Source organism: Edaphovirga cremea (genome assembly GCF_003332275.1).
GTDB lineage: Bacteria > Pseudomonadota > Gammaproteobacteria > Enterobacterales > Enterobacteriaceae > Edaphovirga > Edaphovirga cremea.
Genome location: NZ_QOVA01000006.1, coordinates 180,019 through 237,689, shown reverse-complemented (window position 1 = coordinate 237,689; position 57,671 = coordinate 180,019). Strand labels below are relative to the sequence as shown.

Here is a 57,671-nt window from a genome sequence, read left to right as displayed (position 1 = left end):
GACAATAACAATCGGATGGCCCTGGTGCTTCATGCCTCTTCTTCCACCCTCTGCTGGGCTGGCGCTTTCGCCTGACGTACGTGCTCTTCCAGTTCAATAAAGGAGGGTCGCTCACTGGTGTAAAGCGTCTTACGGCCAAACTCGACGGCGATTTGCGGCGCATAGCCATTCAGGCTTGAGAGCAGCGTGACTTTGATACACTGCATCATCTTGATGTTCTCGGCGCTTTTCTGCCGCAGCAACGTTGCCAACGGTGAGATGAAACCATATGCCAACAGAATGCCAAGGAAGGTGCCGACCATGGCATGGGCGATTAACGCGCCCAGTTCGGCAGCGGGACGATCGGCAGAAGCCAGCGCATGCACCACGCCCATCACCGCCGCAACAATACCGAATGCTGGCAGAGAGTCACCCACCATGGCCAGACTGCCCGCAGGCACTTCATTCTCCTGCTCGCAGGTCTCGATTTCTTCATCCATCAGGGCTTCGATCTCGAAAGCATTCATATTCCCGCTCACCATCAGTCGCAAATAATCCGTAATAAACTCAACAAGATCGTTATCGGCAAGAATGCGGGGATAGTTAGAGAAAATTTCACTTTCTTTGGGATTATCAATGTCACGCTCCAACGACAGCATGCCCTGCTGACGGGATTTTGCCAGCAAGCGGAAAAGCAGGGCCATCAGATCCATGTACAGGGATTTGTTGTATTTGGAGCGGCGCATCATTTTTGGCAGCGCGCGCATAGTGGCTTTGATGGATTTACCGTTGTTGCCGACGATAAATGCCCCAATGCCCGCGCCCGCGATGATCAGGAATTCCGCAGGTTGATAAAGCGCACCAAGATGACCGCCGACCATCATGTAACCACCCAATACCGCGCCCAAGACCACGATGTAACCAATAATAACTAGCACAATAATTCCCTTATAGAATGTGGTTGTGAGGCGGGGTGTAGTCCAGACTGCGTGCTCACACTGCGTGCTTGACCTTTTCGTCCAGCCGTTGAGGAATAATATCGGCCAGTTGCGGGGAAAGTTTACGTTTTTTTACTGCGCGTGAAGGCGGCTGGCATAGGCTGCAAACAAAGCCGTTGACTGGATGATGCGCGTGCGTGACGAATGAGCCACCGCAGCAGTTGCATGGGGAGAGTTGCAACATCCCACTGTCGACAAAACGAACCAGCGTCCATGCGCGGGTCAGAGCCAGTACCGGGGGTTCGCCGGGCTGTTGTGGACATTGCTCCAGGCAGAGCCTGTAAGCCTTGATAACTGCCTCAACCCCGTTGCATCCGCCATTTTTCATCAGGAACCGATAGGCGTTGTAAAACATTGACGAGTGAATGTTCTGTTCCCACGTCATAAACCAGTCAGTCGAGAAAGGTAGCATTCCTTTTGGGGGCGGGCTGCCGCGCAGCTCTTTATAGAGTTTGATCAACCGCCCACGGCTAAGCTGCGTTTCACTTTCCAACATCTGCAAGCGTGCGCCCAGGGTAATAAGTTCCATGGCGAGCTGAATATCCCTGGCTTCCTGAACAATACTTTTCTCGACCATGGTTATGCCCTTTTCTTTGGCGCATTGCTGTCGGATTTTGATAATCCCTTGAGCAACTGGCTGGATAAAAGGATACCCGCATGAATTTGCTGTAAATCATCCACCCTTGAGTCTTGGGTCAATCGCGTTATGGTTTCGTGATCGTCAAAGCGAAACTGGCAAAGCAATTGATTTGTCTCAGCTAATTTAACCATTTGAGGTAGCGTCAACTGGGAAAGTGCATCTGCCATCGCGTTGTCGATACCCAGGCGGAACATAGCGGAAGCTTTATCATCATTAATTAAACGCTGTGCCAAAAGCAAATACGACAAGTTGATGTCATAAATATGTTTGAGTAATTCGGACATACCCATTTACCCCGTCCCGACAGATTATGTTTTTAACATAGGCTGGGTGATAGAAATATCCCATGACCAGGAGTCTTCCCGGAGATGGATCGAAGAGTGTTTCTTAGGTCAATACAGAATCTTATTCCTGGTATTACCAAAAATGCTCAATTTCAAGGTGCGAAGCGACTGAGTAAAGTCACGGGAATACATATTATGAGGAGGCCTTTCCAGATTTTTAGCGATTCATCAGTGAAACGCTTTCATACATTTTATTAGGATTAATCTTAATCGACGCAACTCTACTCTTGAACCCTTAGCCCACACAACGGACTCCGCCCCTTATTTTCAACACAATGTGATAATCATCACAAAAACAAAATAATCTTTCGCCTTAAATGCGTAAAAAAACCGTTTCGATAGTGAAATTACCGCTTAAAAAACAGACAAATGTAAAAAGGCGTCTCAAAACCAGTGCTTAAAGGCAAATATTTGGTCTTTTTCAGATCATTTCGAACAAAACCTCCGCCAAACACAAATTGCAGTACGAAGATCTAAAACGCTCGGTAAATGACAGGGTAATATCCTGTTTATAGCAATAAAACGTCATGACTTCACATCAATCTGAGCGAGAACAGCTAGATTTTACGCGTCGAAAATTAAGCATAATGCAGGATAAATTGCCGCTGATTTTTTGTGCGAAAAAAATAATGGTGTGAAGTTTGCAGGAGGAAAGAAGGGAGCAAGCCAGTAGCAGTAACTATTTGTGTCATTACGCCAGCAATTCTCCCTGCGTCAGAGCTTGATGACGAATTTTTGTCCATCTGAAAATAATAACGGCGGTAAATTTCTTCTTATCGGCAAAATATAAAAAATCTTTAGATTTAATTTCACCAATATCAAAATAAAAAGTGTTCTTTATTTTATTTATCCCCGCACTCTCTCTCCTAAATAATTCGAGTTGCGTGACGGAGGCAATAGAAGGTATTGCCCCCATTGATTATCAACTCACTGGCATGCGCAACGGATCGGGATACTCATACTCGAATCCCAACTCTTTGCAGATACGGCTGCCATCAACAATTTTACCCTGCCCCTCGTCCCCTCTTTGCATATCAAAAGTAGGACGCGGCAGATTCAACCAATCTGACACCATCGGGTAAAACACATTTTTTGCTGGATGCCCCGGCGCGCACAAATTATAAATATGCCCACCTTTCGGCAGTCTTAACAACAATTGAATCGCCGCCACCACATCATCCTGATGAACCAGATTTACGCCGTGGCTGCCGCCCCTGACGCCCGTCTTCCCGGCCAGAAATCGCCCCGGATGGCGCTCTGCCCCCACCAGCCCCGCGAGACGCAAAATATCCACGGAGGTATTGGGCAGTTTATGCAACCAACGCTCCAACTCAACCAACGCTTCACCGCTGGCGGTTTCGGGCTTGAGGGGGGAGTCTTCTTTCACCGTGCCCTCAGCAGTACCGTAAACTGAGGTGGAACTGGTAAACACAATACGTTTCACCGCATGCGCCAACGCGCTGTCCACCAGCATCTGTACCGCCCTGCAATAGTTTTCATTGCCCTCCACCGTTCGACGGGCGGGCAACGTGATAACCAGGGCATCCGTGTCCAGCAATTGGTCGAGATCATCAGCCTCGCAAATCAGATCTGGGGTCAACTCTAGCTGATAGCATTCAATCCCCGTCATACGTGCAGCATCGACGCCGTCCGGCGTGGTTTTGCTGCCGACCACATGAATTCCCCGCGCAGCCAGTGAGACGGCAAGCGGCATGCCTAACCAACCCAAACCCACTATCGTCACCTTTTTCATAGACCCTCTTTTTACCCGTATCAGCTTAGAACCGGACCCTTCAGGTTCTTAATCTTTTCTGAGATTACCCCTGTCATGTGCCCGATACAATTATCCGCTCAATACCTTTAACAACAAATACCCTTCCTGACATAATGGCTCAGAAATCAGGCAAAAATGGCGCTTTGGGCAGGTTTTATACCCAAAGTACCTGGAGTTGCAGGAGGACACCGTCGACACGTCGGCAGATGAAAATACATCATCCGAAGAAAAAAAGGTTGCGTGAATGAGTGCCTATGGTTTAGCTTAATCCCCAGTAGTTTTGAGCATATAGCCAAAAGAGAAAATTAACATGAATTGCGTTCAATTTAGCCATCATCATCACCATCATCCTGACTAGTCTTTCAGGCGATGAGTGCTGGAAGACGTCTGACGAATCTTCCAGTGGCGCGTAGAATGCAATGAGAGAGCCCTCGGAAGATATCTTCCGAGGGCTTTTTTGTTTCTTCCGCTTAACGATTTTTTATTAAATTAATGACGATAGGATTATGACATGCTGGACAAAACACGTTTACGGATAGCAATGCAGAAGTCAGGCCGCCTGAGCGATGAGTCTCAGGAATTGCTGGCACGCTGCGGTATTAAAATCAATTTACAGGAACAGCGCCTGATCGCTTTCGCAGAAAATATGCCTATCGATATTCTGCGCGTGCGTGACGACGATATCCCTGGATTGGTCATGGATGGCGTAGTCGATCTCGGTATCATCGGCGAAAACGTGTTGGAGGAAGAGCTGTTGAGCCGCCGCGCGCAGGGTGAAGACCCGCGTTATTTCACCTTGCGCCGTCTGGACTTTGGCGGTTGTCGTTTGTCACTGGCCGTCGCGCTGGATTGTGAATACAGTACACCGCAAAGCCTGCAAAATGCCCGTATCGCCACGTCTTATCCGCACATCCTCAAGCAATACCTCGATAAGCAAAAAGTTGATTTCAAATCCTGCCTGCTGAATGGTTCCGTCGAAGTGGCGCCGCGTGCGGGTCTGGCCGATGCGATTTGTGACCTGGTGTCTACCGGTGCGACGCTGGAAGCAAACGGTCTGCGTGAAGTTGAAGTGATCTACCGCTCCAAAGCCTGCCTGATTCAACGCGACGGCGAGATGCCGGAAGAAAAACAGCAGTTGATCGACAGACTGCTCACCCGTATTCAGGGCGTTATTCAGGCGCGTGAATCCAAATACATCATGATGCACGCGCCAAGCGATCGTCTGGATGAAATCATTACCCTGCTGCCGGGCGCTGAACGTCCAACCATCCTGCCGTTGGCCGGTGACAAGAACCGCGTGGCGATGCACATGGTCAGCAGCGAAACCCTGTTCTGGGAAACCATGGAAAAACTGAAAGCGCTGGGTGCCAGTTCCATTCTGGTCCTGCCGATTGAGAAGATGATGGAGTAACGCAATGCAGCCGACCAATTTCAATACGGTGATCGATTGGCAACAGTGTTCCGCAGAGCAGCAACGGGCGTTGCTGACGCGTCCGGCGATTTCAGCGTCTGACCGCATTACGCTGGCCGTCAATGAGATCCTCGACCGCGTTAAAGCCGACGGCGACAGCGCATTGCGTGAGTTCTGCGCCCGCTTTGACAAAGTAGAAGTAGAAGCCATTCGCGTTACGCAAGCCGAGATTGTTGCCGCTTCTGCACGGCTGAATGAGGATGTGAAACAGGCAATGGCCGTTGCAGTGCGCAACATCGAAACCTTTCACAATGCACAAAAATTGCCGCCCGTGGATGTCGAAACCCAGCCCGGCGTGCGCTGCCAGCAGATCACCCGGCCGATTGCCTCAGTCGGCCTGTATATACCCGGTGGCTCCGCGCCACTGCCGTCCACTGTGCTGATGCTCGGTACGCCATCGCGTATCGCCGGGTGCAAACGCGTGGTGCTGTGCTCGCCGCCGCCGATTGCCGATGAGATCCTCTACGCTGCGCAACTGTGCGGTATTACTGAGGTCTTCCAACTGGGCGGTGCACAGGCCATTGCCGCTATGGCATTCGGAACGGAGAGCGTGCCGAAAGTTGACAAGATTTTTGGTCCGGGCAACGCCTATGTCACCGAAGCCAAACGTCAGGTCAGCCAGCGTTTTGACGGTGCCGCCATTGATATGCCAGCAGGCCCATCAGAAGTGCTGGTGATCGCCGACAGCGGTGCCACTCCGGCATTTATTGCCTCTGATCTGCTCTCACAGGCGGAACACGGCCCGGATTCGCAGGTGATTTTACTGACGCCGGATGCCGCGATCGCTCGTGAGGTCGCGGTCGAGGTCGATAAGCAACTCGCCCTGCTTTCGCGCAGCGAAATCGCCCGTCAGGCGCTGGAAAGCAGCCGCCTGATTGTGGCTCGCGATCTGGAACAGTGCATCGAAATCAGTAATCTCTATGGCCCTGAACACCTGATTCTGCAAACCCGTGAACCAGAGAAAATGGTGGATGCCATCACCAGCGCCGGTTCGGTTTTCCTGGGTGACTGGTCGCCGGAATCTGCCGGTGATTACGCCTCAGGAACCAACCACGTTCTGCCGACCTACGGTTACACATCGACCTGTTCAAGTCTCGGGCTGGCCGATTTCCAGAAAAGAATGACCGTACAGCAACTGACGCCACAGGGTCTGCTGCAATTGGCTCCGACGATTGAAATACTGGCGCAGGCCGAACAACTCACCGCCCACAAGAACGCTGTCAGTCTGCGCGTTGCCGCGCTGAAGGAGAAGAATTCATGAGCAACTCACCCTCTGCCAGCGTCATTGAGCTGGCCCGCAGCAACGTGCGTGAATTGACACCGTATCAGTCAGCCCGGCGTCTGGGTGGCAATGGCGACGTCTGGCTCAATGCCAACGAATATCCGCTGGCACCGGAGTTCCAACTGACTGCACAGACATTCAACCGTTATCCTGAGTGCCAGCCCAAAGCCGTGATCGAACGCTATGCTGCCTATGCGGGCGTTGCAACCGATCAGGTTCTGGTAAGCCGTGGCGCAGATGAAAGCATTGAACTGTTGATCCGTGCCTTCTGTGAGCCGGGTAAAGATGCGGTGCTGTACTGCCCGCCAACCTACGGCATGTACGGGGTCAGCGCTGAAACCTTTGGCATCGAACGTCGCACCGTGGGCACCAAAGAGAACTGGCAGTTGGATCTGCAGGCCATCGCCGACAATCTTGCCAATGTGAAACTGGTCTACGTGTGCAGTCCCAACAACCCGACCGGTAATCTGATTGACGCCGCCGATCTGCGCGCGTTACTGGAAATGACCCAGGGCAAAGCGATTGTGGCGATTGACGAGGCTTACATCGACTTTTGCCCACAGGCGAGCGTCGTTGCCTGGTTGCAGGATTTCCCGCACCTCGCCATTTTGCGCACCCTCTCCAAAGCCTTTGCACTGGCGGGTCTGCGTTGTGGTTTCACGTTGGCCAATCCACCGTTGATCGAGCTGCTGCTTAAAGTGATTGCGCCCTATCCGCTCTCCACGCCGGTAGCGGATATTGCCGCGCAGGCACTGAGCGACGAAGGTATCACCGTTATGCGCACACGCGTCAAGGAAATTGCCGAAACGCGAGCCTGGCTGCAAGAAGCTCTGCAACAGTGTCCGTGCGTCGAACAGGTTTTCGGCAGCGACAGCAACTATTTAATGGCTCGCTTTACTGCTTCCAGCATTGTGTTTAAAACCTTGTGGGATCAGGGCATTATTCTACGCGACCAAAACAAACAGTCCGGTCTTGCCGGATGTTTACGTATAACGATCGGCACCCGTCAGGAGTGCCAGCGGGTGATCGACGTATTGCAGGTGCTACCGGGAGCCGGTGAAAGCAGCAGTGCAGACGATGCCAATCCAACCCGCGTTAAACTCAGCCCCAGCAAGGAGCCTATGTGAGCCAGAAGTTTCTGTTTATTGACCGTGACGGTACGTTGATCTCTGAACCCCCTGAGGATTTTCAGGTGGACCGTCTGGATAAACTGGCGCTGGAGCCAGATGTTATTCCCGCACTGCTGGCCTTACAGACTGCCGGTTACCAGTTGGTGATGATCACTAATCAGGACGGTCTGGGGACTGCCAGTTTTCCGCAGGAAACCTTCGATCCACCGCATAACCTGATGATGCAGATTCTGACGTCGCAAGGCATTCAGTTCGCTGACATCCTGATTTGCCCACATTTGCCTGCCGACAACTGCGATTGCCGCAAGCCAAAAACCGAGCTGGTGAAAAGTTATCTCGACAGTGGTCTGATGGACATAGAGAACAGCTATGTGATCGGCGATCGCGAAACAGATATCCAGTTGGCGCAGAACATGGGTATTGCCGGATTGCGCTATCAGCGCGATACGCTGAACTGGAAAGCCATTGAGAAGCAACTGACCCAGCGCGATCGTCACGCACAGGTAAGCCGCGTGACCCGTGAAACGGCCATTGATGTTGACGTTTGGCTCGATCGCGAAGGCGGCAGCAAGATTAAAACCGGCGTGGGCTTCTTTGACCACATGCTGGATCAGATCGCCACCCACGGCGGTTTCCGCATGAATATTGAAGTCAATGGCGATCTCTATATCGACGATCACCACACGGTTGAAGATACCGCACTGGCGTTGGGTGAAGCCCTGAATAAAGCACTCGGTGACAAACGGGGCATTGGCCGTTTCGGTTTCGTTCTGCCGATGGACGAATGTCTGGCGCGCTGTGCACTGGATATTTCTGGCCGACCGCACCTTGAATATAAAGCCGAGTTCAATTATCAGCGCGTCGGCGATCTGAGCACCGAAATGGTTGAGCATTTCTTCCGCTCCCTCTCCTACGCCATGGCCTGTACGCTGCATCTGCGCACCAAAGGCAAGAACGACCATCACCGTGTGGAGAGCCTGTTCAAAGTCTTTGGCCGTACCCTGCGTCAGGCGATTCGCGTTGAGGGCGACACCCTGCCGAGCTCGAAAGGAGTGCTGTAATGAACGTGGTGATTCTGGATACTGGCTGTGCCAATCTCTCCTCTGTCGCCTACGCGGTGCAGCGGCTGGGATACCAGCCGCAAATCAGCCGTGATCCCGAGATCGTATTGCGTGCTGACAAACTGTTTTTACCTGGCGTAGGAACGGCGCAGGCGGCAATGGATCAATTGGTTGAGCGCGAGCTTATAGATCTGATCAAAACCTGTACCCAGCCCGTGCTGGGTATCTGCCTTGGTATGCAACTGCTGGCCTCATCGAGCGAGGAGAATGGCGGCATTGCCACGCTGGGGATTATAGATACACCGGTCACCAAAATGACTGATTTTGGTTTACCGCTGCCGCATATGGGTTGGAACCAGGTATCCGCACAAGCGGGGAATCATCTGTTCCGTGGTATCGAAGACGGTGCCTATTTTTACTTCGTGCACGGATACGCAATGCCAATATGCCCAGATACCATCGCACAGGCCAATTACGGCGAACCCTTCACCGCCGCAGTCGAAAAAGACAACTTCTTCGGCGTACAGTTTCATCCGGAACGCTCCGGGGCAGCTGGCGCGAAACTGCTGAAAAACTTTCTGGAGATGTAACAACCATGATTATTCCCGCGTTGGATTTGATTGAAGGCAGCGTGGTGCGTTTGCATCAGGGCGATTATGGCCAGAAACGTGACTACGGCAATAAGCCGCTACCGCGGCTGCAAGATTATCAACAGCAAGGTGCACAGGTTTTGCATCTGGTCGATCTGACCGGTGCCAAGAACCCTGCAGCACGGCAGATCCCTCTGCTGCGCACCCTGCTGGCAGGCGTCAGCGTACCCGTACAGGTTGGGGGTGGGATCCGCACAGAACAGGATGTTGAGGCGCTGCTTGAGGCGGGTGCCGCGCGGGTGGTGATTGGGTCAACGGCAGTGAAACAGATCGGCATGGTACAAGGCTGGTTTCGTCGTTTTGGCGCAGATGCCCTGGTGCTGGCACTGGATGTACGAATTGACGAGACGGGTACCAAGTGCGTGGCAATCAGTGGCTGGCAAGAAAACTCCAACACCACGCTGGAACAACTGGTGGAAGAGTATCTGCCGTTTGGGCTGAAACACGTGCTATGTACCGATATTTCGCGTGATGGCACGCTGGCCGGATCGAATGTGGCACTGTATCGCGAAATCAGCGAGCGCTATCCGCAAGTGGCTTTCCAGGCTTCTGGCGGGATCGGCAATTTGGATGATATTGCCGCACTGCGCGGCAGTGGCGTGCAGGGCGTCATTGTCGGGCGGGCATTGTTGGACGGTAAGTTTAACGTAACGGAGGCGATCTCATGCTGGCAAAACGGATAATCCCCTGTCTGGATGTCAAAGATGGGCAGGTAGTCAAAGGCGTACAGTTCCGCAATCATGAGATCATTGGTGATATTGTCCCTCTGGCTCAACGCTATGCGCAAGAAGGTGCTGACGAACTGGTGTTTTATGACATTACCGCCTCGTCTGATAACCGCGTAGTCGATAAGAGTTGGGTTGCCCGGGTTGCCGAAGTGATCGACATTCCGTTCTGTGTGGCGGGTGGTATCAAGACCGTAGAAGACGCTGGGCGCATTCTGACTTTTGGCGCTGATAAAATCTCGATCAACTCACCGGCACTGGCTGACCCTACGCTCATTACCCGCCTGGCAGATCGTTATGGCGTGCAGTGCATCGTGGTAGGAATTGATACCTGGTTCGACTCGGCAACCGGTTTGTACCACGTGAACCAATATACCGGCGATGAGACCCGCACCAAAGTCACCACCTGGCAAACGCTGGATTGGGTAAAAGAGGTGCAGGAACGCGGCGCGGGTGAAATCGTTCTGAACATGATGAATCAGGACGGTGTGCGCAATGGTTACGATCTGGTGCAACTGCAACAGGTGCGTGCGGCCTGTCACGTTCCACTGATCGCCTCTGGCGGTGCCGGAACCATGGAGCATTTCCTGGAAGCCTTCCGCGATGCCGATGTAGACGGGGCGCTGGCGGCCTCGGTATTCCATAAACAGATTATCAATATCGGCGAACTGAAAAAGTATTTGGCTGAACAAGGTGTGGAGATCCGAGTGTGTTAACCGAAGAACAGAAGAACCAGCTCGACTGGGAAAAAACCAACCATCTGCTGCCAGCGATCGTACAGCATGCTATTTCTGGTGAAGTATTGATGATGGGTTACATGGATCAGGAAGCCCTGGCGGTCACTGAAGAGAGCGGAAAAGTGACGTTTTTTTCGCGCACCAAACAGCGCCTGTGGACGAAGGGCGAAAGCTCCGGCAATTTCCTTAACGTCGTCAGCATCACCCCGGATTGTGACAACGACACGCTGTTGATTCTGGTCAATCCCATTGGCCCAACCTGCCATCTGGGCAACAGCAGTTGCTTCCATCCGGCAGCCTCTGACTGGGGTTTTCTCTATCAGTTGGAACAACTGCTGGCCGAGCGTAAACATGCCGATCCGGCCAGTTCTTACACCGCCCGACTGTATGCCAGCGGTACCAAGCGTATCGCGCAGAAAGTGGGTGAAGAAGGCGTAGAAACCGCACTGGCTGCGACGGTACATGATCGTGAAGAACTGACCAATGAAGCCTCGGATTTGGTTTATCACCTGATGGTGCTGTTGCAGGATCAAAATCTGGATATGAGCGCCGTGATTAATAATCTGCGTCAACGGCATAAGTAAGCTATCGACGTAAAGAGGCGGGTGACACAAAAAGTCGTCGCCCTCCGCCAAATCGCAGGCAAAAAAAAGCCGCTGGGTCCGTTCACATCGTGAATTGAACCCAGCGGCTTTCTAGTCAGACGGGATTAATCCAACCATTCGGTATGGAAAACACCTTCTTTGTCAGTGCGCTTGTAGGTATGCGCACCAAAGTAGTCACGCTGTGCCTGAATCAGGTTAGCGGGCAGAACCGCTGAACGGTAGCTGTCGTAGTAATTGATTGCGGCAGAGAATGTTGGGGTCGGGATGCCGTTCTGAACGGCATAGGAGACCACGTCACGCAAAGCCTGCTGGTATTTATCAGCGATATCTTTGAAATACGGTGCCAGCAGCAGGTTGGCAATTTTTGCATCGTCTGCGTAAGCATCAGTGATTTTCTGTAGGAACTGGGCACGGATGATACAACCCGCGCGGAAAATCTTGGCGATTTCGCCGTAATTCAGATCCCAGTTATTCTCGTCAGATGCCGCTTTGAGCTGAGAGAAGCCCTGCGCATAAGAGACAAGTTTACCCAGATACAGCGCACGGCGAACTTTCTCAACGAATTCAGCCTTGTCACCGTCAAACGCTTTCACCGCGGGTCCGCTCAGGACTTTCGACGCGGCAACGCGTTGATCTTTCAGCGAAGAGAGATAACGGGCAAAAACAGACTCGGTGATCAGCGTCAGGGGTTCACCGAGATCCAGTGAGCTTTGGCTGGTCCACTTACCAGTGCCTTTGTTGGCCGCTTCATCCAGAATCACATCAACCAGGTATTTACCTTCTTCATCTTTCTTGGTGAAGATATCTTTGGTGATGTCGATCAAGTAGCTGCTCAGTTCACCTTCATTCCACTCATTGAAGGTTTTAGCCAGGTCGTCGTTACTCAGATTCAGGGCATTTTTCAGCAGGGAATAGGCTTCAGCGATTAACTGCATGTCGCCATACTCAATACCGTTGTGAACCATTTTAACGTAATGGCCTGCACCATCTGCCCCGATATAAGCCACACAGGCGTCGCCATCTTCTGCACGGGCTGCGATTTTCTCAAGGATAGGTGCAACCAATTCGTACGCTTCTTTCTGACCGCCAGGCATGATGGATGGGCCTTTCAATGCACCCTCTTCGCCGCCGGAGACGCCGGTACCGATAAAGTTAAAACCCTGGGCAGACAGTTCGCGGTTACGACGGATGGTGTCTTTGTAATAGGTGTTACCGCCATCGATCAGGATGTCGCCTTTTTCCAGATGCGGGGTCAGGGACGCAATGGTCTTATCCGTTGCTTCACCGGCTTTCACCATCAGCAGGATACGGCGCGGTTTTTCCAGTGATTCAACAAACTCTTCGATGGTGTAGTGAGGTACCAGCTTTTTGCCCGGATTCTCGGCAACGACTTCATCGGTCTTTTCACCCGAACGGTTAAAGATGGAAACGGAATAGCCGCGGCTCTCAATATTAAGCGCCAGATTACGGCCCATTACCGCCATACCGACAACGCCGATCTGTTGTTTGGACATTAGTAACTCCTGTCTGAGTGATTACTCCCGCCACCATACCACCGGGCAGCAGGCTTTCTTGATGTGGCAAACATGTTAACTCAGGAACACCTCAGGCGTGAAGTGATTGGTGCGATAGCTCACATAACTACATGAAAGTAACTGCGAGTGCGAGGTGGTCATTATTCAATCTGAGTCATCTACTTTCAGGTAACAAGATGTGTATGCCTTTCAGAACAAAGCAAGCATCAACTTTGAGCATCGCTAAGTATGACTCATGATTTTATGCCCATTTCAGAATCGGCTGATTTTGAATGAAAATCAGCCGATTATTATAATCCAATAAACGAAGAATGTCTTATTTGGAATGATGCAGTTATCGGAGTAGTATAACCGGTCGAAAATCATGTGATCTCGGCTAAGGATCAACTCAGTAAAGGTTTTGAGAACTTTCTTGAGCGGGGGGACTCTGTTTTAGGCCTTGGGAGGAAGTCTGAGGTTTTTTGGCATTAAAATGCGTGGATGCATGATATTTCATCGGATATAGGCATTTGGTCATATTATGAAAGTAATGATTGTGGGTTGCACAGGGCCGATTGGGCAAGAGTTAGTGAAAGGGGCTCCTTCCCAATGGGAAGTTTTGGCTGTAGACCGTCCACAACTCGACATCACTGACTACCCGCAAGTGAGCCATAGGAACACCTCATTTTGTTTCAATGCCATCATCAATGCTGCTTATACGGCTGTTGATAAAGTAGAATGCGAGCCTGCGCTGGCGTTTGCTATCAATCGCGGTGGCCCGCAATATCTGGTGTATACGGCCATAATTTGCGGCGTAAAATTGCTGCATATTGATTCAGAATATATTTTATCTGGCGACCGGTTCAGCAACTCAATTTACGCACAAGACATTACGGATACTGTGTGGCACATTGCCGCATATGGCATTGAGGACACGGATGCTGAGCCTAGAGGGCATTATCACTTTATCTGCGCACCTTATATCACCTTGGCTGATTTTTTCTCGGTGGTCTACCATAAAGGGTTTATTGCTAATCAGGCTGCCATCAATACCCGATACCTGCTAAATGTCTTTCAAACTCAAAGCTTGGCAGCCAGAATCTCCAAGACATTTTTGTCATTCAACCCAGCAATTGGCAATCCGCACTCAAAAGAATCTCAACTTATGTATGAATGATGCAAAGTATCTAGTGAACATGCATCCGCATAGTGCAATGCATAACTCATTGCGATATAATTATTTTCTTTTTTTATCATAACCTTATATGGTTTTTGATCTTGGATACGAACCATTATTTAGCAACAACTAAAGAGATTTGTAATGAATCCACATACTGGTAAACCTTACTCATTAGTTTCTCTATTTGGATCATCATGGTCTAACCGACACCTGATCTATCAGATGATAAAGCGTGAAGTGATTGGCCGTTATCGCGGTTCTTTTATGGGCATCCTATGGTCTTTTATTAACCCAATTTTCATGCTAGCCGTTTATACTCTTGTTTTTTCAGTTGTTTTTAAAGCAAGGTGGGCAGGTGCTGCGGAAAATGAGTCTAAAACGCAGTTTGCGGTCATCTTGTTCGTCGGGTTGATTGTCCACGGGCTGTTTGCAGAAGTACTCAATCGGTCGCCAAGCCTGATTATTAGCAATGTAAACTATGTGAAAAAGGTCATTTTCCCCCTTGAAACACTGCCACTGGTTGCCATGGGCGGGGTATTGTTCCATAGCTTTATCAGTCTTGTGGTCTTGATCAGCGCATTCTTTATCTTCAATGGCTATGTGCATTGGACCTTGCTTTTCTTGCCGCTGGTGATAACCCCATTGATTTTTTTGACGTTAGGTTTGAGTTGGTTCCTGGCATCCTTGGGGGTTTATGTTCGGGATGTCGGCCAGACAATCACCATTTTGATGACGGTAATGATGTTCCTGTCGCCGGTTTTTTATCCGATAACCTCACTGCCTGAAGCGCTTAGACCCGTGATTATGATGAATCCGCTTACCTTTATCATTGAACAGGCGCGGGCCGTGCTAATCTGGGGAAAACTGCCAGATTTCATGGGTCTGGGCGTCTATGCGGTCATTTCATTGCTGGTGATGTGGCTGGGGTATGCCTGGTTCCAAAAGACAAGAAGAGGTTTCGCCGATGTCCTCTAATGAATATGCGATCCAAATAAAGAATGTTGATAAGTGTTACCAAGTCTATGAAAGCCCTGCGCGGCGGCTTAAACAGTTTATCATGCCGCGTATTGAGCAAAAGTTAGGGAAAACACCGAGTATATACCACGAGGATTTCTGGGCGCTGAAAGACGTTTCCTTTGAGTTGCCTAAAGGCCAAACCATGGGGGTCGTAGGCAGGAACGGTTCAGGCAAATCGACGTTACTGCAGATTATCGCAGGCACCCTGACGCCAAGCGCCGGTAGCGTGCATGTTAATGGGCGCGTTGCCGCCCTGCTTGAGCTAGGGGCGGGGTTTAACGCTGATTTTACTGGACGTGAGAATGTCTATCTCAATGCGTCTTTGCTTGGCCTGTCGCATGAAGAAACAGAAAACAAGCTCGATGACATCCTCTCTTTTGCCGATATCGGCCACTTTATCGACTCTCCGGTACGAGCATACTCCAGCGGCATGTTGGTGCGTCTGGCGTTTGCGGTTCAGGCGCAGATAGATCCGGAAATACTTATCGTTGATGAGGCCTTGGCTGTGGGCGATGCCAAATTTCAAGCCAAATGTTTTGCACGTCTCAAAAAGTTAAAGCAAGACGGTACCTCAATTTTGTTTGTATCCCATGCGACAGAACAAATTGTCACGCACTGCGATCGTGCTTTGCTGCTGGATGGCGGTGTTGTTCAGGCCCAAGGCCAACCGCGGGATATTGTAAACCGCTATCTGGACATTCTTTTTGGTAAGAAGAATGTGGCCGATAACGAGCGAGATGAGATTAATAAGCAGTTGGAGATAGCTGTTGCGGGCGAAAAACAGCTTGAAGCCCGAGAGGCCGATGCCCATAACGCTAGCGAAAACAAGCTGCTTTTGTTCAAATATCTCAACGGTTCGTATGATAAAAGATCTAACTATAATCCATCGGAGTATCGTTGGGGGGACCGCAGCGCGGAGTTGGTTGATTTCTATCTTGAGCAAGACGGCGAGGCCTACCCAAGCAGCATTTCGCCAAAAAAAGAAATTACATTTTCATTTAAAGTGGTCTTTAACAGCCTGCTTGTCAGGCCTATTTTTGGTTTTGCGGTAAAAACCAAAGAGGGTGTAACGATTTATAACACCAACTCAGAATGGCAGTCTGTTGACACTTTTGATGCGGGCATGCCGGGCAAAGATGCGGTCATTACAGTGACACTTCCTGTCATGCTGTTTGAGGGCGATTATTTTGTTTCTGTGGGTATTGCCAGTAGCTCGACTGAAGGTGAAATCATCCCTCACGATCGTCGTTACGATTCAATACATTTGGCTGTAGGCCCTGTAAAGACATTCACTGGTTTGGCTGATTTAAATGCGAGAATTAAATTTGAAACCGAGTAAAGTTCATCAAATTTTGGAAAGCAATGGTTTTGTTTTTGTAGAGGACGTCGGCGTATGGCGGCCAGCAACCTTACCGGAATTTGCATACAGTGATGGTGATGATGCTGAAAACTATGTGCTGGATGCCGTAACGCATGCTAAAGATCTCAGTGTAAATTCACTGGAACTCAGTGTAAAAATGAAGGACTGGCCGTCAACTTATCATCTGACTTCCCGTCGTTCCAATTTGCTTAAACCTTTCCACCAATGGCTTAAGGGAAAACGCATCCTGGAAATTGGCTGCGGCTGTGGCGCCATAACGCGTTTCCTGGCTGAAAGTGGGGCGCAGGTGGTATCCGTTGAGGGTAGTTTCAGACGCGCGCAAATTGCACGTCAGCGCTGTCGCGACCTGACCAACGTAGACGTTATTTGTTCCCCTAGCGATCGTCTGCCTGATTTAGGTGCCTTTGATGGCGTGATGTTGATCGGGGTGCTGGAATATGCACGCATGTTCCTGGGCAACAATGGACAACATGTCTTGTTGGATTTTTGCCGTCAGCGCCTGGTCCTGGATGGGAAGTTATTTGTCGCAATCGAGAATAAGCTCGGCATTAAGTATTTTGCTGGCGCTAACGAGGATCACGTTGGGCAGCCTATGTTTGGGATTAATAACTCCTATACAGAGAGCGGCGTTGCCACATTTGGTCGCCGGGAACTACTGGGGTTACTCAATGAGAGCGGATTTGTAGATACGCAAGAATATATCCCTCTCCCTGACTACAAACTGCCTGTTTCTATCGTTACGCCGGTAGGTTGGAAGCAGTATGCTCGTGAACTCTCGCAGCTTGCTATCGAAAGCAGCAACAAAGACATTCAGCGCGTTCCTGAAAACTTGTTCTCTGTTGAGCAGGGAACACGCAATGCGTGGAACAACGGCTTGGCGGTTGATCTAGCCAACTCATTCCTGGTCGTCGCCAGCCAACAGCCGCAAGCAGAACTGATACCTGGCGTTGCAGCCTATCATTACTCCGATGGCCGGTTGCCTGAGTTCAATAAAACCACCACGTTTGACATCACCGCAGACGGCGAACTGGTGGTGAACAGTTCCCCTCTGGTTCAGACTGAACGTGAGGGAGCAGTAATCCAAAACATCAAGAGCGTTGATGAATTTTACGCTGGCAACAGCCTGTGGTTGGATCTGGTTGATATCGTCAATCGTCCTGAATGGACATTGCAGCAAGCGGCGCAATGGGCAAAAGAATGGATTGCTTCTTTACTGTCAATGGCAAATGTTACTACTGATTATGACAAAGACTTTTTGCTTAAGGGTAATTATCAGGATGCGATGCCATTTAATGCCATCAGGCAGCAAGATCGCTCCGTGGTGTTTTTTGATCTGGAATGGCATGCTCAGAAGAGTATTACCCTCGGTTATACTGTATTCCGCGGTATCTTCCATTCGCTGTTGCGTTTGACATCCGTTGCTCATAGCCAGAACATATCTTCTTTAAATATTGCCACCGCTTCCTGTGAAATTATGAAGGAAATCGGTTTCGCCATAGAACAGGAGGATCTGAATGAATACCTGACTCAAGAGTCAGAGTTTATGGCAACGATTGAAAGTAAAGATAGCCGTGACATTTATGCAGTCTTGGCGGCCCTTGAACTTCCGATGCGTGTTGTTTCCGTCGGCGCCTTGAAGCATCAGTTCACTCATATTCACGGGGAATATCTCCGCTGCGAAGCGCAAATTACCCAAAAGAATGATGAAGTTAACAAGCAAATAGAATTAATCAATTCGTTAAAAGATGACGTTGATTCGTTGCAAAAGGAAATTGAAGCGAAGCATATTGAAGAACTGCATGAGCAAATTTCTGCGCGAGATGCACAGATCTCTACCCAGCAGCAAAATATTGTGGTGCTGGAACAGCAGATTGCTCAGCAAGCAGCGTTGTTGGTCGAATATGAACATCAAGCCTACCAGATCTTGCACTCGTCAAGCTGGAAACTGTCAGCGCCATTACGCGTGCTGGGAAGAAGAGTGCCGACTTTCTTGCGAAAGCCCATCCGTTTAGTTTTCCATTGGCTATTTTATATTGGGCAAAGTTGTAAGGTGCAGGCAGGAAAAATCTTGCGTGTCGGTAAGCGAGCAGTGAATCAAGGGCTTGACACCGTTTCCCACTATCCGTCCATGATGCTGGTTAAACGTAATATCAGACAGCTTGCCCGTTCTCTGTATTACCGTTTGCCTGAGCGCTATAAAAGTCGTTTGCTGAAGGTTGCCGTGAAGGCCAGGCCTGGCTGGTTCTTGCATCATCCGCTATTCGCTTCCGCCGCTGCGGCACCGTGTAGCGTTGAGCGGGCCTCGTTTATTTCCCATCGCCAGGACGGAACATATCACTTTGCCAAACGTCCAGACGAGTATGTCTACATACCAACACAGCGTCCTTACGATCTGCAAGAACAATTGGACAATATGCAGCAGCGCCCTCGCTTCTCAATTATTGTCCCTATTTATAACACTCCGTTGGATCTGCTTGAGAAGATGGTCTCCTCAGTACGCTTGCAGTGGTACTCCGACTGGCAGCTCATTTTGGCCAACGATGCTAGCCCGTTAGAGGAAACAAAAACGGCACTGGATACGTTTAACGATCCCAGAATCAAAGTGGTTCATCTGGAGCAAAATCAGGGGATTGCTGGCGCGACCAATGTGGCGATCGATAATGCAGATGGCGACTATATCGTTTTCCTCGATCACGATGATGAGTTAACCGATGATTGTCTATATGAGTTAGCGCTTTGCATTAACCGGGAAGATCCGGACTTTATCTATAGTGACGAAGACAAATTTACCCCGGAGGGAGACTATTCCCAGCCACACTTTAAGCCTGACTGGTCGCCGGACACCATGATGGGGACCATGTTTACCTGCCATGTGGCCTGTGTGAGGCTCAGCGTGGCAAAGGCGCTCGGCGGATTGCGTACCGAGTTTAATGGCTGTCAGGATTGGGACTTCATCTTGCGCCTGACGGAAATAACGCAGCGTATCAGCCATATACCTAAGATACTGTATCATTGGCGCATTATTCCGGCGTCGGTTGCATCGGATATGGCGGCAAAGCCTTATGTGCTGGCCGCGTCCCGCGCTGTGCGTGAAAGTGCCCTTGAACGCCGTGGCTTGAAGGGAACGGTGGAGGAACTGCCTAATTACCCGGGTTATTTCCGCGTAAATTACGCTCTGCAAGATAATGCTTGCATTTCTATCATTATCCCTACCCGGGATAACCATGAGGTGTTGACGCGTTGTATTGAATCGATTCTGGATAAAACGACCTACCGCAACTTCGAGATTATCATTGTTGATAATGGCTCTAAAGACGCCAGCACACTGGCTTATTTAGAGGCGATTAGCGCTGAGGCACAGGTTTCTGTCATCCGTCATGATGCACCTTTCAACTTCTCTGAGTTGAATAACTTGGGGAGCCGGCAAGCGAAGGGGGAACTGTTGCTGTTCCTCAATGACGATACCGAAGTCTTGCACGCTGACTGGATCGAGCGTATGGGTGGCTATGCGCAATTGAGCCATGTCGGCGCGGTGGGAGCCAAGTTGCTGTATGGCGATGGCAGTATGATGCAGCATGCCGGCGTGATTAATTTGCAAAATGGCCCAATGCACGCATATATGCATTCGCACAAAGATATCCCAGGCTATTTCCTGCGCAACCAGATTGAATACAACTGGCTGATCGTCACGGGTGCCTGCCTGATGGTGGAGCGCAGCAAGTTTGAACAGGTAGGTGGATTCAACGAGCAGTTCCCGGTGGCCTATAACGATGTCGACCTGTGTATGCGTTTGTGTGAGGCGGGCTTGTATAACGTGGTGTGTCAAAGCGTCACCCTGATCCATCATGAGTCGGTCAGCCGCGGACTGGATCATATGGATCAGGAAAAGGTCGCTCGTCTACAGCGTGAGCTGGGGCAGTTGAATGCCCGGCACCCGCACTATTTCCAGTACGATCCGTTTTATAATGTGAATTTTGCGCCCAATAGTTTTAGTTTTGAGATTCGTAAATGATGAAAAAAAATACTAAAGGTGTTTGCGAACAGGAGGCAGGGGCATTGAACATGGATGCATTGCATGTTGCGATTGATAAGGCATCAGTCATTTCTTTTGACTTTTTCGATACGCTTTTTGTTCGTCCGTTGGCGCATCCAGAGGACGCATTTGATCTCCTTGGCGTAAAATTCAATATTGCTGATTTTAGGGCGCAACGTCGTAAGGCGCAGGCGGATGCTTTTCGCCAGATGACCAAAGATGGGCGTAAGGAAATCACGCTGCAAAACATCTATGACAAGTTCCCACAGCCTCAGCATCAGCGCGATGCTATTCAGCAGGCGGAATACGACCTTGAACTCGAACTGCTCCAACCGAATAACGAGCTGTTCCCTTTATTCCAGCAATTGGTGGCGAGTAAAAAAAAGGTCGTGATCACCTCCGATATGTATTTCTCTGCCAACTTCTTTGTTGACGTGCTGAAACGCTACGGATTGGAGCAGGTTCCGCTATTCATTTCCGCAGATTGCAATGCAACCAAGCGTGACAGCGGTGAGCTGTTTAATATTGTCGCCAACACCTGCGGCGTTACCGTTCAGCAGGTGTTGCACATCGGCGATAACTACCTTGCCGACGTACAACGCCCGCAGGAAAAAGGTCTGTCTGCGTTCCATTATGTCCGTGAAGTGGCGCATCAGGGCAATAAAAAACAAAGTATTGCAACCTCTATGGTTCTGGGTTTGCTTAACACGGACGATGCAGAAAAAATCACTTCAGGCACCTTTCAGGAACTGGGATACCAATTTGGCGGTCCTGCCAACTTGGGGTTCCTTCAGTGGATCACGCAGCAGGCAAAACAGGATGAGGTTGATGTTGTGTTGTTTGTCTCCCGCGATGGTTATGCCTTGGAGCGCCTGGCAAAAAACTACTGCGCAGATCAACTCCCTGATTTCCACTATTTTCTGGGCTCGCGCATAGCCTTTAACCTAGCGTTGATTACTGACGATAATTTCGAGCAGAATATTCCGTTCCTGCTTTCCGGCAGCGTTGGGCTTTCCCCGGGGGAACTGTTTGAGCGGATTGGCGTTTGTCCTCCTGCTGACTCAGTACTACAGAGTTTAGGGATTGATCCGCAGCGTAGCATCAGTATTGAGGAACACGACAAGCTTGGCCAACTGGTGTCTGGCTATCGCAGTGAAATCATAAAGGTGTGCAGCAGGAATCGCCGAGGCCTGTTTATGTATCTGTGCCAGTCAGGCGTGAAAGCTGGCAATAAAATCGCATTGGTGGATGTTGGCTGGAACGGGACGACGCAAGAGGCTTTCGAGCTGGCGGTGCGGCCCATTATGGATGTTGATGTGGTCGGCTATTATTTTTGCTTGGCGGATACGCCTGAGCGTCAACGCCGCAGCTGCAGTTTGAAGATGAAGGCCATGGTCAGCAAAGAGTCTGTTTCCTCGTCGATAGTGAACAGCATTTATGAAAATCGCGTTGCGGTAGAGATGTTTTTCTCTGCTCCCCATAATACGATTATTGGCTATCGCCCTTGCAGTTTGTCTGTTGAGGTGGTTGGGGATCCCGGAAGGGCGAAAGCAACCGGTCATGAGCAATTCAACCAGGCAATTAATGAAGGTATCGATATGTTTGTCAAGAGCTTCACGCAGCAGCAAGAAAAGCTCAATGTTTCTCTGAGTCCGTTGCAGACCGTGGCACCTATAATTGAATTGGTCTCAAGTGACCAGTGGCGTACTAACCCTTTGATCGGTCAAATAGAGAACTTTGACTCCTGGGGAAGCTCACGTAACCAAGTGATGCGATTTGCAGATTACTTCAATAATTAATGATTGAATCCAATGTCTACGCAACCTGTTAACCACGTGGCAATTTTGCTCGGTGCCAGAAATGGGGCTGAGTTTTTGCCTGCGCAACTGGGGTCTTTTCTGCGCCAAACTCACCCTAACTGGTCTCTGTGGGTGTCTGATGATGGTTCCACGGATAATACCAGAGCGTTGGTAACTGATTTTATCGCTCGCCCAGAAATCGAGGGGTATTTACTTGCTGGTCCACAACAGGGTTTCTGTCAAAACTTCATGTCCTTAGTTGTTAATCCAGAAATTAGAGCGACTTATTATGCATTTTCCGATCAGGATGATGTTTGGTTGGAAGATAAACTAGAACGGTCAGTACGCTGGCTAAGTACGCTTGATCCTGCGATCCCCGCATTGTATTGCTCCCGTACTCGTCTGATTGACAGTGGTGGGATGCCAATCGGGTATTCGCCGGATTATGCAAAACCACCAGGTTTCGGTAATGCGTTAGTGCAAAATATTGCCAGTGGTAACACTATGGTCTTTAATCATAGTGCTAGGCAAATTTTACAAAAGGTGAACAGGGCTTCTATCGTAGTACACGACTGGACTTTGTACCAAATAGTGACAGGCTGTGGTGGAGTAGTAAATTTTGATCGCCAACCTTCGGTTCTGTATCGCCAGCATCAGCACAATATCATCGGTAACAGTATGGCTCCGATCAGACGTTTAAGTAACTTTATAGCCGCCCATGGTGGCCGCATAGCGAAATGGAATGATGCCAATTGTCAGGCTTTAGCCTGCATTTCCAGTGATTTAACGCCAGAGGCGAAACAGAGGCTGGCTTCATTCTGCGCGATTCGTGATAGCAGTGTGTTGAATAGATTGCGTTTTATGCTGGAGTCAGGCATCTACCATCAACAGCGCATTGGCACGTTGACTACGCTGACGCATATCCTGCTTAATAAAATGTAAATTTGGTGTTATTTGTGAAAATCATAGCTTCTCTTGTGCTTTTTAAGCATGAGTATCAGGATATTGAGCAGACTTTATCCTCATTGTTTGCTGAAGAAAGCATTTCGAAGGTTGTCATTGTCGATAATGGGGCTTTCTGCAAATGGCTTGCTAGCTTTCAACACGAAAAGCTGGAGGTTATCCGTTTACCTGTAAACAGAGGATTTGGTGCCGGACATAATGTTGTTTTTGAGCGTTATGCCGACATTGCCCCTTTCATTCTGATTTGTAACCCAGATATCACTTTTGCAAAAGGTGAGGTTGATAAACTTTATCGCTTCAGTCGTGACTACGGCGTTGGGCTGGCAATACCTAAAATCGTCTATCCCGATGGGAGTTTGCAACACGGTACCAAGCTGTTACCCTCACCCTATCAATTACTGATCCGCCGTTTTATGTCTCGTTTTTCATGCACCATCAACGATAGTTATGAATTGCGTCAGGCAGACTACAATAAACCTTTTTTTGCGCCTTCACTTTCTGGTTGTTTTATGCTGATCAGTGGTCAAGTACTTCGTGATGTAAAAGGTTTCGATACGCGTTTCTTCTTGTACCTTGAGGATGTTGACTTGTCCCGTAGGGTTTGTCAGTCAGCTTTCCCTGTATCTTACTTCCCTGGGGCTTTGGTAACCCATGAGTCTCAACGTCGTTCTTATACCGATGTTCGTTTTTTGCTTTATCACATCACTTCCGCCATCCGATACTTCAATAAGTGGGGGTGGTTTCGCGATCGGCAGCGTGTACAGCTGAATAAACGATGTTTAGCGAATTTGCCTTTACAGCGCTCCTCTTAGAGAAGGAGCGCATTTCTTATCATTCCTCTTTTTCTATGTTCCCGGTAATGTGAGAAGTGAACACGCATTAGAGAGCTTTAGGCTACTACAGTACATGAAGAATGTTATGGCTATGTGATAGGTACATGCTTTCATATGGTAAGCGAACGGCGAACTCGCGTTGTGTGATTAAAATAATGTAATTAGCTGGAAGGGTATTAACTGAAGCGGTTTTCGGCGTAGGGTAATAGCTCGTTGATCCGACTGTTGGACCACGAGGGTAAACGAGTCAGCACATCGCGCAACCAGACGTAAGGGATGCCAAAACTACAACGAATATATAGCCAGGAGGAAGATGGGAGATTAACCGCAGTTAGGGTGCCCAAACAGCTCGGTGGGCACCACAAAAAGCAGAAACTAGCTGTTATTAAAGAGTGGAACAGCTCTTGACTACAGCGCTGACTCTCTCTTGCCACAAGGATAAGGTGATCCCGTAAGCCTTGATTTTTTCGCAATTCAATAATGAAAATTTTGGCCTTTGTGCAGGTGTCGGATATTGCTCGCTAGTAATAGCATTGACCTTTGGGGAATGTGTCAGAACGCCTTGCTCTACTGCAGACGTGAAAATGAATTCAGCGAATTCGTTCCAAGCAACATCTTTGTCACCACAGAAATGATAAATGCCTCCCTCTGCATCAACTTCCAGTAGATCTAAGATCGCGATGGCAATATCCCCCGCATAAGTAGGACATCCACGCTGGTCTGCCACAATGCCTAAGACCTCGTGATCTTTCGCCAAACGCAGCATAGTCTTTACAAAATTACTGCCATATTCACTGAACACCCAAGCGGTACGAATAATAATAGCTTCCGGTTGGATAGCAGTAACCGCAATCTCTCCATCGAGTTTGGTCTTACCATAAACACCTAATGGATTAGTCACGTCACTTTCAAGATAAGGGCTATCTGCCAGACCATCAAAAACATAATCGGTTGATACATGAACCAAGCGACAATTGGCTGCTTTTGCTAACAAGGCAAGGTTACTGGGTCCCTGCTCATTGATCAATTTGGCCATTTCGCGATCATTTTCCGCTTTATCAACGGCTGTATACGCGGCAGCATTCACTATCACATCAGGTTGAAAGGCAAGCACCGTCTGTTTAACCTTCTCAAGATCAGTAATATCCAAAGTATCACTGTCCGTAGCCAGAACTTCCCATCCAGTTGGTACGCGATCGATAAAGCAGCGGCCCAACTGCCCATTGGCACCGGTCAACAAAACCTTCATTGCTCTAACTCCTTAAATAGCTTGCCGATTTTATCTTTCTCAGATAATAGTGGATTTTCCAGAGGCCATTCAATTCCCAAGGCTGGATCATTCCATAACAAGCAGCCTTCATTAGCCGGATTGTAATAGTCAGTACATTTATATTCGAAATCAGCAACATCAGAAAGTACAACGAAGCCATGCGCCAATCCTGGCGGGAGCCAGAACTGGGTTTTGTTTTCCTCGGAAAGGATAACCCCCTCCCAAGCACCATAAGTCGGAGAATCTGGACGGATATCGACCGCAACATCAAATACCTCTCCACGCACAACACGTACCAGCTTGCCTTGAGGGTTTATCTTTTGAAAATGCAGACCACGCAACACACCACGCGAAGACCGCGAGTGGTTGTCCTGAACAAAATCCAAATCGATATCTAACATTTCCTGATAACGTTTCTTTTCAAAGGTCTCCAGGAAAAAGCCCCGCGCATCCCCAAATACCTTTGGTTGAATAATCTTCGCACCTTCGATTTTGGTATCCGTGATTTGCATTCTATTTCTCCAAACTCAGATGCAATAAATACTGCCCATATTGGGTCTTGCTGAGCAATTTAGCCTCTGCTTCAACTTGCTCACGAGTCAACCACCCTTTGCGGTAGGCTATTTCTTCCAGACACGCAACCTTGAATCCTTGGCGTTTCTCAATAGTGTGAATAAATTGAGATGCTTCAATCAGGCTCTCGTGAGTACCCGTATCCAACCATGCGAAACCACGCCCAAGCAGCTCAACATTGAGCGCCCCTTTTTCCAGATACATTTGATTGAGGGTTGTAATCTCTAATTCACCGCGTGGAGATGGCTTAACCTGTTTGGCCATCTCCACAACATTTTGATCGTAGAAGTAAAGCCCGGTAACTGCCCAATTAGATTTTGGTTTTGAAGGTTTTTCTACCAAAGACAATGCGCGGAATTTGTCATTAAATTCAACCACACCAAAGCGTTCAGGATCCATGACCTGATAGCCGAATACTGTTGCTCCCTGGTTACGTTCTACTACCGACAAAAGCTTTTTGCCAAAGCTCTGACCAAAGAAAATATTGTCTCCTAAAACCAGAGCACAGCTTTCTCCATTGATGAACTCTTCACCAATCAAGAACGCTTGCGCCAATCCATCCGGGCTGGGTTGGATTGCATAGCTCAGAGAAATACCAAAACGGCTCCCATCGCCGAGCAGTCGCCTAAATGATGGCAAATCCACTGGTGTTGAGATAATCAAAATTTCGCGGATCCCAGCCAGCATCAATACTGAAAGCGGATAATAAATCATCGGCTTATCGTAGATAGGCAGGAGCTGCTTTGAGACACCACGAGTAATAGGATAAAGACGTGTGCCTGAACCACCCGCTAAAACAATACCTTTCATTTTCACACCTTAAATTAGCGGGTTAACCCCAAACGTTCGCCTGCATAAGAACCATCTTTCACACGGCTCCACCAAGATTGGTTAGCTAAATACCATTCAACAGTTTTTCTGATACCGCTCTCAAATGTTTCTTGTGGTTTCCAGCCCAGTTCACGCTCGATTTTTGATGCATCAATCGCGTAGCGCATGTCGTGACCGGGACGGTCAGTTACAAAGGTGATCAAGTCTTCATACTTGACCAGGTTACCGGGTTTATTGGGAACCAATTCCTCCAGCAAACGGCAGATAGTTTGCACCACTTCTATATTTTTACGCTCGTTATGGCCACCAATGTTGTAGGTTTCGCCTACCTCACCTTCACAGACAACCTTATACAAAGCTCGTGCGTGATCTTCAACATACAGCCAATCGCGGATTTGATTACCATTGCCGTATACAGGTAGAGGTTTTCCGTCCAATGCATTCAGAATGATCAACGGGATCAATTTTTCCGGGAAATGATACGGCCCATAGTTATTTGAGCAGTTTGTCACTATAGTTGGAAAACCGTAAGTTCGCAGCCAAGCTCTTACCAAATGGTCACTCGATGCTTTTGATGCCGAGTATGGGCTGCTTGGTGCATAGGGTGTCGCTTCAGTAAAAAGATCCTCGGTTCCATGCAAATCACCGTAGACCTCGTCAGTGGAAATGTGATGAAAACGGAATTCAGCTTTAGCTGCACCATCAAGAGTATTCCAATATGCTCGTGCGGCTTCAAGCAGCGTATAAGTTCCTACAATATTGGTTTGAATGAAAGCTGCAGGTCCATCGATTGAACGATCAACGTGACTTTCAGCAGCAAGGTGCATCACCACATCAGGTTTAAGCTCGGCAAAGACACGGTCCAGCTCTGTACGATTACAAATATCAACTTGCTCAAATTTAAAACGATCACAGTGGACAATTGTTTTCAAAGATTCAAGATTACCTGCATAGGTCAAACAATCTATGACGATAACCTCATCTGATGTTTCATTAATAATATGACGGACAACTGCCGAACCAATGAACCCAGCACCACCGGTAACGATAACTTTCATATAACCCTCTGAACAGCAAGGTGTGCTGACATGTTGGCCACAAACCTGCGTCTATGATTTCAAAATTAATCAAGCATCACTCTGCAGTAAATTTGCCTATAATGACAATTAATTGAAATCGTTAATAATCAATCAACTATATCATTATTCATATTAAAGAAGCGCGACATTCTACAAGAAGCTACTCCCATTCACCATCTGAATACTAGCAATAATAGTTAAACATTGTGAATTGAATACTTTTAGGAACGATACCCTTGAGGATTTATGTTTTGCCAGTTCCAGGTATCACGCATCATTGCCTCGAGACCACGTGTAACCTTCCACCCCAGTTCAGCTTCTGCCAAACGGGCATCAGCCCAGAATGCAGGTAAATCACCATCACGACGAGGCTTGATCGTATAAGGAACAGACCTACCCGAAGCCATCTCGAATGCCTTTATCATCTCCAGAACTGAGTAACCTACCCCGGCTCCGAGGTTGTAAGCTTTATAACCACTGATCTTATCCAGATGATCCATAGCCTTCAGATGACCTTCTGCAACATCCATCACATGAATATAATCTCGGACACCTGTACCATCTTTGGTCGGATAATCGCCTCCGAATACCCCCAGGGAATCAAGTTTACCGATGGCAACCTGCGCAATAAAAGGCAACAGATTATTCGGAATACCATTTGGATCTTCACCAATTAGACCGGACTCATGTGCCCCTACCGGATTGAAATACCTGAGCGCAATAATCTTGAAATTTTTATCCGCTTTAGCCATGTCACGCAGAATCTGCTCAACCATCAATTTTGAGGTACCATACGGACTGGTTGTTCCACCAATCGGTGTCGTCTCAACATAAGGTACGGGTGCATCGGTGCCATACACTGTTGCCGACGAGCTGAAAATAAACGAATAGACGCCGGCCTTTCTCATCTCTTCCAGCAGAATTACGGTTCCGCTAACGTTATTCTCGTAATACTCCAGTGGCTTACGCGTAGACTCCCCTACCGCCTTCAACCCTGCAAAGTGAATTACCGCACTGATTTGGTGCTCCGAAAAAATCGTTTGCAGAACCTGACGGTCAAGTATATCGCCCTGATAGAATACCGGAGCTTTTCCAGACAGTTGCTCAACCCGATGCAATGACTCCTGCGACGCGTTAGAAAGGTTATCGAGTACGACAACACTCTCACCTCGCGAAAGAAGACTTAACACCGTGTGCGATCCGATATATCCGGCACCGCCTGTGACTAGAATTGGCATGGGGATCCTTAATGTATTTGCATTGCGTAAAAAAGAAGTCAAGGTATCAGCAGATATTTAAAACATGCTGAAATTTCAAATTAATATGATATTTCTCTTAGTTAGTGAAATACCCAACCATCCAGAATGACAGTATCATTAATAGAAGTAGCTTTATTCGATATCATATTATTCAATTCGATTTTATTTTTATTGCCCGAACCGATTTTTATAGAATTATTTGATATTTTTATATTACGTATGACATTGCCATTCAAAGAAACCAACTTCACATCATGAGTGTCCGCTAACACTAACGTATTATTATCAAAAGTCACACCCGTGCTGTTACCACGACCACTACCTAAAGAAATGAATGATGTGCTAATTTCTGAGAATTGATTCTTTTGAAATATAATATTTTTCATATTCCCAGTTACAGTGATACCAAATTTACTATTAGAAACCTTGTTGTTCTCGACAAGAATATTTGCAGGAAGGCCGTGTATTCTATTAATGTGAACGCCGGACTCTTTCATTCCACTAATATCATTATCATATACTCGCCCATTTGCAACAGTTTCAGGAAACACCCCATTAAGGCAAGACAATACTTTATTATTGTTAATACTAAAATTATTGCCATTGATACGCGGAGAAGTCCCCTTCCCCATATCGCCATATATATCAATTCCATTATCTACACAAAACGAAACATCATTCCCTTCAATGGATAGGCCAGCAAATTGAGCTACTTGAATACCTATTCTTGTACAATTTCTCACAGTACAATTTTTAATGATAATATTCCTAGCGGCAGTACTATTTTCGCTGCCACCTCTGACTTGAATACCATTACCATTACTATTTATGCTCTTAACGTTCTCGATGAGTATGTTTTCTTTACATTCAAGTAAAATGTTACTTGCCTGTCTACCATGAACTTGATTGCTCGAGTTACCATCCACAACGATATTGAGAATATCAATATTCTCTAACATTTGAGTCCGATAGCTCGAGAAAATTCTCATGAAAGCACCGTTGCCATATTGCGCATCCAATAATTTAATGGTTCCTTGTCCAGTAATGATTACGTTACTCTTTAACACCAAACTACAAATGCCAAAAGGTTTAACTGAACCAGGTTCATTAAATAATACAGCCGAGACAAGAAAGCATCCTTCCGGTATGACGACTGTCCATCTATGCTCATCATTTTGATATTTGTCATTGCATAGATCTATTGCTTTCTGAATTATATTTCTATTATCAAACTTGCTGTAACCACCCTCAGTACATGAATGAGCGCCAAGATCAAGAATATTAATTTCTCTTTTTATTAAATCATTATCCCCTGTTGAAGGAATGTCTTTGTCACTTCCATTTAAGCTACCAATTTTCCCTTTTGCTTTCACACTCAAAGAACTTATATAAGCCAAAGCTGATATCGATGCGATCCTTAAAAACATTCTACGGTTCATATCTTGTCTCTTATCAATTTCGTCGGCGCGATAAAGTCAGGTACAAAAGATCTGATAATTAATTATCACATAATTCATTAATGTTGATCGGCAGCAGAAATTACTTTTTTAGAAGAGCTATCATAACAAAAACTTCTCTATATTCTGTTTTATAAGCATCCGCATGATTGAATTCAATAAATGTAAAAGTGATAATAATAACTAAAGAACAGAAAATTCTCGCTAAAAACACTGTGGGTAAAAATTTATTTTCCTTATATTTATTCTGTAAGAACTCTCTCAGAAATATATTGTTGACAACAAGATAACTAGTTATCTATAAATTTGTGACTACGCTTATTGCCAATAATCAGCAACACTAACTATTTTAGCAACCATTCTATGGAATAGAAAAGTAAACAATGTTTTTAAAACATTTTCTAAAACCATCCAAACTGTATTTATTACATAAGCACTCATATTAACACCCAAATTTTAGGGTGTCAGCTCGGCACTTCAATCCTCGATATTTATTTAAAATCATTTTCTTCATATGACAATAATTTACTAATAATGAATATCAATTATATTTCCATAAGACTTCATTTAAATTAAAAAAGGGACTTACATGTCCCTTTTTTATTACTTTAGCAAAGAAATCACAGAACTTAGCGCTGATAACCATTCTGGCGAGGGGATATCATAACTATTTATTTTTGCACAATTCATAGTAGAGTAAGAAGGTCGCTTTGCTGGTGTCGGATATTGCTCGGTGCAAATTGCGCTTAGTGTAGGTTTCTTGTTTATTTTATTTAACTCTAACGCTATATTAAAAATGGCATTTGCAAAATCATACCAACTGCATTCCTTATCGCCACAGTAATGATAGATGCCACCTTCTGCTTCTTTCTGTATTAGAGTAATGATTGCTTGGGCGATATCACCCGCATAGGTTGGACAACCTCGCTGGTCAGCTACAATACTCAATGCATCACGATCGTTCGCCAATCGCAGCATAGTCTTTACAAAATTATTACCATACTCGCTGAATACCCACGCAGTACGAATAATAATTGTATCAGGTAATTCACTGCTCGCAGCAATCTCACCATCCAACTTGGTTTGACCGTATACGCCCAGAGGATTGGTAACATCAGTTTCTACATAAGGCGCCATAGCACTACCATCAAATACATAATCAGTAGATACATGTATAAAACGCGCACTAATCTTTTTGGCTGCTGCTGCAAGATTTTTGGGACCCAGTACGTTTATTCGCTCTGCCAATTCACTATCGATTTCTGCTTTATCTACCGCTGTATAGGCGGCGGCATTTACAATCACATCTGGGCGATATTCTCCCACCGCTTTATCTACCGCAGCATAATCTGTAATGTCAAGGACATCAGAGTCTGTCGCCAAAATCAGCCAACCTTCAGGCAAGCGATCCTGGAAGCAGGTTCCTAGTTGGCCTTTGGAACCCGTTAGAAGTACTTTCATTTTCCCAGATCCTTAAACAACTCACCAACCTTGTCTTTCTCAGAAAGTAATGGATTTTCGAGAGGCCATTTAATGCCCACTTCTGGGTCATTCCAGAACAAGCACCTTTCATGTGCTGGATTATAGTAATCCGTACATTTATATTCGAAGTCAGCAATCTCAGAAAGAACAACAAAACCATGGGCCAAACCAGGTGGTACCCAAAATTGAGTCTTATTCTCTTCTGAAAGCAACACCCCCTCCCACTCACCATAAGTGGGTGAGTCAGGTCGAATATCAACTGCAACATCAAATACTTCACCTTGTACTACCCGTACAAGCTTGCCCTGTGGATTTACTTTCTGAAAATGTAGACCACGTAATACTCCTTTTGAAGATCGAGAATGGTTGTCCTGAACAAATTCCAGATCGATATTCAACATTTCCTGATAGCGCTTCTTTTCAAATGTCTCAAGAAAGAAACCACGGGCATCACCAAATATTTTAGGTTGAATGATTTTTACGCCCTGAATTTTGGCATCTCTAACTTGCATATTATTTCTCCGCTATCAACTGTGCCAGATACTGGCCATACAATGTCTTACTTAATGCTTTAACTTCTTCTGCAACCTGCTCGCGAGATAACCAGCCCTTGCGAAATGCTATTTCTTCCAAACAAGCAATTTTGAAACCTTGACGTTTTTCAATAGTATGAATGAATTGCGATGCTTCATTTAGACTGTCGTGGGTTCCTGTATCCAACCAGGCAAAACCACGCCCCAGAAGTTCAACATTTAACAGACCACGTTCAAGATACATTTCGTTCAGTGTAGTGATTTCAAGCTCACCACGGAGCGAAGGTTTGATTTGCTTGGCCATTTCTACAACATCTTTATCATAGAAATAAAGACCGGTTACTGCCCAGTTTGATTTAGGATTAGCCGGTTTCTCTTCCAGCGAGAGAGCTCGGAAATTTTCATCGAACTCCACCACGCCAAAACGTTCAGGATCCATGACCTGATAACCAAATACTGTGGCACCTTGGGTACGCGCAACTACATTTTCTAATTTTCGACCAAAACTTTCACCAAAGAAAATATTATCCCCTAATACGAGAGAACAACGATCGCCATTGATAAATTCTTCACCAATCAAGAATGCTTGCGCTAGACCATCAGGACTTGGCTGAATTTCGTAGCTCAAAGTGATTCCGAAACGACTACCGTCACCCAATAGACGCTTGAAGCTAGATATATCTTCAGGTGTAGAAATAATCAGAATATCTCTTATTCCTGCCAGCATAAGTACAGAAATAGGATAATAGACCATAGGTTTGTCATAAATCGGCAGCAACTGTTTAGAAACACCACGTGTAATTGGATATAGACGTGTGCCGGAACCACCCGCGAGAACAATACCTTTCATATTTGATTCACCTAAAAGTAAATTAGCGGGTTAATCCCAAACGTTCACCAGCATAAGAACCGTCTTTAACACGACTCCACCATTCTTCATTGTTCAAATACCATTGAACTGTCTTACAAATCCCACTTTCGAAGGTTTCCTGCGGTTTCCAACCTAGCTCTGCATAGATTTTTGATGCGTCAATAGCATAACGCAAATCATGTCCTGGTCGATCGGTAACATAGGTAATCAATTGCTCATAATTACTAACATTTTTTGGTTTATTCGGCACTAAATCGTCAAGCAAACGGCAAATAGTCTGCACAACTTCGATATTTTTTCGCTCATTGTGGCCGCCGATATTGTAGGTTTCGCCTACTTCACCTTCTGTCACAACTTTGTATAATGCACGAGCATGATCTTCAACATATAGCCAGTCTCGAATTTGAGTGCCAGTGCCATATACTGGCAGCGGCTTTCCGTCCAGGGCATTCAATATAATTAACGGGATCAACTTCTCGGGGAAGTGATATGGACCGTAGTTATTTGAACAGTTAGTTACTATTGTAGGAAAGCCGTAAGTACGTAACCAAGCTCTTACCAAATGATCACTGGATGCTTTCGATGCAGAGTAAGGACTGCTTGGTGCATACGGCGTCGTTTCAGTAAACAAATCGTCCGTGCCATGTAGATCGCCATAGACTTCGTCAGTAGAAATATGGTGGAATCGGAATGCCGCTTTGGCATCACTTTCCAGGGTGCTCCAGTAAGTTCGAGCTGCTTCAAGTAAGGTATAAGTCCCGACAATATTTGTCTCAATAAATGCCGCAGGTCCATCAATTGAACGGTCTACGTGACTTTCGGCCGCAAGATGCATTACTGCATCAGGTTTGAATTGGGAAAATACACGATCAAGTTCAGTACGATTACAAATATCGACTTGTTCAAATTTATAACGATCGTTATTGGCAATCGTGTTTAATGACTCGAGATTACCGGCATACGTTAGACTGTCTACAATAATAATCTCGTCAGAAGTGTCATTAATAATATGTCTTGCAACAGCCGAACCGATAAACCCTGCACCACCAGTAACCAAAATTCTCATATAAACCTCTAAAGCACTTTTATAGCCTTGCTTAATATGCGCCGTCTCTTTTCAAAACCACATTGATAGTTTTAAAAAGAATAGCTATATCATTCCATAAGGTCCAGTTCTTTACATACCAGGCATCAAAATATACACGAGTGTCATAGTCAACATCATTGCGCCCACTTACTTGCCATAAACCTGTAATACCAGGCTTTGCCATTAAATAGTAATCTACATCTCCTGCGTAACGCTCGAGTTCTTTTTCAATAACAGGACGCGGCCCTACCAAACTCATTTCGCCTTTAAGTACATTGAGTAATTGCGGAAGCTCGTCCAAGCTGGTTTTACGGATAAACTTCCCAACTCGGGTAATACGTGGATCATTTTTTAATTTAAAGTCTTTATCCCATTCTTCGCGTGCTTGCGCATCGTTTTCCAGAAGATTTTTAAGTACTTCTTGTGAGTTCGTAACCATTGATCTGAACTTAAGACACTTAAATTTCTCTCCATTACGGCCAATTCTTTCATGACCATAAATTGATTTCCCTCCATCTTTCGAGACGAGATAGGCTAGAATCAATAGTACTGGTGAAAGCATGGTCAATATCATTACTGACCCGACAATATCGAAAGTACGTTTTACAATACGAGAGGTTCTTTTTGCAAGGTTATTACTGACACGTAATATCATAACTTCGTGGCTGAATATGAAAGACATATCAGTTCCATAAAGAGGGACACCGCGGAGTGTAGGGATTACCGAGACGGATCTACAGCCATTTTTTGCTAACGTCTTTAACCACTGATCACGTAACACATGTTCATCAAACTCTAGCGCCACGATGAATTGCGTATGTTCAGTATCACTAACTCGCCAGAGCTCCTGCTCACTGGTGATGATAGGAACACCAAACATTTGTTTCTCACATTTTTTTCCAGATGAAAAAAAACCACTTATCGCAAAACCAAGCACTTCTTCACTCTGTAATGCTGCATACGCATCACAAGCATTTTTCCCAGAACCAATAATGATAGTGTGCTTTTGCCAAAGACCAAATTTATTCAATGTTCTTTTTGTAATCGCACGTGCGAGGGGAACCAAAATAAGGGCAAAGGTCCAAGTAAAAACCCATACGTAACGAGAGAAATGCCACTTGGAAAATGCTACAAGTGCTAAGTCTAATATTGCAAAAATCAAAATGGTTCTGAATATTTCTTTTAATTCAAACCAAAATGGCTTCCGATATGAATAATGTCGTAGTCTAACCCAAAACCAGCCAACGCATAGCAATGACAAAATTGCGTGCGAAATAAATCTGGCGGCTATTTCATCTTTAGGTATGTACTCATAAACATCGCCCCAAAAATAGTCTACTGCATAAACCGCAAAAACAAGTGACAAATTAAAGAAAATAATATCAGACATCGCCAATAGCGATTTTACTAAATTAGGTTTTGTTGAGTAACTTAGCGCACTCATATAAAATTCCTTTATTCCGGACTAATTAATCAGAAATTCCATCCCAATATCTCTTGTGCATACTGAGCTTTCTTCTAAGACCTGCAGGTATCCTTCTGTAGTTTTGTCCTAATTTATATCCTATTATCTTGGAAAAATTGTTTACACAAGCAACTGGTATCCATAGTGGTGCATTTTTCAATAAAAAAAGCATTTCAGAAAATATAAATTTTTTACCCTCACCACCTGCACCACCGAAAGACTCTCTAATCCATGACTCATCGGAGTGAAAAACACCTATATCGAAATAACGTTTAAACTCTTCTACCGGCGTATAATTGTGTGAGTGTCTAACATTTGCATCAGCTACATAAGCTATTTTATATCCCGCCAAAACTGCTTTTGCTGCCAGAAACATATCTTCTGCCAATATTGTACTGTTGGGAAAACCTCCCAGTATTTTAAATGCACTTACTCTATATGCTGAAAAAGAATTAGACATAAAGACTGTTTTTATACCCATTTCTTTTATTGAATCAAGATCACTAATATAACCATTTTCTTTGTAATTGAATATTCTCGCATGTGTTGCAATAGGATTTGCATCATGATGAGGAAGTTGACGCCCATAGGCAGCCACAACATCGGCATTGCTAAATACATTAATTATTTTTGATATCGCATTGTTTTCAGGGATCGCATCCTGAGTAAGAAATACAACGATATCTGAAGAGCTCAATTCAACACCTTTATTCCGGGTTCCTCCATGATTAAAGTCTAAAGAAGTTATGGTATGTAGATCGAAACTATGTGCAATGGCAACTTCACAAGTTGAATCCTTACTCCCAGAGTCAATGACTATAACTTTCGCCATTCCCTTTGCCATCATGGCTATTTGATTCGCCGCATCCTGCCAAACAGTACCACCGTTATAAGTGGGTATTACTATCGTGACATTCATAATAAATCCATCGTCATTAATAATAGTGGCATTAAAAAATTGAAAACTTCAGAGGTAATTTTTAAAATATATAAAATAATAACTCAACATATTTTATTACCTGAAAATTTGTATATACCCTCCAATAATGACTTCGTCGATTTTTCCCATGTATAATTGGCCTGAATAAATTCATGTTGTTTATTCAAAACCGATTCTTTTTTTATCAACATTGTTAGTATAGTATCTAGCTTTGACAGATCAACTGGATCGATATAAATTGCCTTGTCACCTAGATAGTCTTTTGTATGCCCATTTTGGGAGGAAATAACGTGGCATCCATAAGCATATGCTTCAAGATCAACTAGTGAAGCGACTTCGAACCAGCTCGCTGAAAGGTTAACTTTCGACTTCAAATATAGACTAGGTATGCTCTCAGGTGGTACTCTCCCTAAGTATTTTATATTGTCGGAATCAGCAACTACATCACTAAACTGCTTGCAATATGAATTTGCATTCGTATTCATACCGCCTGCAAAAACTACTTTATACGGTTTATTCTTGAAATACTCTGCAATAGCCAAGCTATTTTTTCTAGGCTCAATCCTGCCACAGATAAGCACGTCAATATCTCTAGTATTATTTTCACTATTAATATCTCCGATCAAATCCACACCGTTTTTTACCAAGTGATGATTTACAAGGCTTACAACAAAATCCCGACAAATTATCTCTTTCTCACCCTCAGCAATAAGGAATGCACCTAACGATTCATTTAGCAATTTTTGCGACAGTAAATTATAGTCCAACCACAGATGTTTTATAGAAAAAGGCCATAATGCAGGATATTTTATTGCCCTCGCGATATTTTTTAATTTTTCTCTTTTATTATGACTATTCAGTGCACTGAGAATAATGCCCATCACCCCCTTTCTGATCTTTTTTTCATAAAAATCAATGCATTGATAGTCATGATGAATAGTCAGTACAAAAGTTTTATCGAGCAGGTTACGACGCTGAAGTTCGGCATAATAAATAACCAACTCCAGAGGGCGATCAAGATTAACTACAATGTAATTGTCATAATTATCTGGTACCGATAAATTCGTAATGATATCTACAAAGTGGTTATCGTCTTCTAAGTATTTTTTATACATTTGAATCTGATAAGTGTCGCCACCGTTTTTATCAAATGCATCAACTCTGGTGAGAAAGGCTATTTTCATCGGTTTTCACTTTATTATTGACGGATGATTTTTCTGTTTGTAGATGATACCCATACAATAACCAAAAGAGGAACATTGCTTTGTGAGTAACAAATATATCAATAAACATAGCAGTTATAGACAATATAAGTATGTAATTTCTTATTGTCCTATTTTTAATAAACATCAAGACGTTAATTAAAAACAATAAATAAAGAATTAAACCAACAATGCCAGTTTCTGCAAAGAATCTTACATAATTACCATCCACAGCTTTTGCAGCATATGATGGACCTAAGCCGATCAAAAAAGAAACTAAGTCGCTATTTGTAGTTTTGATCAACATAATCCATCGTGTAAAGCGAATATAAGCGCTAGCATCTCCCTCACCAACATCACCAATAATACTGGTAATGCTACCTCCATAGGTTTTTTCAAAATAATCATTTCGACTAACTGCTGCATCTGTGTTTGCATAAATGTCGTATAATCTTAAAAATGTTTCATTACTAAAGAATGCTTCTATACGAGCAGTGACATCAATAGAGTTAGTATTATTTTTGGTAGTGCCATTTATGTTTGAATATAACGCATATAATATGATTGAAAAAATAAAGACTAATGACATTAAAACCGTTAACTTTCTTTTAAGAAGGGAAATCATACCTTGTACGTTTGCAAAAGAAAGTACAAAAACACTGCCCACTAAAGTAATACGAGATTGGGTAAGCACCAAAATTGCGGCAGATAATAATGTATAAATAATAACCCTTTCTTGGAAGAAATAACATAGAAAGAATGCGGAAACACCCGCTAACTCCCATGGCCCTCCAGTATTCGCGATAGCCCGACTAAAAGAAAAATTGCTGATTCCCCCAATAATACCTGAAGTTTGTCCCGCGATTAAAAGCAAACAATATATTATATAGACTCTGAATGTTCTATCTAAGGAATAACCTAAACGAGCTAATTCAGATCCAAGTGCGATATACAGAAAATACTCTAAAGGACGAAGTGCAAAAAGGAGGCTACTGCCTATAGCAACTTGGCCAAATATGGAATTATAGATTGCTGAAAATAAGCAAAACAAAACATAAAGAATAAATATAGTAATTGGTTTTTGCTTAAAGAAATAGCCCCAAGATCCTCCTTTAAGAGTATACGATATTAAAAATACCATTATCACAATATCATCTATTCTGATCGCAGAGAGAATATTGTCACTGTCATCTCCTGTTCGCCCTAAAATAGACAATTTGAAACCAAATAAAGTCAGAACAAAAACAAAAAATATAAGTATTCTATACATGATCGCCTGCTTTGACTTTCACTCTTGTTCTTATTACACGAGCTGGATTTCCAACTGCCACCGCAAACGACGGTATGTCTTTAGTAACCACGGCACCAGCTCCAATTACAGCACCATCACCGATATTGATGCCATCCAGAACAATGACGTTGTTACCAATCCAACAATCATTACCAACTCTTATGCCTTTCCGAGTTACGCCTTGATTGAAAATTTCCTCTTCTCCTGAAAACTCGTGGTTTTCAGCAATGAAACTTACTCCAGCACCAATTTGACATCGCTCACCAATTATAAGAAAAGCGGCAGCACCTAAGTTGCAACGTGGACCGATATATGTTTCATTACCAATTTTGATGCCTTCTCCGAGATTTTTTGTATTGCTTGTAATCTGGAGCCATGCATATTCACGAAGTGTTACTCTACTCCCGAATTCCACTCCGGATTTACTCAGGCAATTGATATAAGAAAAATCACCAATATAACAATAAGCTCCAGTTTTTAGATGATTAGAATGGATAATACGTGTTTTTTTTCCTACAAAAAAAGGAAAACTTATCCTTCTAAAATTAAAGAGATATAAAAAAAATGCCCTAATCATTGGAGTAATACCTTTCCTACAGATAAATTCCAGATAATCTCTAGTACTCAGCCCATTTCTCTTTAATTTTTGTTTTATTTTAGAGAATGCCATTCATTTACCCTCTATTAAATGCTGAAAGATATTCTTTTGCAGAAAACTCAAGCGTAAATCGAGTTAAATCTGGCTGACCAGCATTTGTTTCGAAATTATATTTTGAATTTTTGGTTATTTTTTTCATTGCAGTGAAGTAATCTTCGTTCGCACATACCACACCATTCACACCTGGGAAAATTTGTTCTGGTAATCCTCCTTTTTCAGAGACAATTACTGATTTTCCCATAAAGATCGCTTCCATAGCGACCCGGCCAAAAGGCTCGTTGTACTTGGAAGGGACGATGACACAATCAACTTTATCGTAAAAAGTAATGTTATTAACTATGCCAATGAAGTCAATATCGTCACGCCCTTTCAGAATATCTTCACGTTCTGGAAATGCTGCGATAAAATCATCCCTTGTAGCTCCTGCGATTATTAACTTATAAGCATTAGGTTCGAACTTAACGAAGTTATCAAATAATAAATCAAGCCCTTTTTCGGGGGAGAGCCTACCTATATATCCAAACGCCTTTATTTGTGCATTATTTTTTTGTTTATTCGAATACACATCTGGATTGAATCCATTATATATTACTTTTTTTTCGGTCTTTTTAAAGAATCCACAAGCCGTGTGATACTTTTGCATATACTCGCTATTAAAGACAACGCAATCAACAAAACTGCTGCACCACAACTTATTAAGTCTTTCCAATTTTAATTTAAATGTATTGTGTTCTGAGTTCAGGTCCCTATACCAGGCGCCTCTATCCAACAAATAAAAATCTCTTGTTGTATGAACAACTCTAAATCCAAATAATTTTAACATTGGAAAAACCCATGGTGACGCACCTTTAATATTATTAGTGTGTACAATATCATATTTTCTTTTCTTTAGCCAAATGCACAAACTTAATGCCATAGGGATATTAGCAATGTCGATAATATTCCATACTGCTTTTAATAATATGTTCCTTTTCTTTTTTGTGGTTGGCCAATATAAATTCAAAAGAGGTAACTTATTTATTGTTACACCTTCATAAGTAAAATTCTTATACCCATCAGTAAAAGCGTTTAACGAAATGACGGCCGCATTCTCACCATTATCATTTAAAGCCTTCGCAAGCTCAATGCAAGATCTTTCACTACCACCAGAAATTTCTGGATAGGTATTGAGATTGAAAATAGCTATTTTTTTCTTCATTATGCACGCCTTGTAAAAAATAATTCGACGTTGAATTTCGTCTAATATGTAAGTGTATAAATATGACTAGATAAGGGGCAAACTCACCCCTTATCTAAATTTATTAGTTACTTTTCTGACTTATACTCATATGCATAATAATTATAGCCATAACCATAATAACTTGCGGCCTTTTTAGTTACCGCGTTGAGTATTACGCCTTTAATTTCTGAACCATTCTGTTCAAATCTGCGAATACTGACTTCAATTTCTTTCAATGTATTAACCTCAAAGCGCGCGACAAGCAAAGATGTTCCTACATGATGACTTATAATTGCTGCGTCTGTAACAGCCAAAATAGGTGGCGTATCTAAAATCACGATATCGTAATTATCGCGTGCCCATTTGATAAAGTTTACAAGGTATTCATTCATCAACAATTCTGACGGATTTGGCGGAATCTGTCCGCGGGAGATGAAATCCAACCCTGCAACTTCAGTTTTGTTTACTGCTTCTTCGACACTGATTTGATTCGAAAGTACATTTGAGAGGCCACGATCACCCTTGTACCCCAATATTTCATGCACATATCCTTTACGCATGTCGACATCAACAAGTAAGACTTTTTTGCCACTCTGCGCTATTACCGCAGCCAGGTTGGCACTAACGAAGGTTTTACCGATAGCAGGAGTTGCACCTGAAATCATCAGAATATTATTCTTTGCTTCAAGCATCGCAAAGTGCAAGCTTGTTCGAAGACTTCTGATAGCTTCAATTGCCAAGTCAGCGCTGTTATCAATAGCGAGAAGCTGATTCGAACGAGCATTCTGTCTCTTCCTTTTTAACTGAAACTCTGTATCTTTTTTCCGCTGCCATTCAGATAATGGAACACTGGCATAAACACTGATTCCAGCTTCCTCCAACTGCTCTGGACTTTCTATCCCTTGATGCAGCAGATCTTTAATAATTATATAAAGAACTGACCCAACGCTACCTAGCAAAGCCAATAAGAGAACGACAAGAAACTTTTTCGGTTTAACTGGTTGATATTCAGTTTCCGCAGGATCTACGATTCGTACATTACCTATTGTACTGGCCTTGTTTATGCTTAACTCCTGTTGCTTATTAAGCAATTGCATATAAACTTCTTGACCAGCTTGTACATCTCTTGTCAGACGCAAAATTTCTTGCTGCGTCTTCGGCATTCCACTTACACGCTTATTCGTCTTTTCTTTTTCTTGTTCAAGCACGGTTCTTTTTTCTAATAAAGCCCGATATGCTGGATGCTCTTTAGTGTATAACTTTGAAATCTCAGCTTCTCTAAACGTCAATTCGTTAAGCTGCGTTTCGATTGAGACCATTGAATCAAGAACAGATTTAGCTTCAAGAGAGAGATCGACAGAATCGTTTTGTTGCCTATATTTATTAAGCTTATTCTCTGACTCATCTAAATTCGCTCTTATCAAAGGCAATTGCTCTTTTAGAAACTCTAAGCTTTTTCCAGCTTCCTCAGATTTACGCTCAACGTTTTGCTGCAAATAATTTTGAGAGATTGAATCCAACGTTTTCTTGATTAGAACCGGCGATGAACCTTCTAATGTCAATTGTAGAACACCAGTATCCTTTCCTTTATCGGAAACAGTAAATCTTTCAAGCAAATTATTAATTGCAACAAGTTCACTTTTCTTAGTTATATTAAAAACTGTACCAATAGGGGCATCTATCTCACTTACCAGTAAAGAGATATCACTGTTTTTTTCTAATACTCCGGTCTTACCTTCAAATGAAACCGTATCACCAGCCTCGATTCTGTATGAATCTTTCGTCAAAACCTCCAGAGTGATAGGTTTATCAAGCCAATAGCTTGGTACCTCTAAACGAGATACTGCAATGTTTTTAGTTGTATCACCGAATAACCGATTCAAACCAGCCCCAAATATAGGAAAGGTCTTAGGTTCTACAATCATATCCAAGTCTAGGTCATTGATTGTTTTCCCAATAACCATCCTAGACTGGATTAACTCGATCTCAGTTGTTGATTGAGCCTGGTTAGTGGAAAGCACATTCGATAGATCACTGAGAAGACTGCTTCCAGTATTTTTTTCAACCTGAATCAACGCATCAGACTTGTATATAGGAGTTGCTATCATCACATATATAATGCCTATCATGATACAGATAGTCGTTATAGCAACAATAAGCCATTTATTATCAATGATTGAACCTAAAATTCGTCTAAAATCTATTTCTTCATCTCGACGGATTTCGGGATTTTTTGTTGAGTTTTTATCTATCATGCAATTTCTCTGGCCAATTATTTATCTAATGTATTAACCCACTTTTGGGCTGATTCATCGAGAAGTCGGTAAATAAACTCGAATGCTTCGTGGCTTTGTCGATATGGGTCTGCGATTTCACGCTTATCAAGCCAATGACCAAAAAGCATTGTCTTGCCTCTGACCTCCGGTGCCAAACGACAAACCGCATCAATATGTGTCTTCTCCATCACCAAAATAAGTTCATATTCTCGGCATAGTGAAGCAGTCAACTGTTGCCCATGATGGCCATCGAGAGAGAGACCGTGCTTATTTGCAACTTCTGATGCCGATGTATCAGCAGGTTTCCCCACCAGTGCGCTAATACCAGCTGATTCTATCTTTTTTCCAGGGAGCATCTTTTTCAGTAATCGCTCTCCTGTTGGAGAGCGACAGATATTCCCTACACATACCACCAAGATGGAATTAAACATGTTCTCTTCCCAGTGACTATGGCCAGTTACGAATACGTAACGCACCTTCGGTTAGATTATTAAACCCTGAAATGGTTGGTACTAGTTGGCTTATAACTCGATTCCAACGTGCGATAGGGGCGGTTGTCACATAGACAATATCGTAAGGTTGCAATTGGAATTCCGTACCCATTACCAGAGCTGTTGCATCTGACGCATCTAGCTGATAAATATCGGCGAGTTTGGAACCCTGAGTACCATGCAATGGCCTTATAACAAAAATACCCGTGGCATCAGACGTTCCCTGAGCAATACCTTCGGCATTCCCCAACGCTTCCGTTAACGTCATACCACTGCGATCCATTTTTAACGTGACTTGCTTTTCCACTTCGCCCATAACGAAAATTTTCAGATCGTCATTGCGTGGAACAAACAGAATGTCACCTGGAAACAGCAGTCGGTTCTGCGTCAGATCACCATTTTGCATCAATCGCTGCAAAGAGATACTTTGCTCTTTGCCATTATGGGTCAAAATAAGATTCCGCCAGTCGGCATTTTCAGTTAATCCGCCAGCAGCGTTGATTGCGTCCATTATAGTGAGGGGAACGTTGGTGATAGGTTGTTGCCCCGATCTCGTAACTTCGCCAGTTACATACGCTTTTTGCGATCTGAACGCAGCAATATTTACATCTACCTGTGGGCTTTCGATGTATTGTGCAAGGCGCCTAGCGATCTCAGATCTGACTTCCGTTACCGTTTTTCCGAGAACATTCACTTTCCCAATGTATGGATAGAAGATACTTCCATCTGCCTGGACCCAGTTACCTGTGTCGCTGGCACTACGGTATTGACCTGCAGGGGTGGTCAGTTCTGGATGATCCCAAACAGTAACGTTCAGAACATCACCCACACCAATGCGATACTCGTATTTTTCCAATAAAGCATTTAACTGGGTATTCTGCTGAGCGGTGACTCTTGCTGGTCGCATCCTATCGACCAACCCCGGTGTCATCGGGTAGACATTCACCAACTTATCAAGATCGAAGTTCTCATCTTGTTTGATGACATCCTTGCCACTGGTCGAAAGATGGGTACCAGGAACAACCGTACAGCCACTGAGCACACTAAGAGATACCAAAAGGGGTATCATTTTCAATTGTCGTTTTGCCATCGAGTTATCATCACTTTCTAAGTAAAGGTATTGCGAAGCTATATGCACATGTGAGTGAACATCCTTCAATAGCCCCACCAAAATCATTTTTCAATAAGCTAAGACTACACATAATCATTCAGCCAGCACATCAATTATCCGTTCTACAAGCAAATTTTATGTCTTGTACACAGATTTCATCTGCTGCATTGGATACATTTCATTTTGATGTCAAATTTAAGTGAGAAATATTAACTGATATACCATTTTCAGACACCAAAAAACCTGACCATTGAACACATATTGCACAACAAGAGACTAGGGTGAGGACATACTGAGCACATAGTTTCCATCCAGGTGCGAGCACTGGTTGAAAGAAGTCGCCGCTGACGGGTTACAACACATAGTGGTTTTTACGAAGAATTGGCACAGAAACATGGTCGTTTGCGGTGTTTACATTGCTTATTATTGAGTTGGTTGACGCGCTAACGATTGGTATTCAATTCAAAATGCTTCCTTATAGCTGAACATCTGACATCCTTGTCAGTGCCGCGATGTATTATAGCGAGTTCAATTTTGGATATCACGCTATAGAGCGAGTGACTCCGCCCAGGTACGAAAATCTTTCCCATAGCTAGGGTGACGAAGGCCATAAGTCACAAAGGCACGCATGTAACCTTGCTTTTCACCACAGTTAAACGATTCTCCCACCAGTTCCATCGCTTCAACCGTTTGCTCTTTCACCAGGTTGCCAATGGCATCAGTTAGCTGAATGCGCCCCCAAGCCCCCGGTTTGGTTTTTTCCAAAATTGGCCAGATATCCGGAGTAAGAACATAACGACCGACAGCGGAGTAATTGGATTTCAATTGCACTTCGCGGCTTGGCTTTTCAATGATGGAAGTCATCACTGAGCTGGAACCCGGTGTTAATGAGTCTTGCTCGCACTCCACTACCGAATAATCATAAAGTACGCTTTCATCAACAGCTTGAACGAGAACCTGGCTTAGCCCTGTTTCATTGAAACGGCCAATCATATGCGCCAAATTGTCACGTGTAGGATCGGCCTTCACGTCGTCAATCAGGATGTCAGGTAGAGCCACGACGAAAGGTGCATCGCCCACCAACGGTTTGGCACAAAGCACGGCATGTCCAAGGCCTTTTGGATGCCCTTGACGCACGTGCATTAATGTCACCCCTTTCGGGCAAATGGATTGCACATCTGCCAGCAGTTGGCGCTTAACGCGTGCTTCAAGCATGGCTTCCAGTTCAAAAGAAGTATCAAAATGGTTTTCTATCGCATTTTTGGATGAATGCGTGACGAGAATAATTTCTTTAATACCTGCAGCTACACACTCATTAACAATGTGCTGAATAAGTGGCTTATCGACAATTGGCAGCATTTCTTTAGGAATGGCTTTTGTCGCTGGCAGCATGCGCATGCCTAAACCTGCGACGGGAATAACTGCCTTCAAATTCGTCATTGTATTCACCTGTTCACTTATATTAGGGATATCATGGATATATGCTAAATTTTTGTGCTCTCAATTCAGTGCTTCTTTCAGCCACTGTTTGAACTCATTCCCTTCGGAAGAGTGACGCACACCATATTGCACAAAGGCCTTCATATACCCCAATTTATCGCCGCAATCGTGGGACTTACCACTCATATGGAAGGCTTCAACGGTTTGAGTCGCCATCAGTAGCGCAATTGCATCGGTAAGCTGAATCTCATCGCCTGCACCTGGGGGTGTTTTTTCGAGTAAATCCCAGATATCTGCAGAGAATACATAACGACCTACTACGGCCAGATTAGAGGGTGCATCTTCCTGCTTGGGCTTTTCAACGATAGCCGACATAGGTGCGCTTTCACCTGCATGTAGTGCGACGCCGTCACAATCAGCGACACCATATTTAGAAACGTCTTGCTCCGGCACTGGCTCAACCATAACCTGACTAAATCCCGTTTCTTCAAAACGGCTAATCATTTTCGCCAGATTCTCAGTGGTCAAATCAGACGTCGAGTCGTCAAGTAAAACATCTGGCAGCATCACGATGAAGGGCTCATTACCCACCATAGGTTTTGCACACAACACAGCATGCCCAAGTCCTTTTGCCTGTCCCTGCCGTACCTGCATAACAGTAACGTCCGACGGACAGATTGACTGGACTTCAGCCAGTAATTGGCGTTTTACCCGAGACTCAAGAACTGCTTCCAATTCAAAAGAGGTATCAAAGTGGTTTTCTATCGCATTTTTGGAAGAGTGGGAAACCAGAACGATATCCTTCACGCCAGCGGCAACACATTCATTCACAATGTACTGAATCAGCGGTTTATCGACGACGGGCAGCATTTCTTTAGGAATGGCTTTCGTAGCAGGTAACATACGCGTACCAAGACCTGCCACGGGAATAACAGCTTTTAATCTCTTTTGCATAATTTTCATCCAGGAACAAATATAGTTTGTTTCAGCAGATAGGAGCAACCGCGCACCCTGACCTGCGCAGGAGTTGTAATTTTAGTCCTGCATAGCAAAAAGGCACAAAAAATGACGGGGATTCTGAAAAGGGTACAATTTTACACGCTACCGCCCTTGGCTTATAGCTACCAATGCACTGTGGAACAGTTTCCTTTAAGGCAGATCGACTATTGCCACATCCATGTTGCAGCTCCTTCTCCGCTTTGTGCCGACAAATGATAGGTCAGTCACAAATCCTCTCACTCCTAGCTACTGATTCAGCTAGCAACAGAACTCGTTATATAAAATATGTCTAAGATTGTTATACTATTGGCTTGGCGTTACAAGTCCCGAGCATCTATTCACCCTCGTTTTAGGAATAAGACTACCCTTATTACTGTGTTTTTGTGATTCCCTTCATTTTTTTTATTTCTATCCGAGTGATTTTTAAGGATATTCCTAAGGCTATTCTTAAAATTTAGTCTATTCGGTTCTCACCACTCTTCTCGCAGTCTAACTGTTTCCCTGCAAACTATCCAAAAGGGTAGTTATAACGTTATCTAATGATAAATACGCAAATGTTCACCCTCGCCAATGACTGGAAACGGCGAAATGGAGTGGTAGCACTACCAAAGTGTGGGTCTACTTTACTTCATATTTGTATTTAGTGCTCCAAACAGGCTCAGTTTTTGCCTGTTTCCCGTTTAAATGCGCGATCCTTGAGCTATTACTCTGATTTAAAGTTGAATTCCGAGCTTTCAGCGACCATTATTCTCTCTGCGGTATAACCCGCTTTGATGAAAGGTAATACTGAGCATATGGAATGGATCGCAGATCCAACAATCTGGGCCGGGTTGGCAACACTCGTGGTGCTGGAGATTGTTCTGGGCATCGACAACCTGATTTTCATTGCTATCCTGGCAGAGAAATTACCCAAAGCGCAGCGCGACAAAGCGCGTGTCACCGGCCTGTTATTGGCTTTGGTTATGCGGTTGATGCTGCTGGCTTCAATCTCATGGCTCTCTACCCTCACCACCCCCTTTATAAGCGTTATGGATCACCCGTTCAGTGGGCGTGATTTGATCATGCTCGTCGGTGGTGTATTTCTGCTGTTCAAAGCTACCGTTGAACTTAATGAACAATTAGAGGGGAAAGACAGCGAACACCATGGACAACGCAAAGGTGCACGATTCTGGCCAGTAGTGGCGCAAATTGTTGTGCTGGATGCCGTTTTCTCGCTGGATTCCGTCATTACCGCCGTGGGTATGGTTGAGCATCTCGCGGTGATGATGATCGCGGTATGTATCGCAATCGGGCTTATGTTATTGGCGAGTAAGCCGCTGACGCACTTCGTTAACGCCCACCCTACCATCGTAATATTGTGTCTCAGTTTCTTGCTGATGATCGGCTTCAGTCTGGTGGCTGATGGCTTTGGTTACCATATCCCCAAAGGATATCTGTACGCCGCTATCGGTTTCTCCGTTTTGATTGAAGCACTTAACCAACTCTCCCAATTCAATCGACGGCGTTTTCTCTCTTCTGCTCGTTCGTTGCGTGAGCGTACTGCCGAGACAGTCTTGCGCATGCTCAGTGGCAAGCATGAAGAAGCCGAACTGGACACCCATTCTGCGGGAATGGTGGCTGACAGCATGGGCGGTCAGGAGGTCTTCAACCAGCAGGAGCGCCGGATGATTGAACGCGTGCTCGGGTTGGCACAACGCACCGTCAGCAGCATCATGACCTCTCGTCATGATGTCGAGAATCTGGAACTCAACGATCCACCAGATGTACTTACCCAGCAACTGACCAAAAATCAGCATACGCGTATCGTGGTCACAGAAGATGGTTCAACAGACGCCCCCCTTGGAGTCGTACATGTGATCGATCTGCTCAAACAGCAGCTTTTACAAAATGAGATGGATCTCAGGGCGTTGATTCGCCAACCCTTGATTTTCCCAGAGCAGCTCTCGCTGTTGATGGCCCTGGAACAATTTCGCCAGGCGCGGACCCACTTTGCCTTTGTGGTTGATGAATTTGGCTCCGTGGAAGGCGTAGTGACGTTGACTGACGTGATGGAAACCATCGCGGGTAATTTGCCAGAAGCGGGCGAAGAGATTGATGCCCGCCATGATATTCAACAGTTGGAGGATGGTAGCTGGATCGTTAATGGTTATATGCCACTTGAGGACTTGGTGCTGTATGTTCCCATCCAAATTGATGAGAAGCGGGAATACCATACTATCGCGGGTTTATTGATGGAGTATTCCCAGGCAGTTCCCCAAGAGGGAGCGAAACTGCAAATCGGGGATTATCTATTTGAAGCGATCGAAGTGAACAGTCATCGCATTATTAAAGTGAAGATTACACCTACTGCGACTTCGAAAGAGGATTACGAGGTCTGACAGATGAATGGGGGGCCACGTTATCGTCTACCGTGGCTCCCCAATGCATAAATCAATTCAGTACTTTCCTGGGAAGAATCAGCGTCGGATATTGGAACAGCACACGCCCGACCCCACGATTCAGAGCCCACCAAATCGTTAACGCACCCGCTGTACAAAATATCAACCCTACCAGAGGATAGAAAATCAGCCATAACTGCGCGAAATGCGCATTGTCAAAGGCTCTATGCTGTACAAGCGCACCGAGCATAGGGACGGCAAGTAATTCGGTTAGCAGTTTGTGCAGAACATAAATCTGTAGGGTATTTTTTCCTATCCAATTCAAGGTGCGCATAGAAAAGTACTGATTTATTTGCTGGCAAATAACGATGCCAACACAGATTGCTATCGCACTGTGAAAAATACTTTTATTGATACCAAACAGGGAATGAATCAATGCCAGAGGTGCCAGGCATAGCAACAGGATCATTACGTTTTTACGATGTGCCATCCAGGAAAGAATGGGTGCTCCGAAGTAACATCCCACAGTGAAAAAGATCGCATTTTGGAAGACGCTCTCTGGCCCCCACCAAGGCACCAGGCCAGCTGCGGCGATGTAGTTAACCACCACACAGAGCGAAATCAACAACAGGATGTTATTTTTAAATAATTTGCAGGCGACAAAGTATATAACCAAAGCATACAAATACCAAGGGCTAGCCATAGCCGTTGCTACGTACAGCGCAAACTGCTCAGCAGAAGCCGAATAGGCCGCATTGCGTGCCATTAATGTCCAGTCATCAAAAGAGAGTTCACGATTGATAAACGTGATGCTTATCCATTGGACCAGACACCAAAGCAAATAGAGATAGAGTAAATTGAACGCTCTTTTGGTGCTCACTTCTTGCCAGGTGCGATTCATGACAGCACTGGTGGCCAGCAATCCCGAGATAAAGAAAAACGCGGGCATACGCAACGGAGCCAGATAGACATTTATTGCGACCCACAGTTTGGTTATGACCGTATGCTGATCAATGACGCTGAGCGAAGGGAGATAGCTGGTTGATACAATATGGTTCAACACCACCAGTAGAATACACATTCCTTTAAGTGAATTAATCCACTGGGTATTTTTTTGGATTTTGAGCATAAGTATCCCCCGGAATTTCAGCAATCCCGTTTCTGATGAGTCAGTTTAATGTTGAGTAAGCAGAGGGATAGTAGAAGGAAGGCGTTTCGTTGACGAGTGAAATTGCGGCGTTTCACCGCGATTTCACTTTATTATGCATAACATGTCGATGAATGAGGCTGTAATCAGGGCAGAAGTTTTAATTCGCTCTTCTACCCTGCAAGTCGTCAGTGTGCTGGAACCAACAGTTCCGTTGCGACAATGACCACCACCAACCCCACCAACACGGGTACGGAAGTACGCTTAACCACCTCAAAAGGTGAAATTTTCGCCATTCCCGCGACAGCAACCACCACTCCGGATACCGGGGATAATGTACGTCCAAGGTTAGAGGCTTGCAGCATTGGAATCACCAGATAACCTGGATTGACGTTCATCTGCGCCGCCAGTTTGGGAATAAGCTCAACGAAGGCATAGAATGGCGCATTACCCGAGCCTGTCGTCATTGCTGCCAGCATGGTAATTAATACCAGAACCAACATCATTACCATCGCACCACTGCCGAACGACTGCGCGGTACCAATCAGCCCACTAATAAATCCAACTGTACTTAATCCTTGTGCAAATACCCCAGCGGCAACCAGCAACATCACCACGGTGGTGAAAGCATCGGCCATACCGCGATAGGCAACTTCAAGGCCGGCGAAGACTTTCTTGGCATCAAAGTAACGAATAAACTCAATGACCGCCGTTAGAGTCATGCAGATCACCAGCACGGTAATAATGTGCAGTTCCGGGCCCCATTTGCTATCAAAAATCAGTACCCCCAGTATCGGGGTAAAAGGCAAAATCGCATAGAAACGCGGTGCGGTGGTGGTGATATCAGCCACATCCAGCATTTCATGCTTTTCGCCGCTCTTTCTGTCCAGATAACGTTGCCAGAAGAAATGGGCAACAGCCATGCAAAGAATGGCTGCAATGGAAATGGGCAGCGTGGTTTTGAAGGCGAAATCAACCAGCGGCATTTCAGCAGCCTTGGCGGCCAGAACCACGTCTCCCGATGTCGGAGAAAGTATGATAGCTGCTGGCGAGGCGCAAATCGCCGCCGCGGCCCCGCGACTAATCCCCACATTCACCATCAATGGGAACAACGTCGCCATCAACAGCACACCCAAACCGGTGGCAGAGGAGACGGCCAATGACATCAGGCAGGCAACAAAGTATGCGGCAATCATCAGGATGTAAGGTGAATTGATCATTCTAAGCGGGCGTGAAGCCAACTTGACGACCATATCGTTGGCACCGATATAGGTCATATAAGCGGCGAAACCACACAGCATCATAATCATCATGCCGAGATCGCCACCGCGGCTCATCAGCAGGATCTTGACGTATTCTGCAATATCCGTTACGCGCCACCCCGTGGCCGCTGCACTCGATGGCAGAACCGATTTACCCATCAACGCGCTGATAATCAGCAGTAGTATACCGCCAACCATCAAAACCCCGGTGGCGGAATACCCTTTGATAATGTAGCGCCCAACACCTATAGCAACTACCAGGCCAATAATTAGTTCCAGCATTACCGTTTCTCACTCTGTGCGATTGGGTTAATTTGGTTTACTGCTCGTCACTTGGAGAACGTGAGTTGCAGCTTTTTAAAATTCAGGCAGGCACTTTGCCGAAACTGGAAGAGTCAGTTACTGACTTTCATCAAGTATTAACAAGGATTTTCTGAAGAAATTACCAAATGTGATCATAAATACACATTTGGCGAATAAAGTGGCAAAAAAAAGAATACCAGTGTTACACGCTGAATAAATCATTTACTGGTAGAATAAAACCCTGAGGATTGCAAGGTGAATACGGCAGACGCAAAAAAGGGACTCCCCGTTGGAATCCCTTTTTTGCAAGGAAAGGCAAACTTAAAGTTTATCGAGCAGTTTCTTCAAATTCTTCCCGTCCTGAGTCTCTTTGTTACGATCTGCCCATTTGCCCAGCGCCCGTTTGGCTTCATCCTGCAGTTGTTTGCGCAGAAGTTGCTCAACTTCCAACTGATAATTGAGTTGCTTCCATGGGCCATAGACCCGCAAAGGAACATCCGTTTGCTGCAACGTTTTAATCAGGCTGCCATTGCCACGCCAGCCTCCGACAACCCGCACGTTGAGGTTCATGTCGCAGGTTTCAGCGGGCAGATTAACCACCCCATTGCCTGTAAGCGCCAGCAATTCAGAGTCTGCCCGTAAATCGTCAAGCTTCAACTTACCATTCTGTAGTTGACCGCCAGCCTGGAGATTTTTCACCTCGGTAAAACGTTCGTAACTATCCTGCCCTCGTACACTGCCATTGCTACGTGCGACAGCCTGCTGAATCATTTGTTGTAAATTCAGACCATGCAAGCGTGCATTTTCCATCGTCATTTGCGCCTGGCCGCGCCAATGCTGAGTAAAGTCAGCAGAACTGAGTCCTTCCCCTGACAATTCACCGGTCATAGAGAAATTACCGGTCAGGACCTGTGGCAAATGATATGCCTGTAACAGTTGCCCCAATTCTACATTATTCAGCACCGGCTGAAGCGTCGCGGTGGGGATTCGCGTTGTAGTATCAAGCGTGCCGGGAATTGAGAAATCGCCTTGATGCAATTTCCCTTTCAGCGTCTCAATCTGCACTTTACCCAAGTGGTTATTGGCGTGCAGATCGAGTTGCTGGATAGTCAACCCACGGTAAGTCAGATTTGCTGCACTCAGCGCCAATTTAGCCGTAAAACCATTCAATATTTTTATACTATCGAGATTCGCATCCATCTCACGGGCAATAATAGGTGCAGCACTGGTTGACTGACCGCGCTGCATGCCCTCGTTCTCACTCGCTGGCCGCCAGCCGGAAAGCGCATCCAAATTCAGCGTCGACGCTTGTAAATTCACATTATAATCAGGAGCTTCCCCCATAGAAGCTGACATTGAGCCGCTAAGTTGGCTGTCATTGGCAGCCAGCGTTAATGCAGAAAGTGTGAGTGTTGCGGGTTGCGCCTGATAGTTGGCTTGCAGCGTTCCCTGCCCCTTGATTCCCGCAGGAAGAATATCTGCGCCGGTCAGTTGATAAGTAAAACTGGTGACATTTGCCGCAATATTTTGCGGATATTTGTCGAGAGCGACTTCAGCATTGAGGGAAAATGCCAGATCGCGCTGATTGCGGTTTATGCGACTGGAAAGCGATACTTTTGCCTGACGATGGGCGCTTTGCGTCATGGACAGATTGATCTCACGTACATTAATTTGATCGTTATCCGCACGCTGCCACACCAATAAACTGTCAACAATCTTCAGTTCATCTATATCGAATTTCCATTTGTCTTGAGCACTGCTTCCAGGCTGGCTTTGCGGTGCGACTGGCGCACTAGGCTGCTGCTGTGCGTCGCTATCAGGTGTAAGACTGATTACGGCACCTTTGAGCATGACTTGCTTCACAGCCAGTTGATGGGATAACAACGGCCAGAGCTTCACATCGAGGCGCATATTCTCAGCCGTGACCACTGACGTTTCCGCTCCCGGTGCGGTCAGCGACATCCGTCCCGTGATAATACTGAGTTGAGGCCAGGCATGCCAACGCAGATCGCCTTGAAGATCAAGGTGATACCCACTCTTCTGTTCAACCTTTCTGACCATATAGTCACGGAAGTCATTGGGGTTAACCAGCAGTACCAGCGCCGTCATGCCTGCAACCAGTACGATCAAGAGTATAACCAGCGTAGTCAGTATTCTTCTCATGCCTTCCTCAAATCAACGTCGCCAGCGGTTCGCCAAAGTACTGAATCAATCCTTATCAATACGACTGGCGACCGCGCCCTGTTGGTCTCGGTATTTTGCATCCTGCCGGCGGTTATACGGGCGCGCTGCGGGTCCGGATAATGGCTCAAAGCTCAACGCTCCAATTAGCATCCCTGGGCGCAATGCTAAGGGCAGCTTACCTGAATTATAGAACTCAAGTACAATTCGGCCTTGCCAACCGGGATCTATACGGTGTGCAGTCACGTGCACCATCAACCCGAGACGCGCCAGTGAAGAGCGCCCATCCAGCCAGCCGACCAGATTATCCGGCAGTGTTACCGACTCCAGTGTCACCGCCAGCGCCAGTTCCCCTGGGTGGAGGAAAAACGCCTCGCCTTCCGGCAGGACGATTTCATCACTCATCACGCGATCCAGCGCCTCGCTGACTTCATCTTTCGGGCCGCTTAAATCAATGAAAGCCGCCGTATGGCCGCGAAAAACACGAAACTGATTGCCCAGACGCACATCGACCGTGGCACCATTAATACGTTCTACTGGCGGACGCGGACTGATGTCCAGTTTCCCTTCGTCCAACCAGGCTTCTATATCGCGATCACACAGTCTCATGCTTTCTTTCTCCATCGGGTCTAATTAAATAAGGCCAGGGTTACTCAAAAAACTGGCTGATTTTTGCTTTCAGAATATCTATGGCGATTCGGTTTTTACCACCGCGCGGTACAATAATGTCAGCATATTGCTTGGAAGGTTCGATAAATTGCAAAAACATCGGACGCACGGTTTTCTGATATTGCGCCATGACCGAATCCATCGAGCGACCACGCTCATTGACGTCGCGCTTCATTCGGCGCATCAGGCAAATATCCAGCGGTGTATCCACGAAGATTGAGAAGTTCATCTCCTGACGCAGACGAATGTCAGTCAGCAGCAGAATACCTTCGAGAATAATCACTTTTTTTGGTTCGAGATGGATGGTTTCCTGTTTACGGGTATATTCCACATAGCTGTAAAGAGGAAGTTCTATTGCCTTACCTGCTTTCAACATCTGTAAGTGTTGCAATAACAGATCGTGATCCATGGCACCGGGGTGGTCATAGTTAATTTTCAGCCGCTCTTCCATGGTCAGGTGCCCCTGATCTTTGTAATAGCTATCTTCTGGGATCACACCGATGTGTTCATCACCGACCTGTTCACGGAGTTCACGGTAGAGCGTACTGGTGATGAGACTTTTGCCTGAGGCAGATGCGCCAGCGATGCCGATAATGACGCACTGGTGGGGCTTGTCAGTCATATAATTGAAGACCTGATTCGTTGTTGAAGGGGCGAGCACGCGCAGGTGCATTGATCGCGCCAATTATAGGGAGTTAACCTGTCTGACGCTAGCGAAAACCTTGGTGGATCAGGCCTATCGACGCTTGTTTGCGCACTTGATCCCATCCATTTTCGGCCCCATTATCCGATAGCAGCAATAAAACGATTTTTAAGACTCTTGCTCTATAACAAAAGTCTGTAAATAACGTAAGCTATGCATAGTTGCGAAATTGCTCGCATTTCTACCTCTTTACTGCGCCTGCAGTATGGATGTTTTTTCGATAGTGAGAACCAATGAACTGGCACCTTCTGACCTATTTTGGCGACAGCATGCTGTTATTACCTTGCGCGGCGATTATTGTCGCGCTATTGCTGTGGACGCCCTCTACCCGGCGTGCCACCTGGCAATGGATTTTGCTGTTTGGTTTCGCCGGAGGTTTGGTTTGCCTGTCAAAATTAGCATTCATGGGCTGGGGTGTAGGGAGTCGGGAATTTGATTTTACCGGTTTTAGCGGCCACTCCGCGTTGTCTGCCAGTATTTGGCCGGTTTTACTGTGGGTGCTAACCGGGAGATTTTCCCGTCCGTTACGTATCACCGCCGTTCTGGCTGGTTACGTTCTCGCACTGGCGGTAGGTTATTCGCGTCTGGTCGTTCATGCGCATTCCGTTTCAGAAGTGATCGCTGGCTTGGTGCTCGGGTATACGATCAGCACCACATTCCTGATGCTGCAACGTCCAAACGCGATACCTCGTCTTTCATACCCGCAGTTGGCTACGGCTTTGATTCTGCCACTTTTCTTGATTAACACAGGTAAAGTCGCACCGACCCAAGGTTTGCTTGAGCATATCGCGGCGGCGATTTCACCTGCTGGTAAGGCGTTTACGCGGGCGGATTTGCACCGAATGCAGGTGCAGCCTGTTCAGGCTGATTTAGTTATTAAGTAGATTTTTATTTTTCTGAATAGGATCAACATCAGAGATAGCTTTGCTAAGCAGGTTTCGGTTGAGGTGAGTTTTGTTTTCTACTTGAATCTTGTATTTCATTGTACGTGAACATCAAAAGATAGCTTTGTTGGTTGAACGCGCAAGCTATGTTGTTGTTCTTTAAGTATTATGTCTGGCGTTCAAGCAGGGGACAAAAGCGTGTCCCCTGCACCCGCGCTTTACGCAGCATGAATTGCCCGCGTTGCGGGTGCCCTCGGTTGTCATTCCGGCGGACGGGTCGGCTTTAGGCTACAGGTCCCTGTAGCCGGACGCCTTTCGCCGCCGTCCTGGCGGCTCATCCCTGCCTCCATTCCGCCCTCAGCAATTTATGATGCTCGGGGAAGGTCAACGTCAAAATGAACTTTGTATCTCAATGTCTGTGAACGTCAAAATATAGTTTTGTTGATTGATTGCTTTGGGTTTTGTTTCGTTCTTCCAGTGTGAAGATCGGCAAT

51 protein-coding genes, 1 pseudogene and 1 other annotated feature (1 of these 53 running past the window's edge) are annotated in these 57,671 nt (G+C 45.5%); of the genes and pseudogenes, 18 read left to right on the top strand and 34 right to left on the bottom strand.

All coding sequences use genetic code 11. The features are described from left to right. The 6 genes from motB to DRI82_RS11230 all read right to left on the bottom strand — a co-directional run. On the bottom strand, positions 1-33 hold the beginning of the coding sequence (motB, locus tag DRI82_RS11255) for a flagellar motor protein MotB (RefSeq protein WP_114193632.1). The gene continues 879 nt to the left of window position 1, outside the view; 33 of the gene's 912 nt are visible here — the first part of the coding sequence; the start codon lies at positions 31-33; its stop codon lies beyond the left edge, outside the window. Then, the gene (motA, locus tag DRI82_RS11250; RefSeq protein WP_114193630.1) at positions 30-917 is read right to left on the bottom strand and encodes a flagellar motor stator protein MotA; all 888 of its coding nucleotides are present in this window, start codon (positions 915-917) and stop codon (positions 30-32) included. The genes motB and motA overlap by 4 nt, the downstream gene beginning before the upstream one ends. A gap of 55 nt (positions 918-972) precedes the next feature. Continuing rightward, positions 973-1,554, bottom strand: a complete 582-nt coding sequence (flhC, locus tag DRI82_RS11245; protein WP_114193628.1) for a flagellar transcriptional regulator FlhC — start codon at positions 1,552-1,554, stop codon at positions 973-975. Between the two features lie 2 nt (positions 1,555-1,556). After that, complete coding sequence (gene flhD, locus DRI82_RS11240) at positions 1,557-1,907, bottom strand: flagellar transcriptional regulator FlhD (RefSeq protein ID WP_114193626.1); 351 nt, start codon at positions 1,905-1,907, stop codon at positions 1,557-1,559. A gap of 745 nt (positions 1,908-2,652) precedes the next feature. Next, positions 2,653-2,877: a hypothetical protein gene (locus DRI82_RS11235; RefSeq protein WP_114193624.1), complete on the bottom strand. Its 225-nt coding sequence runs from the start codon at positions 2,875-2,877 to the stop codon at positions 2,653-2,655. A 6-nt stretch (positions 2,878-2,883) separates the two neighbouring features. Next, on the bottom strand, positions 2,884-3,714 hold the full coding sequence (locus DRI82_RS11230; RefSeq protein WP_114193622.1) for an SDR family oxidoreductase: 831 nt from the start codon (positions 3,712-3,714) through the stop codon (positions 2,884-2,886). Positions 3,715-4,045: 331 nt separating this feature from the next. Between DRI82_RS11230 and hisL the strand changes: the two genes are divergently transcribed. The 9 genes from hisL to hisIE all read left to right on the top strand — a co-directional run bounded on the left by hisL (position 4,046) and on the right by hisIE (position 11,375). Then, entirely contained in the window at positions 4,046-4,093 is a 48-nt protein-coding gene (hisL, locus tag DRI82_RS11225) for a his operon leader peptide (RefSeq protein ID WP_114193705.1), read from the top strand. After that, positions 4,069-4,196, top strand: a sequence feature (His leader region). It overlaps the preceding gene by 25 nt. Positions 4,197-4,246: 50 nt before the next feature. Further along, entirely contained in the window at positions 4,247-5,146 is a 900-nt protein-coding gene (gene hisG / locus DRI82_RS11220) for an ATP phosphoribosyltransferase (protein WP_114193620.1), read from the top strand. A 4-nt stretch (positions 5,147-5,150) separates the two neighbouring features. Beyond that, a complete protein-coding gene (gene hisD, locus DRI82_RS11215) occupies positions 5,151-6,467 on the top strand; it encodes a histidinol dehydrogenase (RefSeq protein WP_114193618.1) in 1,317 nt (438 codons plus the stop codon). Then, a complete protein-coding gene (hisC, locus tag DRI82_RS11210; protein ID WP_114193617.1) occupies positions 6,464-7,615 on the top strand; it encodes a histidinol-phosphate transaminase in 1,152 nt (383 codons plus the stop codon). Before hisD ends, hisC begins: the two co-directional genes overlap by 4 nt. Next, the gene (gene hisB, locus DRI82_RS11205) at positions 7,612-8,679 is read left to right on the top strand and encodes a bifunctional histidinol-phosphatase/imidazoleglycerol-phosphate dehydratase HisB (RefSeq protein WP_114193615.1); all 1,068 of its coding nucleotides are present in this window, start codon (positions 7,612-7,614) and stop codon (positions 8,677-8,679) included. Before hisC ends, hisB begins: the two co-directional genes overlap by 4 nt. Next, positions 8,679-9,269 (top strand): imidazole glycerol phosphate synthase subunit HisH, encoded by a 591-nt coding sequence (hisH, locus tag DRI82_RS11200; RefSeq protein ID WP_114193613.1) that lies wholly within the window; start codon positions 8,679-8,681, stop codon positions 9,267-9,269. The genes hisB and hisH overlap by 1 nt, the downstream gene beginning before the upstream one ends. A gap of 5 nt (positions 9,270-9,274) precedes the next feature. Beyond that, a complete protein-coding gene (gene hisA, locus DRI82_RS11195; RefSeq protein ID WP_114193611.1) occupies positions 9,275-10,012 on the top strand; it encodes a 1-(5-phosphoribosyl)-5-[(5-phosphoribosylamino)methylideneamino]imidazole-4-carboxamide isomerase in 738 nt (245 codons plus the stop codon). Continuing rightward, the gene (hisF, locus tag DRI82_RS11190) at positions 9,994-10,770 is read left to right on the top strand and encodes an imidazole glycerol phosphate synthase subunit HisF (protein ID WP_114193609.1); all 777 of its coding nucleotides are present in this window, start codon (positions 9,994-9,996) and stop codon (positions 10,768-10,770) included. The genes hisA and hisF overlap by 19 nt, the downstream gene beginning before the upstream one ends. Continuing rightward, a complete protein-coding gene (gene hisIE, locus DRI82_RS11185) occupies positions 10,764-11,375 on the top strand; it encodes a bifunctional phosphoribosyl-AMP cyclohydrolase/phosphoribosyl-ATP diphosphatase HisIE (RefSeq protein WP_114193607.1) in 612 nt (203 codons plus the stop codon). The genes hisF and hisIE overlap by 7 nt, the downstream gene beginning before the upstream one ends. A 125-nt stretch (positions 11,376-11,500) precedes the next feature. Here hisIE and gndA read toward each other — a convergent pair whose 3' ends face one another. Continuing rightward, on the bottom strand, positions 11,501-12,910 hold the full coding sequence (gndA, locus tag DRI82_RS11180) for an NADP-dependent phosphogluconate dehydrogenase (RefSeq protein ID WP_114193605.1): 1,410 nt from the start codon (positions 12,908-12,910) through the stop codon (positions 11,501-11,503). 541 nt (positions 12,911-13,451) lie between these two features. On the opposite strand from gndA, the gene DRI82_RS11175 reads away from it, so the two are divergent. From DRI82_RS11175 to DRI82_RS11145, 7 genes are all read left to right on the top strand, one after another. Next, on the top strand, positions 13,452-14,087 hold the full coding sequence (locus DRI82_RS11175; protein WP_114193603.1) for a sugar nucleotide-binding protein: 636 nt from the start codon (positions 13,452-13,454) through the stop codon (positions 14,085-14,087). A 144-nt stretch (positions 14,088-14,231) separates the two neighbouring features. Then, positions 14,232-15,065 carry an ABC transporter permease gene (locus tag DRI82_RS11170; protein ID WP_114193601.1) on the top strand — a complete coding sequence of 278 codons (834 nt, stop codon included), beginning with the start codon at positions 14,232-14,234 and terminating at the stop codon, positions 15,063-15,065. Next, positions 15,055-16,446 (top strand): ABC transporter ATP-binding protein, encoded by a 1,392-nt coding sequence (locus tag DRI82_RS11165; RefSeq protein ID WP_114193599.1) that lies wholly within the window; start codon positions 15,055-15,057, stop codon positions 16,444-16,446. Before DRI82_RS11170 ends, DRI82_RS11165 begins: the two co-directional genes overlap by 11 nt. Further along, positions 16,433-20,500 (top strand): glycosyltransferase, encoded by a 4,068-nt coding sequence (locus tag DRI82_RS11160; protein WP_170138698.1) that lies wholly within the window; start codon positions 16,433-16,435, stop codon positions 20,498-20,500. The genes DRI82_RS11165 and DRI82_RS11160 overlap by 14 nt, the downstream gene beginning before the upstream one ends. A 50-nt stretch (positions 20,501-20,550) precedes the next feature. Then, positions 20,551-22,320 carry an HAD family hydrolase gene (locus tag DRI82_RS11155; RefSeq protein WP_157968053.1) on the top strand — a complete coding sequence of 590 codons (1,770 nt, stop codon included), beginning with the start codon at positions 20,551-20,553 and terminating at the stop codon, positions 22,318-22,320. 12 nt (positions 22,321-22,332) lie between these two features. After that, positions 22,333-23,262, top strand: coding sequence for a glycosyltransferase family 2 protein (locus tag DRI82_RS11150; protein WP_114193592.1), 930 nt, complete (start codon positions 22,333-22,335; stop codon positions 23,260-23,262). A 14-nt stretch (positions 23,263-23,276) separates the two neighbouring features. Then, positions 23,277-24,095 (top strand): glycosyltransferase, encoded by an 819-nt coding sequence (locus tag DRI82_RS11145; protein ID WP_114193703.1) that lies wholly within the window; start codon positions 23,277-23,279, stop codon positions 24,093-24,095. A gap of 197 nt (positions 24,096-24,292) precedes the next feature. Here DRI82_RS11145 and DRI82_RS24755 read toward each other — a convergent pair. The 22 genes and pseudogenes from DRI82_RS24755 to galU all read right to left on the bottom strand — a co-directional run. Then, a pseudogene (locus DRI82_RS24755) lies at positions 24,293-24,391 on the bottom strand (transposase domain-containing protein); the annotation flags it as partial. A 110-nt stretch (positions 24,392-24,501) separates the two neighbouring features. Then, positions 24,502-25,365, bottom strand: coding sequence for a dTDP-4-dehydrorhamnose reductase (rfbD, locus tag DRI82_RS11135; RefSeq protein WP_114193590.1), 864 nt, complete (start codon positions 25,363-25,365; stop codon positions 24,502-24,504). Next, the gene (gene rfbC, locus DRI82_RS11130) at positions 25,362-25,898 is read right to left on the bottom strand and encodes a dTDP-4-dehydrorhamnose 3,5-epimerase (RefSeq protein ID WP_114193588.1); all 537 of its coding nucleotides are present in this window, start codon (positions 25,896-25,898) and stop codon (positions 25,362-25,364) included. The genes rfbD (DRI82_RS11135) and rfbC (DRI82_RS11130) overlap by 4 nt, the downstream gene beginning before the upstream one ends. 1 nt (position 25,899) lies before the next feature. Next, a complete protein-coding gene (gene rfbA, locus DRI82_RS11125; protein WP_114193586.1) occupies positions 25,900-26,769 on the bottom strand; it encodes a glucose-1-phosphate thymidylyltransferase RfbA in 870 nt (289 codons plus the stop codon). Between the two features lie 14 nt (positions 26,770-26,783). Then, the gene (gene rffG, locus DRI82_RS11120; protein ID WP_114193584.1) at positions 26,784-27,848 is read right to left on the bottom strand and encodes a dTDP-glucose 4,6-dehydratase; all 1,065 of its coding nucleotides are present in this window, start codon (positions 27,846-27,848) and stop codon (positions 26,784-26,786) included. A gap of 242 nt (positions 27,849-28,090) precedes the next feature. After that, a complete protein-coding gene (gene galE / locus DRI82_RS11115; RefSeq protein ID WP_114193582.1) occupies positions 28,091-29,107 on the bottom strand; it encodes a UDP-glucose 4-epimerase GalE in 1,017 nt (338 codons plus the stop codon). A gap of 101 nt (positions 29,108-29,208) precedes the next feature. After that, on the bottom strand, positions 29,209-30,567 hold the full coding sequence (locus tag DRI82_RS11110; RefSeq protein ID WP_114193581.1) for a right-handed parallel beta-helix repeat-containing protein: 1,359 nt from the start codon (positions 30,565-30,567) through the stop codon (positions 29,209-29,211). A gap of 621 nt (positions 30,568-31,188) precedes the next feature. Further along, positions 31,189-32,046: a dTDP-4-dehydrorhamnose reductase gene (gene rfbD / locus DRI82_RS11105; protein WP_114193579.1), complete on the bottom strand. Its 858-nt coding sequence runs from the start codon at positions 32,044-32,046 to the stop codon at positions 31,189-31,191. Beyond that, positions 32,043-32,579 carry a dTDP-4-dehydrorhamnose 3,5-epimerase gene (rfbC, locus tag DRI82_RS11100; RefSeq protein ID WP_114193577.1) on the bottom strand — a complete coding sequence of 179 codons (537 nt, stop codon included), beginning with the start codon at positions 32,577-32,579 and terminating at the stop codon, positions 32,043-32,045. Before rfbC (DRI82_RS11100) ends, rfbD (DRI82_RS11105) begins: the two co-directional genes overlap by 4 nt. Before the next feature lies 1 nt (position 32,580). Next, a complete protein-coding gene (rfbA, locus tag DRI82_RS11095; RefSeq protein ID WP_114193575.1) occupies positions 32,581-33,450 on the bottom strand; it encodes a glucose-1-phosphate thymidylyltransferase RfbA in 870 nt (289 codons plus the stop codon). Between the two features lie 22 nt (positions 33,451-33,472). After that, entirely contained in the window at positions 33,473-34,537 is a 1,065-nt protein-coding gene (gene rffG, locus DRI82_RS11090; protein ID WP_114193573.1) for a dTDP-glucose 4,6-dehydratase, read from the bottom strand. A 31-nt stretch (positions 34,538-34,568) separates the two neighbouring features. Continuing rightward, positions 34,569-36,002 (bottom strand): undecaprenyl-phosphate galactose phosphotransferase WbaP, encoded by a 1,434-nt coding sequence (gene wbaP, locus DRI82_RS11085; protein WP_114193571.1) that lies wholly within the window; start codon positions 36,000-36,002, stop codon positions 34,569-34,571. Between the two features lie 25 nt (positions 36,003-36,027). Beyond that, entirely contained in the window at positions 36,028-36,942 is a 915-nt protein-coding gene (locus DRI82_RS11080; RefSeq protein ID WP_114193569.1) for a glycosyltransferase family 2 protein, read from the bottom strand. Positions 36,943-37,025: 83 nt separating this feature from the next. Next, a complete protein-coding gene (locus tag DRI82_RS11075) occupies positions 37,026-38,147 on the bottom strand; it encodes a glycosyltransferase family 4 protein (RefSeq protein WP_114193567.1) in 1,122 nt (373 codons plus the stop codon). Next, positions 38,119-39,435: an O-antigen ligase family protein gene (locus DRI82_RS11070; protein ID WP_114193565.1), complete on the bottom strand. Its 1,317-nt coding sequence runs from the start codon at positions 39,433-39,435 to the stop codon at positions 38,119-38,121. Before DRI82_RS11070 ends, DRI82_RS11075 begins: the two co-directional genes overlap by 29 nt. Continuing rightward, complete coding sequence (locus DRI82_RS11065; protein ID WP_114193563.1) at positions 39,428-40,126, bottom strand: acyltransferase; 699 nt, start codon at positions 40,124-40,126, stop codon at positions 39,428-39,430. The genes DRI82_RS11070 and DRI82_RS11065 overlap by 8 nt, the downstream gene beginning before the upstream one ends. Before the next feature lie 4 nt (positions 40,127-40,130). Beyond that, positions 40,131-41,312, bottom strand: a complete 1,182-nt coding sequence (locus DRI82_RS11060; protein ID WP_114193561.1) for a glycosyltransferase — start codon at positions 41,310-41,312, stop codon at positions 40,131-40,133. 107 nt (positions 41,313-41,419) lie between these two features. Next, positions 41,420-43,588 carry a tyrosine-protein kinase Wzc gene (wzc, locus tag DRI82_RS11055; protein WP_114193559.1) on the bottom strand — a complete coding sequence of 723 codons (2,169 nt, stop codon included), beginning with the start codon at positions 43,586-43,588 and terminating at the stop codon, positions 41,420-41,422. A gap of 17 nt (positions 43,589-43,605) precedes the next feature. After that, positions 43,606-44,040: an arsenate reductase/protein-tyrosine-phosphatase family protein gene (locus tag DRI82_RS11050; RefSeq protein WP_114193557.1), complete on the bottom strand. Its 435-nt coding sequence runs from the start codon at positions 44,038-44,040 to the stop codon at positions 43,606-43,608. Between the two features lie 16 nt (positions 44,041-44,056). Beyond that, the gene (locus DRI82_RS11045) at positions 44,057-45,190 is read right to left on the bottom strand and encodes a polysaccharide export protein (RefSeq protein ID WP_114193701.1); all 1,134 of its coding nucleotides are present in this window, start codon (positions 45,188-45,190) and stop codon (positions 44,057-44,059) included. Positions 45,191-45,757: 567 nt separating this feature from the next. After that, positions 45,758-46,651: a sugar phosphate nucleotidyltransferase gene (locus DRI82_RS11040; protein ID WP_114193555.1), complete on the bottom strand. Its 894-nt coding sequence runs from the start codon at positions 46,649-46,651 to the stop codon at positions 45,758-45,760. 60 nt (positions 46,652-46,711) lie between these two features. Then, on the bottom strand, positions 46,712-47,605 hold the full coding sequence (gene galU, locus DRI82_RS11035) for a UTP--glucose-1-phosphate uridylyltransferase GalU (RefSeq protein WP_211317651.1): 894 nt from the start codon (positions 47,603-47,605) through the stop codon (positions 46,712-46,714). Between the two features lie 839 nt (positions 47,606-48,444). Here galU and DRI82_RS11030 point away from each other — a divergent pair. Continuing rightward, the gene (locus tag DRI82_RS11030; RefSeq protein WP_114193551.1) at positions 48,445-50,028 is read left to right on the top strand and encodes a TerC family protein; all 1,584 of its coding nucleotides are present in this window, start codon (positions 48,445-48,447) and stop codon (positions 50,026-50,028) included. A 52-nt stretch (positions 50,029-50,080) separates the two neighbouring features. On the opposite strand, the gene DRI82_RS11025 is transcribed toward DRI82_RS11030, so the two are convergent. From DRI82_RS11025 to udk, 5 genes are all read right to left on the bottom strand, one after another. Then, positions 50,081-51,157: an acyltransferase family protein gene (locus tag DRI82_RS11025; protein WP_114193549.1), complete on the bottom strand. Its 1,077-nt coding sequence runs from the start codon at positions 51,155-51,157 to the stop codon at positions 50,081-50,083. A gap of 206 nt (positions 51,158-51,363) precedes the next feature. Then, a complete protein-coding gene (dcuC, locus tag DRI82_RS11020) occupies positions 51,364-52,719 on the bottom strand; it encodes an anaerobic C4-dicarboxylate transporter DcuC (protein WP_114193547.1) in 1,356 nt (451 codons plus the stop codon). Positions 52,720-53,061: 342 nt separating this feature from the next. Further along, positions 53,062-54,903, bottom strand: coding sequence for an outer membrane assembly protein AsmA (gene asmA / locus DRI82_RS11015; protein ID WP_114193545.1), 1,842 nt, complete (start codon positions 54,901-54,903; stop codon positions 53,062-53,064). A gap of 45 nt (positions 54,904-54,948) precedes the next feature. Then, complete coding sequence (gene dcd / locus DRI82_RS11010) at positions 54,949-55,530, bottom strand: dCTP deaminase (protein ID WP_114193542.1); 582 nt, start codon at positions 55,528-55,530, stop codon at positions 54,949-54,951. A gap of 40 nt (positions 55,531-55,570) precedes the next feature. Further along, positions 55,571-56,212 (bottom strand): uridine kinase, encoded by a 642-nt coding sequence (gene udk / locus DRI82_RS11005; protein ID WP_114193699.1) that lies wholly within the window; start codon positions 56,210-56,212, stop codon positions 55,571-55,573. A 314-nt stretch (positions 56,213-56,526) separates the two neighbouring features. Here udk and DRI82_RS11000 point away from each other — a divergent pair, with 314 nt between their 5' ends. Next, on the top strand, positions 56,527-57,177 hold the full coding sequence (locus DRI82_RS11000; protein WP_114193541.1) for a phosphatase PAP2 family protein: 651 nt from the start codon (positions 56,527-56,529) through the stop codon (positions 57,175-57,177). The last annotated feature ends 494 nt before the right edge of the window (positions 57,178-57,671 follow it).

Coding starts and splice junctions, on each gene's coding strand:
- asmA (WP_114193545.1), bottom strand. CDS start 54,903: ATGAGAAGAATACTGACTACGCTGGTTATACTCTTGATCGTACTGGTT.
- DRI82_RS11075 (WP_114193567.1), bottom strand. CDS start 38,147: ATGAAAATAGCCTTTCTCACCAGAGTTGATGCATTTGATAAAAACGGT.
- DRI82_RS11165 (WP_114193599.1), top strand. CDS start 15,055: ATGTCCTCTAATGAATATGCGATCCAAATAAAGAATGTTGATAAGTGT.
- DRI82_RS11150 (WP_114193592.1), top strand. CDS start 22,333: ATGTCTACGCAACCTGTTAACCACGTGGCAATTTTGCTCGGTGCCAGA.
- galU (WP_211317651.1), bottom strand. CDS start 47,605: ATGCAAAAGAGATTAAAAGCTGTTATTCCCGTGGCAGGTCTTGGTACG.
- DRI82_RS11230 (WP_114193622.1), bottom strand. CDS start 3,714: ATGAAAAAGGTGACGATAGTGGGTTTGGGTTGGTTAGGCATGCCGCTT.
- wbaP (WP_114193571.1), bottom strand. CDS start 36,002: ATGAGTGCGCTAAGTTACTCAACAAAACCTAATTTAGTAAAATCGCTA.
- dcuC (WP_114193547.1), bottom strand. CDS start 52,719: ATGCTGGAACTAATTATTGGCCTGGTAGTTGCTATAGGTGTTGGGCGC.
- DRI82_RS11080 (WP_114193569.1), bottom strand. CDS start 36,942: ATGAATGTCACGATAGTAATACCCACTTATAACGGTGGTACTGTTTGG.
- DRI82_RS11175 (WP_114193603.1), top strand. CDS start 13,452: ATGAAAGTAATGATTGTGGGTTGCACAGGGCCGATTGGGCAAGAGTTA.
- DRI82_RS11045 (WP_114193701.1), bottom strand. CDS start 45,190: ATGGCAAAACGACAATTGAAAATGATACCCCTTTTGGTATCTCTTAGT.
- flhC (WP_114193628.1), bottom strand. CDS start 1,554: ATGGTCGAGAAAAGTATTGTTCAGGAAGCCAGGGATATTCAGCTCGCC.
- DRI82_RS11065 (WP_114193563.1), bottom strand. CDS start 40,126: ATGGCATTCTCTAAAATAAAACAAAAATTAAAGAGAAATGGGCTGAGT.
- flhD (WP_114193626.1), bottom strand. CDS start 1,907: ATGGGTATGTCCGAATTACTCAAACATATTTATGACATCAACTTGTCG.
- DRI82_RS11110 (WP_114193581.1), bottom strand. CDS start 30,567: ATGAACCGTAGAATGTTTTTAAGGATCGCATCGATATCAGCTTTGGCT.
- hisA (WP_114193611.1), top strand. CDS start 9,275: ATGATTATTCCCGCGTTGGATTTGATTGAAGGCAGCGTGGTGCGTTTG.
- DRI82_RS11155 (WP_157968053.1), top strand. CDS start 20,551: ATGGATGCATTGCATGTTGCGATTGATAAGGCATCAGTCATTTCTTTT.
- DRI82_RS11030 (WP_114193551.1), top strand. CDS start 48,445: ATGGAATGGATCGCAGATCCAACAATCTGGGCCGGGTTGGCAACACTC.
- hisD (WP_114193618.1), top strand. CDS start 5,151: ATGCAGCCGACCAATTTCAATACGGTGATCGATTGGCAACAGTGTTCC.
- rfbC (WP_114193577.1), bottom strand. CDS start 32,579: ATGCAAGTTAGAGATGCCAAAATTCAGGGCGTAAAAATCATTCAACCT.
- hisG (WP_114193620.1), top strand. CDS start 4,247: ATGCTGGACAAAACACGTTTACGGATAGCAATGCAGAAGTCAGGCCGC.
- rfbD (WP_114193590.1), bottom strand. CDS start 25,365: ATGAAGGTTTTGTTGACCGGTGCCAATGGGCAGTTGGGCCGCTGCTTT.
- rfbD (WP_114193579.1), bottom strand. CDS start 32,046: ATGAAAGTACTTCTAACGGGTTCCAAAGGCCAACTAGGAACCTGCTTC.
- rfbA (WP_114193575.1), bottom strand. CDS start 33,450: ATGAAAGGTATTGTTCTCGCGGGTGGTTCCGGCACACGTCTATATCCA.
- DRI82_RS11025 (WP_114193549.1), bottom strand. CDS start 51,157: ATGCTCAAAATCCAAAAAAATACCCAGTGGATTAATTCACTTAAAGGA.
- hisF (WP_114193609.1), top strand. CDS start 9,994: ATGCTGGCAAAACGGATAATCCCCTGTCTGGATGTCAAAGATGGGCAG.
- DRI82_RS11040 (WP_114193555.1), bottom strand. CDS start 46,651: ATGACGAATTTGAAGGCAGTTATTCCCGTCGCAGGTTTAGGCATGCGC.
- DRI82_RS11070 (WP_114193565.1), bottom strand. CDS start 39,435: ATGTATAGAATACTTATATTTTTTGTTTTTGTTCTGACTTTATTTGGT.
- DRI82_RS11050 (WP_114193557.1), bottom strand. CDS start 44,040: ATGTTTAATTCCATCTTGGTGGTATGTGTAGGGAATATCTGTCGCTCT.
- DRI82_RS11060 (WP_114193561.1), bottom strand. CDS start 41,312: ATGAAGAAAAAAATAGCTATTTTCAATCTCAATACCTATCCAGAAATT.
- hisC (WP_114193617.1), top strand. CDS start 6,464: ATGAGCAACTCACCCTCTGCCAGCGTCATTGAGCTGGCCCGCAGCAAC.
- rffG (WP_114193573.1), bottom strand. CDS start 34,537: ATGAGAATTTTGGTTACTGGTGGTGCAGGGTTTATCGGTTCGGCTGTT.
- dcd (WP_114193542.1), bottom strand. CDS start 55,530: ATGAGACTGTGTGATCGCGATATAGAAGCCTGGTTGGACGAAGGGAAA.
- rfbA (WP_114193586.1), bottom strand. CDS start 26,769: ATGAAAGGTATTGTTTTAGCGGGTGGTTCAGGCACACGTCTTTATCCT.
- DRI82_RS11170 (WP_114193601.1), top strand. CDS start 14,232: ATGAATCCACATACTGGTAAACCTTACTCATTAGTTTCTCTATTTGGA.
- galE (WP_114193582.1), bottom strand. CDS start 29,107: ATGCCAATTCTAGTCACAGGCGGTGCCGGATATATCGGATCGCACACG.
- gndA (WP_114193605.1), bottom strand. CDS start 12,910: ATGTCCAAACAACAGATCGGCGTTGTCGGTATGGCGGTAATGGGCCGT.
- rffG (WP_114193584.1), bottom strand. CDS start 27,848: ATGAAAGTTATCGTTACCGGTGGTGCTGGGTTCATTGGTTCGGCAGTT.
- hisH (WP_114193613.1), top strand. CDS start 8,679: ATGAACGTGGTGATTCTGGATACTGGCTGTGCCAATCTCTCCTCTGTC.
- rfbC (WP_114193588.1), bottom strand. CDS start 25,898: ATGCAAATCACGGATACCAAAATCGAAGGTGCGAAGATTATTCAACCA.
- wzc (WP_114193559.1), bottom strand. CDS start 43,588: ATGATAGATAAAAACTCAACAAAAAATCCCGAAATCCGTCGAGATGAA.
- DRI82_RS11000 (WP_114193541.1), top strand. CDS start 56,527: ATGAACTGGCACCTTCTGACCTATTTTGGCGACAGCATGCTGTTATTA.
- DRI82_RS11235 (WP_114193624.1), bottom strand. CDS start 2,877: ATGGGGGCAATACCTTCTATTGCCTCCGTCACGCAACTCGAATTATTT.
- udk (WP_114193699.1), bottom strand. CDS start 56,212: ATGACTGACAAGCCCCACCAGTGCGTCATTATCGGCATCGCTGGCGCA.